This window comes from Mycobacterium sp. NGS34, assembly GCF_059812845.1.
Map to the genome: position 1 here is coordinate 1 of NZ_JCALDM010000023.1, position 44,897 is coordinate 44,897.

Here is a 44,897-nt window from a genome sequence, read left to right on the forward strand (position 1 = left end):
GTTCAGGACCCGCTGACGGCCTTGGTCGATTTAGCCCAGCCCTTTGGGATCTTCTCGCCCGTCAAGACGCTGACGGGGCGCCCGCTGTTCGGCAACGGCGCCAATGGGGCCCCCGGTACGGCAGCCCACCCCGACGGCGGTCCCGGCGCGCCCGGCGGATGGATTAGCGGCAACGGCGGCGCCGGCGGGGCCGGCTTCAGCCCCGGGTCCGCCGGACAGAACGGCGGTAACGGCGGGGCGGGCGGGATGGCAGGTCTGTGGGGTGCTGGCGGTGCCGGCGGTGCTGGCGGTGCCGGCTTCGAGGCTGCCGGCGGTAACGGTGGAATCGGTGGGGCAAACGGGCTGATCGGCGGCGGGTCCGGCGGTGCCGGCGGGGCCGGCGGGAACGGCTTCGGGCCGGGGGGGCCGTACGGCCACGGTGGGCGCGGCGGTGACGGTGGTGCTAACAGGCAGCTGTTCTCACTGAATGGTCATGGCGGGGCCGGCGGCCAGGGCGGGGCCGGCAGGGACGGTCTCGATGAAATGTTCGGCTATAACGGTGGACTCGGTAATGACGGCGGGGCGGGCGGTAACGGCGGGGCCAACCAGGCGCTAATCGGTGGGACAAGCGGCGCCGGCGGGATCGGCGGTCAGGGCGGCCAGGGCGGCCAGGGCGGCGCCGGCACCACCGGTGTCGGCTTTAACAGGGTCGGTGGTGACGGTGGGACCGGAGGGACCGGCGGGAACGCGGGGGACGGTGGGGTCGCTGGCGCCAACCAGGCGCTGTTGTGGGGGAACCAGGGCGCGGCGGGCCATGCGGGCATCGGCGGTACCGGCGGTGCCGGCGGCACCGGTGGAGAAGGGGCGGTCGGCGGCGTTGGCGGGATCGGCTTCCACGGTGGGGCCGGCGGGGCGGGCGGCCAGGGCGGCAGTGCTCCCGCCGGCGGCATCAACGGCAGCGGCGGCGCCGGCGGCATGGGTGGCCAGGGTGGTCAGGGTGGAACAGGCGCCGCTGACACCGGCTCCGGGGCCGGCATGGGCGGTACCGGCGGCACCGGCGGGTCCGCGGGTGCCGGCGGGGGGGCCGGCACCGGAGCGGGCGCTCCAGGCACCGCGGGCATTGCGGGCACCGGCGGCACCGGCGGTACCGGCGGCACCGGTGGTCAAGGGGCGGTCGGCGGCGTTGGCGGGATCGGCTCCGACGGTGGAGCCGGCGGGGCGGGCGGCCAGGGCGGCAGTGCTCCCGTCGGCGGCATCAACGGCAGCGGCGGTACTGGCGGCATGGGTGGCCAGGGTGGTCAGGGTGGAACAGGCGCCGCTGACACCGGCGCCGGGGCCGGTGCGGGCGGCACCGGCGGTACCGGCGGCGCGGCGGGGGCTGGCGGGGCGGCCGGCACCGGTGCGGGCGCTCCCGGGACCGCGGGCAGCGGCGGTGTCGGCGGCAGGGGCGGCCAGGGCGGCACCGGCGCGGACGGCGCGGCGAGCACCGGCGACGCCGGTGGTAGCGGCGGCATCGGCGGTGGGGGCGGAGCCGGGGGCGACTCCGGCGGCGCCGGCGGCACTGGTGGCACCGGCGGCACTGGCGGCACCGGCGGAACGGGCGGCCATGGCGACACCGGCAACAGCGTCAACAACAGCGTTGGCGGTCAGGGCGGCAACGGTGGCCGCGGTGGGCTCGGCGGCACCGGCGGCGGCACCCCGGCCGGTGGAACCAACGGCAGCGGCGGCGCGGGTGGCGTTGGCGGCACCGGCGGCGTCGGCGGCTTCAACAGCATCGACATAGCCTCCGGCAGCACGGTCTTTGGTGGTGGCGGCGGCGGGGGCGGTGCCGGCGGCACCGGGGGCACCGCCGGAACCGGCACCGGCATTGGCGGCATCGGCGGGACCGGCGGGACCGGCGGCACCGGCGGGATCGGCGGCACCGCCGTCACCGGCCAGGGCGAGGCCATCGGATTCGGCGGCCGCGGCGGCACCGGTGGCACGGGTGCCGCCGTGACTGGCGCTACCGGCGGCACCGGTGGCGCTGGCGGCGGGGGCGGGGCGGGCGGTGCGGCGGAGCTCAGTCGGGCCGCCGGCGGCGGCGGTGGTGGTGGCGGTGGGGCCGCCTCCACGAGTGGCACCGGCGGTAAGGGCGGCGCGGGCGGCAACGTCAATACCTCAGTTCCGCCTCTGCTGGCGAGCGGCGGTGCCGGCGGCACCGGCGCGGCCGCCGGTGGAGGCGGAGGCAGCGGTGCCTTCATCGACCCCGCCACAACCCCTGCGTTCGTGCTCATCGGTCACGCCGGCGCCGATGCCGTCGGCAATTTCGCGGGTGGAGGCGGCAATGGCGACGTCGGTTTGCCGAGCAACAGCGGAGGCAACGGCGGTTTCGTCAACACAGGCGGCGCCGGGGGCGTAGGCGCCAACGGCCAAGGCAACGGCAGCGCCGGCCAGCACGGCTAACACCGACTAACACCGGCGACGACCGTTCTGCCTACGCAATATCGCCGCCGATACGCTCGGCCGATTCGCCGGTCCGGGCGACTGGGGCTAGACCTTAAGTCCGGCGATACGGAGTTTAAGTACTCAGCCAGCCCGCCGGTTGCCGAAAGCACGTAGTCCCTTACTCATACCGATCCCCCAGGAAGAGCGCATCCTGGGTGGGCGGCCAAGGAGGTGGCGAGATGTCCTGTGTGATTGCGGACCCGGAGATGATGACGGCGTCAGCAGGGGACTTGGCAGCAATTGGCTTGAACGTCAACGCGGCCCACATGGTGGCGGCGGCTCCAACCGTCGCGGTGCTGCCCGCCGCCGCCGATGAGGTGTCGACGAGTATCGCGCATCTGTTCTCAGGTTATGGCCAGGAGTATCAGAAGCTGGCCGGGGAAGCGGCTGCGTCTTATGAGCAGTTTGCCCAGCACTTGACTGCCAGTGCGGGCGCGTATGCAGGCGCTGAGGACGCCATCGCCGCGTTTTTGCAGGACGCCAATTTGTTGTTTGCGAGCGCTACCCGGATGTTCACCGATCCTGCCACGTCGCCTTTACTTCCACTGCTATTCCTTTTGCTGATACTAATCTTATTCGCTATTATAATTCCACTTTTGCTCGCTATTTCCATTCCACTTCTTGGTATTGGGTTGCCACTCGTCTTGGCCGTTGGACTGCCACTCGGCATCGCCACCATAGCGTTATTAGTCGGGGCGCCCATTTTGGGCGTGCTTTTGGCGGAACTTGGTGCGGCTCTCTAGACGGGTGTCGCGGATCGCGACCCACCGGCCATTCAAAGCCCGCGCAGAGAATAAGGGCCGAATGACGGCCCAGGACGCAGGCCGACGGTTCCACAGGCTGATACTTACGCTTCGCCCGCCATCGCGGCATAACAGACTTCGGGTATCAACGACGATACCCGCCAGGCTTTCGTGCCGCTTATCGACGCCGCTCCTAACGGACCCGCAGAGATAACCGACAATCGTCTGGTATGTCGCTAATCTGCTACATCCCGTCGTACTACCCGGCGTACCGCTGGCAATTGGCCAACAAGGCGCAGTGGGAATCCGCCCGGCACGCCCGTCGAGTGCGGCCAAGCCAGCCTCGGAGCGCGGGTAGGTTGTTGATTCTCTTCCGCCGCGTCAACTTCGAGACGTGGGCGGCATCCCAGGACAGCGCTCTATATACATGTTCTCTCCAATAGGTTGCGCCACCCTATTGCATCGATATTGCCTGACCATTGGTGAGTAGTTCTAAATATCGCCTACGAAATGCGAAAGCTGGTGCGCGATACTGGGATTGAACCAGTGACCTCTTCCGTGTCAGGGAAGCGCTCTCCCGCTGAGCTAATCGCGCCTAGGGGGTCAAAACTTTGGAGGTGGAGACGGGAATCGAACCCGTGTGCACGGCTTTGCAGGCCGTTGCCTCACCACTCGGCCACTCCACCGCTGGGGATTGATGCCACTTGCACCTTCGAGCGGACGACGGGATTCGAACCCGCGACCCTCACCTTGGCAAGGTGATGCGCTACCAACTGCGCTACGTCCGCGCGCAACGGGCGAGATCGTCGCCCGTCGCGAAGGACGACGATAGTCCACCTGAGCGGGCGCACACAAATCTCTTGGTTACGTTGCGGCTCTAGGCTAGCGCGCCCGCAGACGCACGCGGCGAGTTAGGCGCTCCGCGATTCGTGCTACCCTTCGACGTCGTTCGCCCCTCGGCGCCGGTCCCGTGGCTCAGTGGAAGAGCGTCCGCTTCACACGCGGAAGGTCGCTGGTTCGATCCCAGCCGGGACCACCCTGCTGACCTGCACAAATACGCTTGTGCAAATCTATGACTGGTTGGATTCGTCTGGGTCTCGGTACACCCCCGATCCTTTGGCGGACAAGACAATCCGTTGCCGCCCCAGACGCCGATGCAACCACTATCGAGATTCGATCACCGACACCGTGTTGTCGCCGCCGTTGGTGACGTAGACGGTATGGCTGCCCGGATCCACCGCCACCCCGGCCGGGTGTTTGCCGACCGGCACGGTGGTGGTGACGGTGCGCGTCGAGGCGTCGATCACCGACACCGTGTTGTCGTCGCGGTCGGCGACGTAGACGGTGTGGGTGCCCGGATCCACCGCTAGGCCGGCCGGGTTCTTGCCGACGGGCACGGTGGCGCTGACCCTGTGAGTCGAGGCGTCGATCACCGAGACGGTGCCGTCGCCGCCGTTGGCGACGTAGACGGTGTGGCTGTCGGGATCCACCGCCACCCCGGCAGGGCGCTTGCCGATAGGCACGGTGGCGGTGATGGTGTGCGTCGAGGCGTCGATCACCGACACCGTGTTGTCCGTGACGTTGGTGACGTAGACGGTATGGGTGCCCGGATCCACCGCCACCTCGTGTGGTTGCTTGCCGACGGTCACGTCGGCGGTGACGGTGCGAGTCGGGGCGTCGATCACCGAAACGGTGCCGTCGTAGTCGCCGACGTGGGCAGCGGCCGTTCGAAGTCGACCGACGTAGACGGTGTGGGTGTCCGGGTCCACCGCCACCCCCGCCGGGTTCTCGTCCGGGCCCGTGCTGACGGGCACGGTGGCGGTCACGGTGCGCGTCGAGGCGTCGATCACCGACACCGTGACGCCGTAGTTGGTGACGTAGACGGTGTGGGTGCCCGGGTCCACCGCCACCCCCTCCGGGCCATAGAACGGCTTGCCGACGGGCACGGTGGCGCTGACGGTGCGCGTCGAGGCGTCGATCACCGACATCGTGTCGTCGTCGCGGTTGGTGACGTAGACAGTGTGGGTGCCCGGGTCCACTGCCACCCCCGACGCCGACTTGCCGACGGGCACCGTGGCGGTAACCCGGTAAGTTGGAGGCGTCTTACTGCAGCCGGTGACGCCGATGTCGGCAACGGCGAGCAGCACGAGCGCGGCGGTGGCGGTCGCGATGGAGAGCGCCGCGATTCTTGCGTTCTTCATGATGCTTTCCTTTCCGCCGAACATGTCCGCGACTGGGTCGCCGGGCGCGGCTGTTGTGGTCGGTCACACCAAGGCTGCGGCGGGCGCCTTGCGTGTTTCTTGCTTGGTTCTTGTGCCGGTCCGCTCTTGGGTCGGAATTGTCGCGCCCGCCGGGCTTTTACGAAGCCTAAAGACGGTCAAACACATTGCAGCGCGGGCAAATATCTCAGGACACCGCCAGCTTCACCACACGTTGCAGCTCGTCGGTGACGTAGAGGTTGCCGGCAGTGTCCACCGCTACACAGAATGGGAGGCGGAGGCCGGTGAACGGCAGCACTGTTTGGTTATTCGACCCGGGCGCCAACCCCACCACGCGGTCGTGGTTGCGGTCGACGACGTAGACGGTGCCCGCGGTGTCCACCGCCACACCGGTGGGGGTGTCGAGGCCGGTGAACGGCAGCACCGTCTGGGTGTTCGACCCGGCCGCCAACGCCATCACCCGAGCATCAGTTCCACGCTTGCCCATGTCGAGCACGTACACCTTGCCGGCGCTGTCCACCGCCAGACCGGAAGGGGTGTCGAAGCCGGCGAACGGCAGCACCGTCTGGGTGTTCGACCCGGCCGCCAACTCCACTACTCGATAGTGGTGGGGGTCGGCGTTGCTTCCGCCGTCGACGACGTAGACGTTGCCGGAAGCGTCCACCGCCACACCGGAGGGGCCCTCGAGGCCCGTGAACGGCAGCACCGTTTGGGTGTTCGACGCGTCCGCCAACCTCAGCACCCGATGGTTGCGGTAGTCGGTGACGTAGACGTTGCCGGAGGCGTCCACCGCCACATCGCCGGGGCGATCAAGGCCGCTAAACGGCAGCACGGTCTGCCCGCCCGACCCGGCCGCCAACTTCACCACATGACCGGGCGAATTGTGGTAGCCGCTGGCATAGTCGACGACGTACACGTCGCCGGCGCTGTCCACCGCCACACTTTGGGGGTTGGTGAGGCCGCTGAACGGCAGTACGGCTTGTCGGGATGGCGACGGCGTTGGCCCCGTCGACGGATCCGTTGGTCCGGTAGGCGCGCTCTTCGTTGCCGTTGCATGCGGGGACGGCGGCGTCTTAGTGCATCCGGTGACGCCGATTGCGGCAACGGCGAGCAGCACGAGCGCGGCGATGGCGGTCGCGATGGAGAGCGGCGCGATTCTTGCGTTCTTCATGGTTCGCTTTCCTTTCCGCCGAACATGTTCGGGCGGGGATGCCGCGACCGGCGGCTGTTGTGGTCGGTCACACCAAGGCTGCGGTGGGCGCCTTGCGTGTTTCTTGCTTGGTTCTTGTGCCGGTTCGCTGTCAAAGGCATTGCAGCGCAGGCAGATATGGCGAACCGGCACTTGGACCCGTCAGTCCGCCGCCAGCTTCACCACCTCGGCGTTATCGCGGTCGGTCACGTAGACGGCGCCCGTCGTGTCCACCGCCAGGCCCTGCGGGTCGCCGAGGCCGACGAACGGTAGGACCGTTTGGGTGTTCGACCCGGCCCCGAGCTTCAGGACCCTCTTGTTCATGGAGTCGGTGACGTAAACGGCGCCCGCCGTGTCGATCGCCACGTTCCACGGGTCTTGGAGGCCGTTGAATGGCAGGACCGTTGGCGTGTTCGACCCGGCCGCGAGCTTCAGGACCTTGTCGCCGTCGACGACGAAGACATCGCCTGCGGTGTCCACTGCCATGCCGTTCGAGCTGGTGAGGTGAGTGAACGGCAGGACCGTTGGCATGTTAGACCCGGGGGCCAACTTCAGCACCTGACTCTTGCGGTAGTCGGTGACGAATACATCGCCCGCGGTGTCGACCGCCACAGCCCGGGGGGCGACGCCGGAAAACGGCAGCACGGTCTGGGTATTGGAGTCTGGCGTCAACTTCAACACTCGATTGGTTTTGTTGTCGACGACGTACGTGTTGCCGGCGGCGTCGACCGCCACGCTCTCGGGGAAGCCGAGGCCGGTGAACCGCAGGTAGGTTTGGGTGTTCGACCCGGCCGCCAGCTTGATCACCCCGCTGCGGTTATTGCCCGAGATGTTGTTGACGACATAGACATTGCCGGCGGTGTCCACCGCCACCGCCCACGGATCGTCGAGGCCGGTGAACGGCAGCACCGTCTGTCGGCACACCGGCGGCGCCGTTGACTGCGTCGACGAGAGCTTCACCACCCTGTTGTTTTGGCCGTCGACCACGTACACACTTCCGGCGGTGTCGACCGCCGCACTCTCGGGGCCGGTGAGGCCGGTGAACGGCAGCGCCGTCTGGGTGCACGATCCGGCCGCCAACGTCACCGCGGCGTTCTTGAAATAGTCTGTGACAGAAACCCTTCCGGCGGTGTCGACCGCCACCCCGATGGGGCCTTGGAGCCCGTCGAATGGCAGTACGGCCTGGGTGGTCGCCCCGGCCGCCAGCTTCACCACCCGCTTGCTGCCGAAGTCGGCGACGTAGACGGTGCCGGCGCCGTCCACCGCGACACCGCGCGGGAGGCTGAGGTGGGTGAACGGCAACACCGTCTGGGTGGTCGACCCGGCGGCCAACTCGACCACCCGAGCATTGAGGTAGTCGGCGACGTAAACGGCGCCGGCCGCATCCACTGCCACGCCATCCGGGCCGTTGAGGCCCGTGAACGGCAACACCGTCTGGGTGTTGGACCCGGCCGGCAGCTTCACCACCCGGTTGTTGTGGTCGTCGGTGACGTAGACGGCGCCCGCGGCGTCCACCGCCACGCTGTCGGGGTAGTTGAGCCCGGTGAACGGCAGCACCGTCGGGCTGTTCGACCCGGCGGCCAACTTCACCACTCGTTTGTTGCCGCTGTCGGCGACATATAGCGCGCCGCTTTTATCCACCGCGACGCCGGCGGGGTGGTTGAGACCGCCCAGCGGCAGCACGGTTTGTTGGGCTGGCGTCGAGCGCGGTGACGAGTGGCACGCTGCGACGCCGATGACGGCGAGGGCGAGGGCGAGGGCGACGGCGACGGCGTTTCGGCGTTGCCGCCACCGCCGCTGGTGCGGTCGCACGCTACTTCTCGCCCGGGTAAGGCACCGCGCTGATGACCGCGCCGCCGTTGAGCGGCGGTCCCAGCAGAACGTTGGTGGTGCCGGCGGCGGGGTCGTACTCGAGCAGCGACTGGGCGGGTCCGCAACCGGCGACCGTGGCTTTGAGGTCGAGGTTGCCGCCGTGGACGCCGATCACGTAGATGCTGTGACTCGGATCGACGTTGGGCACCGCCACCTTGGACACCGTGCCATCGGGGTTGAGCTTGCCGAGGTGGATGGCGCCGCATCCGCCCGCGTACTGGACATAGGTGCCGGCCGGCAGTTGCCATGCGCTGATGTCGCCGGTGTCGTGCGACGCCGGGTCCGTTATCGGCGCGGTCAGCGCGGTCGGCGCTGAACCGTCGATGGGGACCAGCCAGAGCCGTCCGCGCTCGTTCGGTGCACTGCAGTTGGCGAGGACGGTTTTCGCGCCGGCGTCCCACCATCGCACCGGTGAGCAGCTCCCGCCGGCAGACGACAGCTCCTTACCGACCGTTCCGTCATTGCCCATCAGAGCAAGGCCGGAGGCGGTACCCAGCACCAGCTGCGTGCCGTCCGGGGTCGAGAGGTACTGACCGTTGAAGGCGCTCGGGAGCTTGTCGGTCGGATAGGTCAGCTGCGGATTGCCGGCCAGGTCGACCCGCATCAGTTTTTTGTCCACTGTCAGCAGCAGCGCCTTGCCGTCGGGGCGCGTGAAGCGAGGGGCGACGGACGAGCCGTTAACGGTGAACGTGCTGTGGGTCCCGTTGTGCAGGTCGAGCTCGGTGATCACCGTCGTCTTTTCGGGGCCCGCGGCGGCCCAAACGGCGTGGCTGGCGTCGCCGGACCATTCGATCCCGTTTGGTCCACCCTTCGGCGGGAAGGTGGTGATCGCGTAGCGACCGCCCGCCGGGTCGACGAGGTACAGGGTAACGGGGACCGTGTCGGGGGCGGGCGATCCCGGAGGCGGCGACACGCCGGGAGGCACGCTCACGGCCGGGCTCCAGGTTGCGAGCATCCAGCCCGGACCGACTTGCGACCAGGGCACCTCGCCGATCGACTTCTCGACGCCATGAGCCGCCATCTCCGCAGCCGCGGTCGGCGTGGAAGTCGTGGGGTTAGCCGGCGCCTGGTGTGACGCGGTCGCATCGTTCGACGAGCACCCAGCCGCCAGAAATGCGGCCAGTGCGACGAGGCCTGCGCGCCGTCGCCATTTGGTGTGGCGCGAACTCGTGATCATTGCGGTTCCTTTCCCGCGAGCGGTAAGCAATTGCGGCAACCATGTCGCCGATACCTTGCGTGATTCTTGCGCGGTTCTTGTGCGGGCGGCCGACAACTGCGCGTCAACGCCGACCTCGACGATGTCGCGGACACTTTGGCCCACGCCGCCGTGTCCGGTTTACGTCCGATCGCCGGACCAACTGAATGAGTCAGCCCAGTTCGAATATCGGGATTCAGCTCTTCCCGCCGGGCGGTGCCGGCGCTGGGCTGGGTGGGGGCTTCTCGGTGGGTGCGTACTCGGATTCGCTTGTCGTCTCATTCCCCGGATTCAGTTCCTCAAGTTTTCTTTCCGACTCGCGGTTCGGATTCGGTTTATCGAACCGTCCAGCGGTACCGAAACGATATGTGATTATGGGATATTCAGTGCCCACATCGCTTGGATTATTGAGCCAGGTGGTCACTTCCACGGCCGGATGGTTAGCTATTAATTTTTCGATGAAATTACCTGGGGCGATGTCGAATTCTCGACAGAAATAGTGGGCCTGCGAAGCTTGCAGCTGTTGTACCTGCCGTACCTCTGATGCAAATTGCGCGAAATCCGCATATGCCGAAGCGTGTTTTCCGGTGCACGCTCGAATATCTTCGATCCTTCGGTCGGTGAGGAGTATAGCGGCGGCAGATAAGCGAACCAGCGAAACCTTTCCGGAGTCTATATCCACGTCTCTTTGAAAGATATCCGTCTCGCCCGGAACCAAATAATCAGACTGAAGAGTGGTGACGTAAAGGAGTTGGCTACCTGAAGGTGGAGTGGGAGTGAAAAGGCCGGTTAGAGTCGGATTGACACGGAAATCCAGGTCCATTGAGCTCCCCGAGGGATCTATGCCTCGCGCCAGTCCGCACCAGCCTTCGTCCCGACCTGACGTTTCCACGCACTTATTCCAGTAGACTTCGGTGTCTAGGTCTTTCGGGTCTTTCGAGTATGCAGTCACCCTCATCAGCGAATTCGCGATGTTAACCCGCGTGGTACCGCGATTATGAATTGTGACCTTTGCGGATAAATGGACGATCGGCCCGGACCAGCCTTGTGGCGATAGCTCGGTCGTGATATCGACGAGGGGCAATGAGGTTGAAGGCATGTAGTAGTTTTGCAGCCAGAACTGCAAAAGTCCGGCGAGCGGAAAGAGTGCCGTTACAACTAGCGCGGGCTTTGTCCATTCGAATCTGGCCTTTGGCACCAGAAGAAGAAGCCATAGGAAAGCGGCGCCAGCAACCAATCCTGCAGTTGCCATCACATACCAGTTTCGTATCGCGCTTCGCTGGTCAGTTACGATTATGTATCCCGCGAGTAATAGCACGAACATTTGAGCGATGAAAGCGTCTCTTGCCGATGTTGGAGCCGCCCGTCGAACGGAATTGAAAGCCCAACCATTCGCGACACTTATTGCGAGCTGAATAGTGGCTGCCAGCGTCGCAAAGATGGTCAGGGGCATCGAGAATTCACCGACGGCAAGCGCGAGTGCCCCTAGGCAGTCCACTGCCAGTGTGAGCAGGAGGCAGATGCGAAGAATCTTCGAGAAGCGCCCAGCTTGTGTGGACGATTGGTCGTCACCGATTACAGGCCGCTTGAGCCCAAGCCTGCTCGAACCCTGTGCGTAACCCCTCATTACTTCCCCTCTCCAGGACCGAGCGTTAGGGATCGCGTGCTTGAAGTGGCTGGAGCCCGACCAAGCGGTATGAAGCGATTGGGTGGACGAACCGATTGTGTGCGGCCGATCAGCGGTTCAGCATGCGTAGTTTGGTACTCCATTTGGAGTCTGTGATCGGGGCTGCTAGCGCGGCCCGCGACTTAGGGCGGCGTGCGCGGCGATGCGGTAATGTCCTGACCGACCGAGCATGGAACTTGCGTTCCGCGTGGGTGCGGCTCGGTGTGTCGACCTCGGCGGTGGCGGTAGGGAGGAGATGGCGGGTGTATCGGCTCTTCAAGAAGGTGTGGATCCCGCTACTTCTCGTCGTCGTCGTCGCGCTCGGTTCGTATGTCGTGCTGCGGGTCCGCGCCAGTTTCGGTGCCACCGCACACGCCTCCAGCCACGACGCCAACGCCGACGACACGAAACCGTTCAATCCGAAACACATCACCTACGAGGTCACGTCGCCCTCGGGGGGCAGCGTCAGCGCCAACTACCTCGACGAGAACGGGCAGCCCCATCTCGTTGAACACGCCCCGCTGCCATGGTCGTACACGATCGTGACGACCCTGCCGTCGATGTCGGCCAACATCGTCGCCCAAGGTGACAAAGGCCTGCGGAACATCCGATGTCGGGTCGTCGTCGACGGCCAAGTCCGCGACGACCGCACCATCGACGAATACGAACCCTTCATCTACTGCTTGGTGAAATCCGTATGAGTAACGAGCCCGGCTCTCGCTCCCGCGTCGCCCGCGCGATCCGCGTCCTGGCGGTGCCGATCATCCTGCTTTGGCTGCTTGTCGCGCTCGGCACCACGCTGTTCACGCCCGCGCTCGGCGACGTCGCGGGCAGGCACTCGGTGCCCATGACCCCGCGGGACGCGACCGCATTCAAAGACATGATGAACATCGGCCACAAGTTCCAGGAGTTCGACACCGACTCCACGGCGATGGTCGTGTTGGAGGGCGACGACAAGCTCGGCGACAGCGCGCACGAGTTCTACAACAAGATCGTCGCCAAGCTCAAGGCCAGCAAGCACGTCCAGTTCCTCCAGGATTTCTGGAGTGACCCGCTGACCGCCGCCGGCTCCCAGAGCCCGGACGGTAAGGCCGCCTACGTGCAGGTCTTCCTCGACGGCGCGCAGGGCACCACCCCGGCCCACAAGTCGGTCGCCGAGGTCCGCAAGATCGTCAAAAGCGTCCCGCCGCCCCCGGGGGTCAAGGCCTACGTGGCTGGCAACACCGCGCTCAATACCGACACGCTGATCGCCGCGCACAACAGCATGGAACTGATGACGATGGTCACCATCGGCGTCATCTTCGTGATGCTGCTGATCATTTATCGCTCGCTGAAGAACGCGATCTTGGCGTTGATCCTGGTCCGCTTCGAGCTCTATGCCGCGGAAGGCATCGTGGCGACCGCCGGGAATCTGGACATCATCGGTCTGACCCCGTACGCCGTCAGCATGGTCACGATGCTGACCATCGCCACGGGGACCGACTATTTCATCTTCCTGCTGGGTCGCTATCACGAAGCCCGATCCCGTGGCGAGGATCGAGAGCAGGCGTACTACAGCGCCTACAACGGCGTGGTGCACGTCATCCTGGGGTCGGGTTTGACGATCGTGGGCGCCTGCCTGTGCCTGACCGCGACCAAACTTCCGTACTTCCAGACGATGGGCATCCCGTGCGCCATAGCCCTGGTGGTGACGATGCTGGCGGGCCTCACGCTGGCTCCCGCGTTGCTAGTGGTCGCGTCCAGGTTCGGTTTCTTCGATCCGAAACGTCAAGTGTCGGAACGAGGTTGGCGCAAGGTCGGCACGATGGTGACGAGGTGGCCGATACCCATCATCGTCGTGGCGTCCTTTGTCGCGGTGATCGGTTTCATCAGTCTGACGACCTATGTCCCGACTTACAACGACAGGAAGTTCACCCCGCCGGACATCGCGGCGAACGTCGCGCAGACGGCGGCCGAGCGGCACTTCAGCCCGGCGCGCATGAATCCGGAATTACTGATGGTCGAAGCCGACCACGACCTGCGCGATCCGGCGGACATGCTGATCATCGACAGAATCGCGAAGAGCGTCTTCCATGAACGCGGCATCGGGCGGGTGCAGACCATCACCCGTCCGCTGGGCGCGCCGATCGAGCACAGCTCGATTCCCTTCGTGATCGCCATGAACAGTTCCAGCACCTTGCAAACCGCGAAATTCATGAACGACAGCATGGCGTCGATGCTCGAGCAGGCCGACGAGATGGGCAGAACGATCAGCGTCATGCAGCACATGTATGGCGTCATGCAGCAGATGACCGCCACGACCCACAGCCTGGATGGCCGAACGCACGACCTGGTGAACACCACCAACGAGCTGCGGGACCGCATCGCGGACTTCGACGACTTCTTCAGGCCCATTCGCAGCTATTTCTATTGGGAGAGACACTGTTTCGACATTCCCATGTGCTGGTCCATGCGCTCCATCTTCGATGCGCTCGACGGCATCGATGAGCTTTCCGACAAATTCGCCGGCCTCACAGTCGATTTCGACGCCCTGGACCGGTTGATGCCACAGCTGCTCGCCGACTTTCCCAAGACCATCGAGTCGATGCAGAGAATGCGCGACTTCATGCTGTCCACGCACAGCTCGATGGCGGGCATCCAGGCGCATATGCAAGAGAACGCCGAAGGCTCGACGATGATGGGGAACTACTTCGACGAAGCCAAGAACGACGACAGCTTCTACCTTCCGCCCGAAGTCTTCAAAAACCCCGATTTCAAGCGTGGGTTGAAGATGTTCGTCTCGCCCGACGGTAAGGCGGTCCGGTTCATCATCACCCACCAGGGCGACCCCGCCTCGGTGGACGGGATCCGGCACGTGAAGGGCGTCAAGCAGGCGGTCGCCGACGCGGTCAAGGGAACCCCCTTGGAGTCGGCGAAGGTGTCGCTGGCCGGCACCGCCTCGATGTACAGCGACATGCAGGACGGCGTGAAAATCGACCTGACGATCGCGGGCATCGCGACGCTGATCCTGATCTTCTCGATCATGCTGCTGATCACCCGGAGCCTGGTGGCGTCCCTGGTGATCGTCGGTACGGTGCTCGCGTCACTGGGCACCGCGTGCGGTCTGTCCGTGCTGCTCTGGCAGGACATCCTCGGGGTGGGCCTGCAATGGATCGTGCTGCCGCTGACGGTGATCATCCTGCTGGCCGTCGGATCCGACTACAACCTGCTGCTGGTCTCCCGCCTGAAGGAAGAAATGCCGGCCGGCCTCAACACCGGCATCATCCGGGGCATGGGAGCCTCCGGCCGGGTGGTCACCGCGGCCGGCCTGATATTCGCGGCCACCATGGCGTCGATGATCGTCAGCGACCTGGTGGTGATCGGGCAGTTCGGCACCTCGATCGGGTTGGGTCTGCTCGTCGACACGTTTATCGTGCGGGCATTCATGACGCCGGCGATCGCCGCCGCGCTGGGCCGCTGGTTCTGGTGGCCGCTGGACACCTTCGCCATGCGCAAGCGGCAGGCCCCCGAGCCGGAGCCGGAGGGTGACACCGCGCCCGTCCCGCAACTGACGACGGTGTGACGCAATGGAATCGAAGCTTCGCCAGCGCACGGACGGCCGCCTGGACCGGTCTCGGGATCCGGCGATCCTCAATGCCGCCCTGGCCGCACTGACGGAGCACGGCTACGACGACACCAACATGGACGACATCGCCGCCCGCGCCGGCGTCGGCAAGGCCGCGATCTACCGGCGGTGGTCATCGAAGGCGGCGCTGATGACCGACGTTCTCGTCTACTGGCGGCCCGACCTGTGCACCGACGACGTCCCCGATGCCGGCAGCCTGGCCGGTGACCTGGACGCGGTCGTCGAGCGCGCGGCGCGCAATGACAGCGAATTGATCACCAACGACCTGGTGCTCCGCGTCGCCCTGGAAGCCACCCACGACCCCCAGCTCGCCGAGGCCCTCGGCGACCTGCTGCTGCTCAAGGGCAGGCGCATCATGTCGACCATCCTGGCCCGCGCCGCGGCCCGCGGTGAGATCGCCGCCGACCGCGACTGGTCCCTGGTCGCCGACGTGCTCACCGCGACGAGCTTGTTCCGGGTGCTCAACGGCCAAACCGTTGACGCGGGTTTCTTCCGACAGGTCATCGACACGCTCGTGCTGCCCGCGCTGTCCACCTAAAGCGCGAGAGCCGTAACAATTTCGTAATGAAGAAAAAAGACCGCCCCGGCTATCCGGCGGACCGGGCGGTGCGCCGGCGGAAATAATCCGTCCAAGACACGACGTCGGGATGCTGCTTCAGCAAGGCCCTGCGCTGGCGCTCGGTCATCCCGCCCCAGATCCCGAACTCGAGTTTGTTGTCGAGCGCCTCGGCCGCGCACTCCCGCAGCACGGGGCAGTGACGGCAGATGACCGCAGCCTTACGTTGTGCGGCGCCCCGCACGAACATTTCGTCGGGATCCGATTCTCTGCACAGCGCATTCATGACCCAGGCGCGATCGTCCGCCTCCACGGTGCGCGGAGCGCTGTCGACGGGCACAAGACTGGTTGGCCGCACGGCCGTTACTGATCCTGGCAACGAGGTATCCCTTCGTGCGAGCATGCTGGGATGCGCGCCACATCGTGCCCGTTGATGTGACCTGAATCCCCCCAGCAACCAAGTTAAGCGATTCGGCATCGATTGCGCAACGTTTTATGGCACATCCGTACCTTTTTATTGATCGGTCCGCTGGGCGAGCCCGTGCCGCCACCCACCGACCACTTAGTGTGCAATCGGGAGTAGACGACCAATAGATAAGGACGGTGGACGATGGCAGCCAACCAAGAGGGCATCGGCGTGCTGAAACTCGAATGCCCGCAACGCCACCCCGTGGGCCGGATCCTCAAGGAGGCCCCGCATCAGTCGGTCATGTACGACCCTGGCGCAATGGCCGGAGAACGCCGATTCTGGCCGAACGAGGAGGACCAGCCGCAGTTCAAGACGCACTGCCGCTTCTGCGACAAGCCGGTGGCGGAGGCCACGACCACCCTGCAGGGCCAACTGGCCAGCCTGGTCGGCGACGCCTCGCAGACCATCGGAACCGTCACCATGCAGTTCGTCTAGGGGCGTTACAGTCTGGGGGCGAGATGTAAGCGCGGACGCGTGAGAGGAGCCCCGTGGCGACACCGGACAGCGGCCCCCGCCCTCCCGAAGGCGACTGGCTGGGCACCCCATACCTGACCTTCGAGCGCCAGGGACCGATCGCGGTATGCACTATCGACCGCCCCGAAGCGCGCAACGCCCTGACCCCCGCGATGTACTTCGGAATCCGTTACGCCGTTGGGCGTGTCAACGAGGACCCGGACCTGGCCGGGCTGCTGCTCACCGGAACCGGTGACGTCTTCGCGCCCGGCGGCGACATGGGCGGCGGGGGAGCCACCGACAACTGGATCACGTTCGGCTCGGCGCTGGGCATGGACGTCACGCCGTTCGACGCGGTGCGCACGTCGGCCAAGCCGGTCGTCGCCGCGGTCAACGGCCTGTGCCAGGGCGGCGGCATGCAGATCGCGTTGTGCAGCGACCTGTCCGTGGTCAGCGAGCGGGCGACCTTCCGGGTGCCCGAGCTGTTCCGCGGCTTCGCCGACACCTACTACAGCCAGATGCTGGTCCGCCTGATCGGGCCGGTCCGCACCCGCGACCTGATGTTCACCGGCCGGGTGCTGACCGCCGCCGAGGCCCTCGACTGGGGGCTGGTCACCCGGGTGGTGCCCCACGACGAGCTGCTCGCCACCGCCAAAGACCTGCTGGCGCAGGTGTGCCGGACCGCGCCGCGCGCCCGCGGCGTCATCAAGGCCAGCATCGACAACTACCTCGGCCTGTACGACCGCATCGGCATGACCGCCAGCCTCAGCGACACCGAGGCCCGCGACGGCTTCCGCGCCTTCAAGGAGCGCCGCTCGCCGGACTGGGTGCATCCCGAGCTGCGCGCCGAGGGACGGTTATAGGTCGATCCACTCGCCGTGGGCCGCGACGCGCAGCACGCCGGCTATCCCGGCCTGGTCGAACGCCGCCGCGAATTCGTCGGCGCCCTCGCTGAAGTGGGCCCAGCCGTCGACGTGGGCCGGGATCACCACCTTGGCGCCGAGCACCTCGGCGGCCGCGGCCGCCCGCGCCGACGTCAGCGTCAACGGCCGGCCGTTCTCCTTCGTGGGCACGCGCGCCGCCCCGGCGAAGAGCACCGCGACGTCGATCGCGCCGACGCGGTCGGCGACCTGCTTGACCGCGCTCATCGAGGCGTTGTCGCCGCTGAGGTAGACGGTGGGCACGCCGGGCCCGGACAGCACGAAGCCGGCCACCTCGCAATTGACGTGGCCGCCGGCGTCGCGCTGCCCGTCGGCAGGGCCGTGGACCGCCGGAACAGCTTGCACCGCAAGGGAATCCGATAATTCATAGGACTCCCACGCCGGCACCCCGACGGCCGGCGGCCCCAACCGAGAGGCGGCGCCGGGATTGGTGAGCACCAGCGGGGCGGCCAGCGCCATCCGGCGGCCCTCGTCGTCGAGGTTGTCGGGATGCTGGTCGTGGCTGATCAACACCGCGTCCACCGGCCCCAGCGCGTCGGCGCCCACCGCGGGCCCGGTGAGCTTGGTCAGGTAGGCGTGCTCACCCGGCGGATCGAACGTCGGATCCATCACGATCCGTCGGCCCGCGATGTCGATCACCGTCGTCGGACCGCCGAGCACCGTGACCGCGCAGTCGCGGCGCCGCGCGTCAAACATTGCGCGCCCGGCCTTGCCAATACGGTTCGCGCAGCTCGGTTTTGAGGATCTTGCCGCTCGCGTTGCGGGGCAGCGACGGCGCGAAGTCCACAGTGCGCGGGCACTTGTAGCCGGCCAGGTGCCGGCGGCAGAACTCGATGACGTCGTTAGCGTCGACCTCCCCGGTGGCCACCACGATCGCCTTGACCGATTCGCCCCAGAAGTCGTCGGGCACGCCGATGACCGCCGCGTCGGCGATGGCGGGGTGCTCGGTCAGCACGCTTTCCACCTCGGGCCCGTACACGTTCTCGCCGCCGGTGATGATCATGTCCTTGAGCCGGTCCTCGATGTAGACGTAGCCGTCGGCGTCCAGGCGGCCCACGTCGCCGGTGCGCACCCAGTCGTCGTCGGTGATGGTCTCGGCGGTCGCCTCGGGGCGGTTGAGGTAGCCGGTCATGTTCTGGTTGCTGCGCACCCAGATCTCGCCCGGCTGCCCGACGGGCAGCTCGTCGCCGGTCTCGGTGTCGACGACCCGAATCTCGGTGCCCAGCACCGCTTTTCCGGCCGACAGCTGAAGGTGGGGCCGCTCGGGGTCGCGGTGGTCGTCGTCGCCGAGCGCCGTGACGGCCCCGCACAGTTCCGTCTGCCCGTACACCTGGACGAAGCCGGTCCGGGGCCAGGTCTGCAGCGCCCGGTTCAGTAGCGGCAGCGGCATGGGCGCGGCCCCGTACACGATGTAGCGCAGGCCCGCGAGCGCGGCGGTGGCCGCCTCGCCGGCCTCCAGGAACCGGGCGATCACGGGCGGCACGAAGAACGCGTGGGTCGCGCCGGCGCGCACCGCCCCGATCAACGCCGCGGCGTCGGGCTCGCGGGTCATGATCGTCGGCACCCCGGCGGCGATGCCGAACAGCGCATAGCCGATCCCACCGACGTGGAACAGGGGCATGGCCACGAGGTTCGCGTCGCCGGCGGCGAACGGGAACGCGGGCGCCAGGTTCGCCGCGTGATTGGCCAGCGCGCGCTGGCTCAGCAGCACACCCTTGGGTCGCCCGGTGGTGCCGGAGCTGTAGATCACCAGCGCGGTGTCGCCCTCGTCGATCTCGGCGGCCCGCGCGGATGGCGCTGCAGCGAGCAGGGATTCGTACTCGTCGTCGATCACCACGATGCGGTCCACGCCCGCGGCCTCGACCGCGGGGCGCAGTTCGGCGCCGACGAACAGCACCCTCGGGCGGCTGTCCTCGAGCACGTGGGCGAGTTCGTCGCCGGTGAGCCGCCAGTTGACGACGGTGGTCACCGCGCCGATCGACGCCGCGGCGAAGAGGATCTCCAGGCACGCGGGGTGGTTCTTGTCCAGGAACGCGACGCAGTCGCCGCGCCGCATGCCGGCGGCCTGCAGCGCCCCGGCCGCGCGCCGAATCCGCGACCCCCACTGGGCCCACGTCCACTGCCGCTCGCCGTAGCGAATCGCCACGTCGTCGGGCCGCTGCTGGGCGTGTCGCTCGACGAACCCGGCGAGCGTCTGCGTCATATCCCCTCCACGTGGTTCGAGTGTGTTCCCCCCGAGTGTGCCCCGACTCGTCTGTGCCACTATCACTGCCATGGTCAACGCCGATCGCGCCCGCTCCCGCACCTTCGTCGTGACGGGGGCGGCGTCCGGCATCGGCCTGGCCACCGCGCGGCGCCTGCTCGCCGAGGGCGGCACCGTCGTCGGCGCCGACGTCGCCGCCCCGCCCGACCTGGGGGCCGACTTCCACTTCGTGACCGCCGACATCACCGACGAGACCGCCATCGACGCGGTGCTGGCCGCCGTCCCCGACCGCCTCGACGGCGTGTTCCACGCGGCGGGCGTCGCCGGCGGCGGCCCGGTGCACCTGCTGGACCGCAAGGAATGGGAGCGGGTGATCGGGATCAACCTCACCGGCACGTTCCTGGTGGCCAAGGCGGCGCTGGCCAGGATGATCGAGCAGCCCCGCGTCGACGGCGAACGGGGCTCGATCGTCACCGTCGCCAGCATCGAGGGCCTGGAGGGCACCGCCGGCGGCAGCTCGTACAACGCGGCCAAGGGCGGGGTCGTCCTGCTCACCAAGAACATCGCGCTCGACTACGGGCCCAGCGGCATCCGCGCCAACGCCATCTGCCCCGGTTTCATCGAAACCCCCATGGCCCAGGGCGTTTTCGGGCTGCCGGGGATGGAGGGCCCGCTGGCCTCGATCACCGAGGAGCACGCTCTGCAACGGTTCGGCCGGCCCGAGGAGGTCGCTGCGATGGCGGCGTTCCTGTTGTCGCCCGACGCCTCGTTCGTCAGCGGCCAGGCCATCGCGGTCGACGGCGGCTACACCGCCGGTCGCGATCACGGTGTCGTCAAACTCTTCGGCTTGCCCGACTAGCGCCTTAAGATTCGCGAATGGTCACTCCCGACGAGGCGATTGCGGCGATTCGAGGCACCGGCGGCGCGCAGCCCGGTTGTCGCGCGCTGCACGCCAAAGGCACGCTGTACCGCGGGACGTTCACCGCGGCCCCCGAGGCGGCGGGGCTTTCGCGCGCCAAGCACTTCGACGGCTCGAGTGTTCCCGCGCTGATCCGCTTCTCCAACGGTTCGGGCAACCCGTCGCAGCGCGACGGCGCGCCCGGCGTGCGGGGGATGGCGGTGAAGTTCACGCTGCCCGACGGGTCCACCACCGACGTCTCGACGCAGACCGCCCGACTGTTCGTGTCCAGCACGCCGGACGGATTCGTCGACCTCCTCAAGGCCATGCGGCCCAGCCCGACGACGCCGCTGCGCATGGCCAAGTACTTCCTGACCCATCCCAAGCTGTTCGGCGCGCTGCCCGTGCTGCGCGACGCCAACAAGGTCCCGGCGAGCTACGCCACCATCGAGTACCACGGCCTGCATGCCTTCCGCTGGGTCGCCGCCGACGGCAGCGCCAGATTCGTTCGCTACCACTGGGTTCCGGTCGTGGGGGAAAAGCGGCCGGCCGCCGAGGGCGACGGCCCCGACTTTCTGACGGACGAGCTGAATGCCCGCCTCGCGCGCGGGCCGGTGCGGTTCGACTTCCGTGTCCAGATCGCCGGGCCCAACGACTCGACGGTCGACCCGTCCGCCGCCTGGGCAAGCACGCAGATCGCCACCGTCGGCATCCTGGAGATCGACGGCCTCGACACGCAGCGCGAGCACGGCGGCGACATCGTCGTGTTCGACCCGATGCGTGTCACCGACGGCATCGAGCCGTCCGACGATCCCGTGCTGCGTTTCCGCAGCCTCGCGTATTCGGCGTCGGTCAAGCTGCGCACCGGCGTCGACCGCGGCCCCGAAGCGCCGCACGTCTAAGGGCGACTAAGCTTTTCGGGAGTGCTGCTCTCCCATATGGTTTTGATCGCCGTGGCCGGGTTCGGCGCCGGCGCCATCAACGCCCTCGTCGGATCGGGCACCCTGATCACCTTCCCGACGCTCGTCGCCCTCGGCTACCCACCCGTCACCGCCACCATGTCGAACGCGGTCGGCCTGGTCGCGGGCAGCGTCTCGGGCACCTGGGGCTATCGCGCCGAGCTGGCCGGACAGTGGGACCGGCTGCGCTGGCAGCTGCCGGCGTCGCTGACCGGCGCCGTGCTGGGCGCCTTCCTGCTGCTGCATCTTCCGGCGAAGGTGTTCACCGAGATCGTCCCGGTGCTGTTGGTGCTGGCCCTGGTGCTGGTGGTGATCGGCCCGAAGCTGCAGACGTGGGCGGCCCAGCGCGCAGAACAACAGGGGCGCTCGGCCGAACACATCACACCGGCCCGCAAGGCCGTGCTGGTGTTCGGGACGTTCGCCGTCGCGGTCTACGGCGGCTACTTCACCGCCGCGCAGGGCATCCTGCTGGTCGGCGTCATGGGCGCGCTGCTGCCCGAGTCGGTGCAGCGCATGAACGCGGCCAAGAACCTGCTGACTCTCGTGGTGAACGTCGTTGCGGCGGTGAGCTATTCGCTGGTGGCCTTCGGCCGGATCAGCTGGCCGGTCGCGGGGCTGATCGCGGCGGGCTCGCTGGTCGGGGGACTGGTCGGTGCGCGCTATGGGCGCCGGCTCTCGCCGACCGCGTTGCGCTCGACGATCGTGGTGGTCGGGCTGATCGGCCTGTACCGCCTGCTCACCGTGGGCTGACGACGGCTTCGGCGATGACGTCCAGCACGTCGTGGCGCTCCTGCCACGCCCGCAACTGACGCATCGCCCCGTTGCCCTGTGCGACGACGCGATCGAGTTCCGTTGTGACGCGGTCGTATTCACCGAGCGCCTCCAGCGCCGGGCGCACCCGTTGCACCAGCGCGCCCAGGACGTCGCGCGCCGGCACCGCCCCGCGCCCGTGGATCAGGTCGAGCGTGTCTCCCGCGAGCCCGTCGTGCGCGGCCTTCCAGTACGCGGCCCGCAGCGCCGCGGGCGGCAGGCGCTCGGCGTCCGCGCCCCGCTCGTCGAGCGCCGTCATCACGGCCGCCCGCACCAACGTGGCCAGCAGCACCGTCTCGGCGACCGTCGCCGGCACGTCGGCCACCCGGACCTCCACGGTCGGGAAGTGCTCCGACGGGCGCACGTCCCAATAGACCATCTTGTGGTCGAGGATTACCTCGCTGTCGATCAGCATGCGCACCGTGCGGTCGTACTCCTCGGGCGCCGGGAAGAACGGCGGCGGCCCGGCCACCGGCCAGCGCCGCCACAGCACGCTGCGCCAGCTCGCGTAGCCGCTGTCGGCGTTGCGGTACACCCGCGAATTGGCCGACAGCGCAAGCAGCGACGGCAGCCACGGTCGCAGCCAGTTGCTGACCCGGATGGCGCCGGCCCGGTCGGGCACCTGCACGTGGACGTGACACCCGCAGATGCCCTGCTCGTGCGCGACCATCCCGTACGCCTCGCCGATCCGCCGGTACCGCGGCGTGTCGGTGACGGGAAACTCGTGCGGCGTGGCCGGCGGAAGGCCCGCGGCCAGCAGCTGCACCCCGGTGGCCTCGGCGGCCTCGGCGGCGGCGCGGCGCAGCCGGGTGAGTTGGTCGCCAAGTTCCGCGCTGGTCGCCGTCACGCTGGAGTTGGTTTCGACCTGGCAACTGCTCAGTTCCAGCTGCAGGGTCGCGCCCCGCCGCTCGGCCTCCTCGGCCACCGCCGTGTTGCGTGGGGCCGGTTCACCGGTTCGGGGGTCGACAAGGAGGAATTCTTCCTCCGCACCGAAGGTGGGAAGCCCACTCATTTCAGCCGATTATCGGCCGATTGGCTCGTGACGGGGCGGGATTACCAGCGAGCGGTCGACGCGAGCGCGGCTTCCGCGGTCGGGTAAACCGGCAGCAGGCGGTTCAACCCGCAGGCGTCGACGATTCGGGCGACGAACGGCTCGCAGCTGACCAGGCGCAATTCGATGCCGCGCTCGCGGGACCGTCGCGCCTCCTCGGCCAGCACCGCGAAGGCGCAGCAGCCCATGAAGTCGAGGCCGCTGACGTCGATGACGAAGGGGCCGGGCGGGATGACGATGCCGGCCGCCTCGCTGACCAGCCGGCGCCAGGTGTGCTCGTTGCAGGCGTCGATCTCACCGCCGGCGTTGATGATCACCGCCGCGCCGTTGCGGTCGGTGGTCGCCCGCAGCGTGCTGTGCGGGTCACCCAGCTCGTGGACCAGCCGCGTGCTGAGCGTCGGCGGGGGGCTGGACATCTGTTCGGCGGTAATCGGGCTCATGATGGACTCTCCTAAGCTGCCGGCGAGGGGACGCCGGGAGGGATGCCCGTCCTTCCGTCTGAAGACAGACTGTGCGCGATGTGCGCGAATCTCATTTGTATAACGAGACAGGGCGGTCTGTCTACATCGGGCCGTTAAGAGTACGGTAAGGCCTGGTATGACAAGCGACGATGTCACTCCTGTCATGAGTTCGGCCCGCGAGCGCCTCCTGACCGCGGCTTATGAGCTGTTCAGCCGGCGTGGAATCCGCGCCGTCGGCACCGACGAGGTGATCGTGCGGGCCGGCGTCGCCCGGGCCACCCTGTACCGCCACTTCCCGACCAAGGACGCGCTGGTCCTGGCCGTCCTGCAGCGCCGCGAGGAAGTCTGGACGCACGGCCTGATCGAGGAGCAGTCCCGGCAGCGCGGCAGCACACCCGAGGAACAGTTGCTCGCGATCTTCGACGTCATGCACGACTGGTTCCAGTCGCGCGACGGCTACGAGGGCTGCTCGTTCATCAACGTTTTGCTGGAGCTGGGGGCGGGTCACCCGGCCGGTCAGGCGTGCATCGCCCACATCGACCACGTCCGCGACATCGTGCGCCGCCGCGCCTTCGCAGCCGGGCTGACCGACGTCGAGGGCTTCGCGTCGTCCTGGCACATCCTGATGAAGGGCGCGATGATCCTCGCGGCCGTGGGTGACCTGGACGCCGCGCGGCGCGCACGCCGGATGGGTGTCTCCCTCATCGAGGAGCACCGGCCGGTCGAGCCGGTCGACATCGGCGAGGCGGTGGGCTAAGCCGACCGGTTGAGGGCCTTGAGTGTGAATCCTGGGCTTTCAGTGTGAGCTGATGGCGGGATCCGGACGACTTTTCCGCCCTGGACGCACGCGGAAAGCCATGGATTCACGCCAAGCCCCGGTTCAGGCGGCGTCGGTGGCTTCGGCTTTGCGGTAGTGCTCTTCCTCGAGCTCGGCGATCATCCGCGACGTGCGTTCGCGCAGCAGGATCGCGGCGGCGATTCCGCACACGACGGCGATCACCAGCCCGATCCAGGAGAACCGCTCCAGCCACCGTTCGGCGGCCATCCCGGCGAAGTACACCAGCGCAGTGGTGCCGCCCGCCCAGCAGATGCCGCCGGAGACGTTGGCCGCCAGGAAGCGCGGGTAGGGCATCTTGAGCGCGCCGGCCAGGGGCCCGGCGAAGATCCGCAGCAGGGCGATGAAGCGGCCGAAGAACACCGCGCGAACTCCCCAGCGGTTGAACAGCTTTTCGGCGAGGGCAACGTGCCCCGGGCCGAAGTGTTTGGGGAACCGCCGGCCGAGCCGGTCGAAGAGCGGCAACCCGTACCGGCGCCCCACCGAGTAGCCGATCGAGTCGCCGATCACCGCGCCGATCACCGCGGCGCCGCCGACGCCGATCGGATTGACGGCCAGGTCGTGGTGCGACGACATCAGCGCCGCGCTGACGAGGACGATCTCACCGGGAAGGGGGATGCCCAGGCTCTCGACCCCGACCACACCGCCGACCACCAGGTAGACGAGCAGCGGGGGGATCGACTGCAGCAGAGCCTCCACGTTCATGGGTCAAGGATGCCTGACCGGCGGACAAAGTGTGCCGCACTTGGCGTGGTCAGGGGTTCCATCCGCGGCCGCTTGGGCACCCTTCCGTCGGCCGACGACATGCCGCGCAGGCGCCGCCAGACCCACGGCATGAACTTCTCCTGCGCCCAGCGCAGCTGCCCGTAGGTGCGCGACCCGAACGGCAGCCGCGTGGCGCAGCCGCTCGCCTCGGCCCAATCATGGTTGCTGCCAGGCAGATCGAGGGCCTCCGCGGCCGCGGCGGCGAACAGCATGTGCCCCTTGGTGGACGCGTGCACGCGGTCGACGTCCCAGGTGTCCAGGTCGCGCATCGAGGCCGCGTCGTAGAGGTCGACGAGCCGGAAGCCGTATTGGTCGGCGGCCGCCGCGATGGCGTCGTTGATGCGGGCGAGCCGCCCGGACACCAGACGGCCCAGCGGCAGGAACTGCGCGACGTTCGGAAAGGTGGTGGTCACCACCGTCGCCCCCGAGTCGGCGAGCGCCGCATACATGCGCTCGAGGTCGGTCAGCGCGCGGCCGAACGAGTTGCCCGGCTGGATGACGTCGTTCATCCCGACGCACACGGTGATCAGGTCCGGCCGCATCGCCAGCGCCGGCGGGACCTGCTCGTGCAGCACGTCGGCCACCAGCTTGCCGCGAATGGCCAGGTTGGCGTAGTGCAGGCCCGGATAGAGCGAATCGATCATCGCCGCGAGCCGGTCGGCGAATCCGAGGAAGCCGACGGCGTCGTTGCCGTCCCACAGGCCCTCGGTCTGGCTGTCCCCGATGGCGACGTATCGGCTGTATCCGGTCTCGGTAGCCCCGTACACGATGCCGAGACTAACCGGAAACTTCGTTTCCGGGTGCTCTACCGGTGGTGTGGCGCGCGCGATCCCGCTCGCCCCGCCCGTGGGCGGCTTGTCAGCTAGCGTCATTGACCGTGGCGGCGTCGTTGAGGGTCAACGCAATTCGCGGTCGGGACCGCACGGGCGTCGCCATCGGCGTCGCGTTGACGCTCGGGGTGTTCGTGGCCGGGCTGCTGTGGGCCAAGTGGATGCCCTACACGGCCAAGGCCCTGCGGGCCCACCGGACCCATCACTGGTCGGGGTCGAACATCCTCGCCGTCGGCGGGGTCCGCGCCGGCGACGGGCCGACCTGGCACGCCGCCACGACCTTCTTCCACGCGTACTTCCTCTCGATTTGGCAGGCGCTGCTGGCGGCGTTGCTGATCAGCGCGTCGATTCAGGCCCTGATGCCGCCGTCGTGGCTGCCGCGGCTGCTGAACCGGCGCGGCGTGCTTTCGAGCGCGCTGGCCGGTGGGGCGGCCGGCATGCCGTCGATGATGTGCACGTGTTGCGCCGCCCCGGTGGCCGTCACGCTGCGGCGCAACGGTGTCGGGCGCGTCGCCGCCATCGCGTACTGGCTCGGGAATCCGTTGCTGAACCCCGCGGTGCTGGTTTTCTTGCTCTTCGTCGCTCCCTGGCAGTGGTCGCTGACCAGGGCGGTGGTCGGGATCGCCGCGGTGCTCGGCGCCGGGGCGGCCGTGGCGCTGGTGACCCGCACCGGGCAACCGGCGCCCGACCCGGTCGCCGGGGACGGGCGCCCGCCCGAGGCGCCGGCCCGCAGGTTCGTGCGGGCCCTGCTCAGGCTGTCGCTGATCCTGCTGCCGGAGTACGCGGTCATCGTGCTGGTGCTGGGCGCGTTCCGGGGCTGGGTGGTCGGCCTGGGCGGGCTCCCGCACGCGGGCCTGCTGGTCGTCGTGCTCGCCGCGGTCGTCGGCACCCTCCTCGTCATTCCGACGGCCGGGGAGATCCCGATCCTGCAGGGCTTGGCGCTGATCGGCGTCTCGTCGGGGACGCTCGGCGCGGTGCTGATCACGCTGCCGGCGGTCAGCATCCCGGGCGCGGTGATGGTCGCCCGCAGCTTCGGATACAAGGCCGTCGCCGCCGCAACCGTCGTGGTGATCGGGGCGGGACTGGCCGGGGCGATCGTCCTCAGCGCGCTGTGAGCGGCGGGTACCGTCACTGTCTATGCGGGAAAAGGGGCAGCCGGCCGCCGACCCGCTCGCGCCGCAGTATCCGATCGAGTCGGTCGACAACGCGCTGAAGCTGCTGCTGCTCCTAGGGGAGCGCCCCGAGATCCGGCTGAGCGACGCGGCCCGCGACCTGGGTGTCGCCCCGTCGACCGCGCACCGGCTGCTGGCGATGCTGGCCTACCGCGGCTTCGTGCGCCAGGACCCGGTGTCCAAGGCGTACTTGCCGGGCCCCTCGCTCACCGGCGTGGCGTTCGCGGTTTTCGGCCGCCTCGACATTCAGCGATCGGCGGCGCCGTTCATGCGCGCGCTCAGCGAGCAACTGCGGGAAACGATCCACGTCGGGATGCTCGACGGCGCCAGCGTCCACTTCGTGGCCGCGGTCGAGGGCCCGGCGGCGGTCCGGGTGGCCTCCCGGCTGGGGCGCACCCTGCCGGCGCACTGCACCTCGACGGGCAAGGCCATGCTCGCCCAGCTGTCGGAAACCGAACTGCGCCAACTGTTTCCGAACGAGGCGCTGGAACGGGTCACCGCGCATTCGATCGGCAGCCGCACCGAGCTGGAAGCCGAGCTGTCGCGCATCCGCGAGCGGGGCTACGCCATCAACCGCGAGGAGAGCGAGGACGGCGTCGCCTCGGTCGCGGTGCCGATCCCGACGCGGGCGCCGGGCGTGCGGCTCGCGCTCAACGCCGCCGCCCCGCAGGACCGGCTCGACAGCGCCCGCTACCCGTCGGTGGTGGCCGCGCTTATCAACGCGGCCAAGGAGATCGGCGATCAGCTCGGCTGAAGCCGATGCGGGATTTCCGGCTTCAGGAAGACGTCGTTGAGCGTCACGGTGCGCAACCTGCGGGCCCGGATGATGTCCACCAGTTGCCCGTAAACCCGGGTGATCGGTGCGTGGTTGAGATGCCCGATCACGATGTTCTGCGGGGTGAAGGACAGGCTGGCCATCTTGACGACCTGGTCCTCGGTCAGCACCGCGGAATCCCGCAGGTCGCCGGACCACAGCGTGGGCACCTGGTAGCCCATGTCGGCGGCCACCGCGTCGACGACGGCGTTGTGACGGCCGTAGGGCGGGCGGAAGTACGGGGTGGCGTCCACACCGTAGGTGTTGCGCAGGAACTGGTCGGTGTGGCCGAGTTCGTCGGCGACCTGGTTCGCCGGAAGCTTTGTCAGGTCCGGATGCGACCAGGTGTGGTTGGCGAGCTGAATCTGCCCGGATTCGACGAGCGGGCGGAGCAACTCGGCGTTATCGGTCCACGAGCGGAAGGACCCGGTGACGAAATAGGTGAGCCGCACGCCGGTGTCCCGGGCGAATTCCGTGTAGAGCCGAACCACGTCGGTGTCGACGCCGTCGTCGACCGTCCATGCCAGCAGGTCACCGTTGCCGGGGAGCTTGCTCAGCGCCGCGCCGCCCGGCAGCGCGACCCGCGCCGCGCGGTCCGGGGGCGACAGCAACGGCGGCAGCGCCGGGGCCGCGGGGCTCGGCGCGGGTCCGGGGACCTCGGCGCGGGCGACCGTTCCCCGGGGCCCGCCTTCCGAGCACAACGAGATGCCGGTGACCGCCACCGTCGCCGCGACCGCGACCAGGAAGCGCCGCCGGTCCAGTTCGCTCACGTCGGCCAGGTTAAGTCCCGTTGTTGTGACTAACCGGGCACGACGCGCGCCCGATATGAACCTGTGACGTTAGCCCAGCCGGGCGATTTCGTGCCGCCACGCCGCGTCGGTGTTGAAACCGGGCCCCAGGTCCGGCAGCTCGTCCCAGTCGGCGTCGTCGATGTCGCGCAGGGTGCCGCCGGCCGCGCGCACCCGCAGCGACATCCGCGCCAGGGCGTCGACGCCGATCGCCTGCAGCACCGCCCGCTCGATGGTGTCGGCGGCGCTGGTGATCCCGTGCCCGCGCAGGATCACCACCGGCCGGCCGCGCATCGCGTCGACCATTTCCTTGCCCAGCGCGGCGTTTCGGATCAGCGCGGCGCGTCCGTAGACGGGCACGCCGCCGCGCGCGAGCCAGGCGCCGGGAATGTCGAAGGCCCCGTAGATCGGCCTCAGCGTGATGCCGGCGAGGTCGGCGGCGACGACGGCGGGCGGGTGCAGGTGCGCGACGGCCTGGAGCGCCGCGTTGGCCAGCAGGGTTTCGGTGTGGATGGGTAGCTCGTTGGGCACCCGGTAGCCGTCGAGTTCGCCTGCGGCGCCGGCGGTTCCGTCGAATTTGACGAGCCGGATGTCGCCGGGGCGGGTGAACGCCACCCCGGTATCGGCGTCGCTTCGGCAGCGGACGAGCAGCCGCTCGTCGTCGACGCGCAGGCTCAGGTGACCGAGGATGCCGTCGACCAAACCGCGCGCCGCCGCGACCCGGCAGCCCTGCGCCACCAGCTCGCGCTGCTCGTCGAGGCGCGTCATCGCGGTGCGCCCAGCCCGAATCCGCCGTCGGGGTGGACGGTTTCGCCGGTGATGCCGCGGGATCGGTCGGACGCCAGGAACACGAAGCTCCACGCGTGGTCCGCGCCGGTGGGCGCGACGCCGAGCGGGCTGCGCGCCGCCATGTCGCGCGCCCGGTCGGGGGTGTCGTCGAGGCGGACGCCGTCGAGCCCCAGGCTGGCGAGGCCGCGCAGGTCGGTGTTGAGCGTGCCGCCGGGGGCCACCCCGTTGACCCGAATCCGCGGTGCCAGTTCGTGAGCCAGCGTGGCCACCAGCCCGCGAACGGCGAACTTCGACGACACGTACAGCGCGCCGCCGCGCCCCGGATGGTACGACGACGTCGACTCGGTCAACACGATCGACGACCCGCCGGCGGACCGCAACTCGGCCAGGGCGGCTTTGACGGACTGCAGGTGGCTCAGCACGTTGGTGCGAAACATCTCGTCGAACGCGGGGGACAGGTCGCCGGCGTCGATGTCGCCGATGCCCTTGTAGAAGTCGAAGATTCCGACGCAGTTGACCAGCGTGTCCAGCCCGCCGAACGCGTCCACCGCCGCGGCGACGGCGCGCTCGTTGTCCTCGCGGGTCACGGCGTCGCCGTCGACCACCGGCGCGTCGGGCACCTCGCGTCGCAACCGCTCGCACTTGCCGGAGTCCCGTTCCAGCACGGCGACTTTGGCGCCCTCGGCGCGAAACGCGTCCACCACGGCGCGGCCGATCCCCGAACCGGCGCCCACCACCAGCGCCCGCTTGCCCTCGAGCCACGCCGTCATTGCTCTTCCTCGTCGGGCAGCAGCGGACCATCGGGATTGCCGACCATGGCCGCCAGCGTACGGGTGTTCTGCCGGGTCAGCGCCTCGATCTCGAGCGCGTCCAGGGAGATCGATCGCCCGGTCTTGGGCGCGCTGATCAGCAGCCGCGACCCGTTGCGGGTGTCCACCCGCGCGATCAGCACTTCGGTGAATTCGTTGGCTATCGAGATCGGTTCGCTCACAAGAACACCGCCAGGTTCTGCATCCGCAGCACCGACTCGTCGACAAAGATGTTGCGCCGGGCCAGCTTCCATCGATCGTCACACCAGCGCAGCAGGTCCTCGCGGCCGCACGACACTAGCGCGCTCTCGTTGACGTCCCCGCGGCTGCGGAAGAGCAGCTCGGCCGACTCGACCTTCAGTTCCGTCTCGTCGTCGCCCTCGAAGGCGCGCACGTTGGTGATGAAGTGGCGCAGCCGCGACGGCGGGTCCTCGGTCCAGGCGTGCTCGGTGGCGAAGCGAGCGGCCCGCTGGCGCAGCGAATACTTGTCCTCGTCGAAGTGCGCCATGCCCGGCGACGTGTCGAACCCGGCGCCGCGCGCCGTCGTCACCCGGACCGGCATGACGTAGCGGACGTCGTCGGTCAGGGTGTCCAGCCACGCGTCGTAGCGCTGGGCGTCGAGCAGGTAGGCCTCGTCGACCAGGAACTGGTGGGCCTGCAGGTGCCGAATGTCGTTGAAGGGCAGGGGTTTTCTCATTGCAGGTAATCCGCCCACAGTTTGAGCCATTCGCGCTGGTTGTGCTCGTTGTAGCCGACCTGGGCGCGCCCGGGCCCGTGGAAGGCGTCGGCGGGCAGCGCCTGAACCACGGGGCTGCCGTCGCCAAGCAGCCCCATCCGGCTGTTCAGCAGCAGCCGCCGCGCCATCGAACCGCCCGCGGTGCTGGTCAGCGAGACCCAGTTTTCCACGTCGTCCTGTTCGAACATGCCCGTCGAGCCGAAGCACATCAAATAGGCCTTGTACGAGTCCTTCTTGAAGTCTTCGGGCGCGGCGGCGTCCACCGCGAACCAGGAACACACCTCGGTTTCGTTCTCGCTGATCGGCTGCCACAGCCGGATCGAGATGAAGGGCAACACTTCATCCTCCGCACCGTCGCGCACTTTCGGCCAGTTGTGCACGAAGCTGAGGTTGGGAAAGCACGTGGCCGCCGAGATCATGAAGCCGTCGTCGCCGACCACCCGCTGCTGGCGCGGCGTCCAGGCCTGCTTGATGCGGCCGATCATCGCGTCGGGGTAGCCGACGTAGCGCATCCGCTGATCGAAGTCGCCCGGCGGAAGTTTGTAGGTGGTGCCGCCGCCGCGGTGCGCCCAATAGGTCGCTCCGTCCTTGCGCTTCTGGGCTTTTGGCTCGCGGAACAGCCCGATGTCGACGATCGACGCGTGCGTGTGCGGCGTGTGGTACATGTCGCCGGCGAAGTTCTCGGCGCCGATCTTCCAGTTCGCCTTGATGCGCCAGCGCTGCGGCCCCCGCACCTCCAGACCGGCCGCGCTCTGCTTGGTGTAGAAGTCCAGATAGAACCGGAAGTCGCCGAGGTAATCCTCCAGCGGTTCGGCCGCCGGGTCCATGCTGATGAACAGCATCCCGTTGTAGCTCGCGAAACTCGGCGCGGGAAGCAGGCTTTGGGCGTTCCGGACCAGCCCGTCGTCGCCGCCGTAGGCCTCGCGGTGAAACGGCAGCCCGATCAGCCGGCCGTCGTTGCGATACGACCAGCCGTGGTACGGGCAGCGGAAGTTGGAGGCGTTGCCCAGCTCCGCGCGGCACACCTGCATCCCGCGGTGCAGGCACATATTGAACAGGGCCCGCACGTCGCCGTTAGAGCCGCGGGCGACGATGAACGAGTCGTCGAGAACCCGGCGCACCACGTAATCGCCGTCGTGCGGGATCTCCGATTCGTGGCCCACGAACGTCCACGCCCGGCCAAAGAGGCGCTCCCTTTCCAGCGCGAACAGCTGCCCGTCGTTGTAGATGTGGGCGGGGATCATCCCGCGCCGGACGTTGTCGAAAACGCTGCGAAGATCGCTCACTCGGTCCTCTGCTATACAGAAATACTTTCTGCTATATAGAATCCCGCACCCCGCCCACCTGGTCAAGCCCCGTAACTCGCTATCGAGGGCGCGCAAAATGCCGGCCCCAACGGCGTGTCGGTGTACGGACACGCGCGCTCGCGGCGGCGGGAGCTCGCAATGGGCGCCTGACACGGCATTCTGTCGCGGATCGGACTGCCCGACCTGCGGGGCCGTCGGCGAAATCCGGAGTAGCCTCACCGCTCATGAGCGCCAAGGATGTCGCGTCCCAGGACGACATCACGGCGGAGATGGCCGCGATCGTGGTTGACGCCCGGCTCGGGGATCCGGCCCGTCCGCGCCTCGACTATCCGCCGTATCGCAGCAGCGCCCTGCGCCATCCGAAACGCCCCGCGCTGGTCGTCGACCCGGAGGAGCTCGAACGCCACGCGCCGTGCTTCGGCGCCCAGGATGTCGACCCGCGCGACGCCGACCTGACGGCGGGCCATCCCGGTGAGCCGATCGGGGAGCGGATCGTCGTGGCCGGGCGGGTGCTCGACGAGTCGGGCAAGCCGGTGGCAGGGCAGCTGATCGAGATCTGGCAGGCCAACGCCGCCGGCCGCTACCGTCACCGGCTCGACCAGCACCCGGCCCCGCTGGATCCGAACTTCGTCGGCGCCGGCCGTTGTCTCACCGGACCCGACGGGTCGTACCGGTTCCTGACCATCAAGCCCGGCCCGTACCCGTGGCGCAACCACCGCAACGCCTGGCGCCCCGCGCACATCCACTTCTCGGTCTTCGGAACGGCTTTCACCCAACGCCTTGTCACCCAGATGTACTTCCCGGGCGACCCGCTGTTCGACCGGGACCCGATCTTCCAATCGATCCTCGATCCCGCCGCCCGGGGGCGGCTGATCGCCCGTTACGACCACGGCCTCACCGAGCCGGAGTACGCGACCGGCTACCGCTGGGACATCGTGGTCTGCGGCGCCCTCCGGACCTGGACCGCGGACGATGGCTGAATTGGCTTGCACCCCAGGACAAACGGTCGGCCCCTTTCTCGGGCTGGGGCTGCCGTATCCCGGTGATGGCCAACTGGTCGCCGACGGGCATCCGCAGGCGGTCCGGCTGCACGGCACGGTCTACGACGGCGCAGGCAAGCCGGTGCCGGACGCGCTGGTCGAACTGTGGCAACCGGACGGCGCCGGGCGCATCCCGCGACTGGCCGGCTCGCTGCGGCGCGACGAAACGTCGTTCACCGGATGGGGCCGGTGCGCGACCGACGCCGCCGGGCACTACTCCTTCACCACCGTGGCGCCCGGCCCGCACGAACCCGGGCGGGCGCCGTTCTTCGCGCTCGCTGTCTTCGCGCGCGGCCTGCTGGACCGGCTGTTCACCCGCGCCTACCTGCCTCACGACGCCGCCGATCCCGCGCTGGCCGGCCTGGTGTGTATCCCCGAAAGCGGCTGCGCGGGATACCGTTTCGACATCCACCTGCAGGGCCCGAACGAGACCGTCTTTTTGGAGTATCGGCGATGACCAACCTGCTGTGGCCCGGCGACCAGCGGGCGGGCGTCCACATGACGGACGCCGCGCTGCTGGAGGCGATGGTCGCGGTCGAATCCGCCTGGCTGGCGGCCCTGGCCGCCGCCGGCCTGGCGCCCACCGACTGCGCCGGAGCCGACCTGGCGGCCCTGCTGCGTGACGGGGACAGCGAGTCGCTCGCGGCCGGCGCCGAGCGCGGCGGCAACCCGGTCATCGGCCTGGTCGACCTGCTGCGCGGGCGAGCCGCTGCGGCCGTCGCGCCGTGGATCCACCGCGGCCTCACCAGCCAGGACGTGTTGGACACCGCGCTGATGCTGGGCTTGCGCGCCGCCGCCGACAGCGTAGCGTCCGAACTCGCACAGCAGATTTCGGCGCTGTCCGACCTCGCCGCCGCGCACCGTGGCACGCCCATGGTGGCGCGCACCCTCACGCAGCACGCGGCGCCCACCACGTTCGGCGCCAAGGCGGCGGGGTGGCTGGACGGAGTCGTCGACGCCTACGAGCGGCTCGCCGGGCTGGTCACCCCGATCCAGATCGGCGGCGCCGCCGGGACGCGGGCCGCGACCACCGAACTGGCGGTGCTGCTCGGCGCGGCGGCCGACCCCGATCGCCTGGCACAAAGCGTCGCAACCTCTTTGGGCCTGAGCAACCGGCCGCCGTGGCACACGACGCGGACGCCGGTCACCGCGGCCGGGGACGCCTTCGTCGGGTGCACCGACGCCTGGGGCCGCATCGCCTCGGACGTCGTCACCCTGGTCCGCCCGGAGATCGGCGAACTGGGCGAGCCGGCGGCCGAAAACCGCGGCGGGTCGTCGTCGATGCCGCACAAGCGCAATCCGGTGCTGTCCATCCTGATCCGTCGGGCCGCCGTCGCGGCGCCGCAATTGGCGGCGACGCTGCACACCGCCGCGGCGCTGGCGAACGACGAACGGCCCGACGGCCCATGGCACGCCGAATGGGACACCCTGCGCACGCTGGCCCGACGGACCGTCGTCGCGGGCTCGCAGTGCGGCGAACTGCTGGCCGGGCTGGCGGTGCGCTCGGAGCGGATGGCCGAAAACCTGCGCCTGGCGGACGTTTACGGCGAACAGCGCGCGATCTCCGAACTGGCGGGCAAGGCCCCGTCGCCGACCTACTTCGGTGACGTCGACCGGCTGATCGACCAGAGCCTGCACCGCGCCGGGCGGGTACTCAAAAGCCGCTAGTCGCCAACGCCTCGGCGTCGGCCTTGTAAATGCTGGCCAGCCAGATGTGCACCAGCATGTCGATCACCCGGTCCTCGGGGATCGCCGGCTCCTCGGCGGTGAACGTCGCGGCCATCACCCGCTCGCTCAACATGTTCAGCGCGACCGACAGATCCTCGGCCGGGTAAGTGTCGGGGGCGGCGCCGCGCCGGCGCTCGGCCTTGATCGCCGCCGTGGTGTGGGAGATCCACTTCTGCATCAGCGTCGACCACAGCTGCCGCACCTCGGGGTTGGTGGCCTTCGCCGCGGCACCCGCCACGGCGACCGCCCGGTGCGAGCCCGACACCTCAAAGAACGCCTCGATGCGCGCCCGCCACAGCGCGGCGGGGTCACCGAACAGCTTGCCGCCCAGCGCCGCAAGCGCCGCGTGCGCCTTTCCGTTCATCTGGTCCAGCAGCGACAACAACACGGCATTCTTCGACTGGAAATAAAAGTAGAAAGTGGGGCGGGAGATGCCCGCGCCCTTGGCCAGGTCGTCGACGGAGAAATCGGCCAGTGGTCGCTCCTGCAGCAGGCGCTCGGCGGTGGCCAGAATGGCTCGTTCCCGGTCATCGCCCAAATGATGGGCCGAACGGCGGCCCCGGGAGGCGTGCATCTACTCGGCCTGCGCGAGGTCGTCCACGACCGTTACTTTATGGACGCGCCGATATAAGTCAACGAATTGTTGATTACGACCAACAATATTGTCGATTAATATCGACGGTTTGTTTATCGACCAATTTGTTGAATGGTCGGCAGCACGTCGGAAACTGTTCCACGCCGGTGTCCTGCGCGCACTGGTGACTTTCGCCCCTACTTTGCCGGGTGCGCCGGTGGTCGCATCTAGGTGGGCTAAAACCCGGCAAGACAAGGAGACTGGCGATGACCGGCAAGGCTGACGGCACCAAGACCTGCCAAATCGACCTGGTGGTCGAGGAGCACGAAGAGCGCACCCGGGCGAAGGCGCGCCTGGCCTGGGCGGGCCGGAAGTTGGTCGGTATCGGTCTGGCGCGGCTGGACCCCGCCGACGAGCCGGTGGCCCGGATCGGCGACGAACTGGCCATCGCCCGCGCGCTGTCCGATCTGTCGAATCAGCTGTTCGCCTTGACCTCAACCGATATCCAGGCCAGCACCCACGAGCCGGTCACGGGTCTACACCACTGACCGCGACCAGGAAAGCGAATCATGGCACAAAAACAGGATTTACCGACCGTCCTCGATGTCGAGGTGACGACGCACGGGCGGCTACCCGGTGCCGCGGACTACGCGCGCAAAAAGATCGGCGAGCTCGGCCACCTCACCCACGCGCCGGTGTTGCACGCTCGGGTGAGGCTGACCCAGCACGGCGACCCCGCGGTGGCCCGCCCGGTGGTCGCGCAAGCCAACCTCGACGTCAACGGCCGGCCGGTGCGCGCGCAGGTCGACGGCGTCACCGCGGCCGAGGCCGTCGATCGCCTCGAGGTGCGGCTGCGTCGACAGCTGGAACGCGGCGCCGAACACTGGGAGGCCCGGCGCGGGCGCATTCCCGGGACCGACCCGCACGAATGGCGGCATCAGTCCGAGCCCAGCCACCGGCCGGACTACTTCCCGAGGCCCGAGGGCGAACGCCGCGTCATGCGGCACAAGTCCTACAGCCTGCCCACCTGCACCGTCGACGAGGCCGCGCTCGAGATGGAGCTGCTCGACTACGACTTCCATTTATTCACGGAGGCCGGCACCAATCAGGACAGCGTGCTGTATCGCCAATCTTCCGCGGAATACCGCCTGGCGCAAGTCAATCCGGATCTCGCGGACGAACTGGCCCCGGTCGAGATGTCGCTGAGCATCAGCCCCCAACCCGCGCCGCGGCTCACCGTGGACGAGGCGATCGAGCGGATCGGGCTGCTCGGCCTGCCGTTCCTGTTCTTCGTCGACGCCGCCGTCGGCGGCGGCAGCGTCCTGTATCACCGCTACGACGGGCACTACGGGCTCATCACGCCTGCGAGCTGAGCGGCCCCTTACTCCTCGGTCGTTAGATGGCCGGTGAACCAGTCGCGCGCCAGAGCGGCCACCTGCTCGAGGGCGCCGGGTTCCTCGAACACGTGAGTGGCACCGGGGACGACCGCGATCTGACACTCGGCCGGGATTAACGTTTGTGCGAGCCGGTTGAGCTTGAGGCTGTGCCGGCTGCTTCCGCTGCCGTGCGCGAACACGACGACGCCCGTGCGGTGTTGGGGGATCACGGCGGCGACGCCCTGGGCCGCCAGGCCCGAGCCGCGCCCGATTTCGGCGGCGAACCGACCCGCGACCTCGCCCATCTCGACGTCACGGCGCCGGGCGAACTCGGCGGCCGTCAGCCGCCGCACCCCTTCCTCATCGATACCGCTCTTGCGGGACCCGGCGGCTAACTCCGACACACGCCGGGCTACCCGCCGCGGCAATTCGGCAACCACGTCCGCGCGCGTACGTACCTCGCCGCACAGGAACACCCACAGATGCGGCTCTTAGGTCACCGTGCGGCGCAACGACAGTTTCGCGCCGCGCCCATAGCGGTTGCTTACACCGACGATCGGTCATAGAGAGCGTCGAGGCGGTCCGCGAACTTCTCGATGACTAGCTTGCGGCGAAGTTTGAGGCTTGGCGTGAGATCGCCGGATTCGATCGTGAGTTCGCGGTCGAGGATTGCGAATTTCTTGATCTGCTCCCAGCGATTCAGTTCCACGTTCAGGGCATCGATGTAGCCAGCGATCAGTTCCTCAGTCCTCCGGTCGCAGGCGAGCTCGGCGAGCGACTTGTCCGCCAGACCGTTCTTACCGGCCCACTCGGCGATGGCTTCGCCGTCGAGGCTGACCAGCGCGACGCAATATGGCTTTCCCTCGCCGTAGACCAGGAGCTCGCTGGCGTATGGGCACAGCCCTTTGAATTTCGCGTCGATGGCCGATGGCGCCACGTATTTGCCCTGTGACGTCTTGAACATGTCCTTCTTGCGGTCGGTGATCCGCAGGAAGCCGTCGTCGTCGAGCTCACCGATGTCGCCGGTGTGAAACCAACCGTCCTCGTCGAGCGCCTCGGCGGTAGCGTCGGGGAGATCGTGATACGAGGTCATCAAACCCGGTCCCCTGAGCAGGATTTCGCCGTCGTCGGCGATCCTGGCTTCGGTGGCAGGGAAGGGCCACCCGACCGTCCCGAACCGGTAGGCGTTGGGGCGGTTGATGAATGACGCCGCCGCGGTTTCGGTCAACCCGTAGCCCTCCAGCACGACGATGCCGACGGCGTCGAACCATTGCGCGACGTCACGGTCCAGAGCGGCGGCCGCGGAGACAAAGAACCGCAGTCGCCCGCCGAACCGCTCGCGAATCGTGGAGAACACCACCCGGTCGGCCACCTTGTAGGCCAGCGAAGACACCAGCGAGGGCTTCTTGCCGGCTTGCCGGGTTTCCGACACCTTCAATCCCAGTCCGATCGCCCAGTCGAACATCTTCTTGCTGAGCCTGCCCCGCTCGGCGACCATGCCCTCGATGTGGGCATGCGCTTTCTCGAAGATGCGCGGGGCCGCACCCATGATGGTGGGGTGCAGCGTCGCCAGGTTGTCGACGATCCTCTCGACGCGGCCGTCGATCGCGGTCGGGAACCCGATCTGCAGGGGAAGCGCCAGCATCACCTTGCCGAAGGCGTGCGCCAGCGGCAACCACAGGAAGTTCAGGTCATCGGGACCGAGAATGTCGAGCGCGTCGATGGCCGCCGCGGTGTACGTCCACGCGCCGTGGGTCAGCCGCACGCCCTTCGGCCGCCCGGTGGTCCCGGAGGTATAGATGAGGCTCGCGAGCTGGTCCGGGCCGATGCCTGCGACTCGGTCCTTGATGGCATTCGGCGAGTCGGCCAGCAGTTGCTTACCCAGTTGCTCCAGCTCGGCGAGGGTCATCACCCAGTCGCCGTCGCCGTTGCCGTCGATGATCACCACCTTGCTCACGTCGGGCAGTTCGGCGCGGCGCTCGACCAATTTGTCGACCTGGGTCTGGTTTTCGGCCACTACCACCCGGCTTCCGGAATTGGCGACGATGTACGCGACGTCGCTGGCGTTCGTCGTCGGATACACCGTTGTGGTCGCCGCACCGGCGCACATCACGGCGAAATCGACGAGCACCCACTCGTAGCGCGTCGACGACGCCAGCGCGACCCGGTCCTCCGGGGCGATCCCGAGCGAGATGAGCCCGCCGGCGATGTCATAGACACGATCACCGACCTGCTGCCAGGTGACGCTCTCCCAGCTGTGGTCCTGTGGATATCGAAAAGCCTCCGCGTGCGGGGTGGCGGCGACGCGTTCGAGAAACATATGCGCTACCGACGGCGCGCGTTTCTCGATCTTTGTCATGTCGGGCCTCTCCATCGAGGCGAGTGGTGTCTTCATGGCCTTAATCCCGTGGTGCCGAGGCGAATGCCGTGCGCATGGTTATCTGAGCCCTTTGATCCTGCTGTCGCCGGATACGTCGGGGATAGTGTCGAAAGTCCCGCGGTGGCGGTTCACGGTCGGCCCCTCCCGGTTAGCCGGTACCCCTTCATCCGACCACCGCCACGTTCCGCGTCGTAGAGGACAAGAGCATGACGACGACGGTGCTTTGGTCTCGCACCCGACCAGCCGAAGTCCCGGCGCGACAGGGTCCTTTGTCACTGCGCTTACGCGCGAATTGCCCCGGCGATGGCGGCGCCGGTCGCGTACCGTACATCGGGGTGATGACGGATTGCGGGCAGACCGGTTGCCGGTGCACCGCGACCGGCGGTAGCGCCATCAAAGTCGAGGAACTGTCGGCGCTGGATGTGTTCGCCGATATCCCGGCGCGGGACCTCGCGGCGTTGGCCGCCCACCTGCACCCACTGCGCGCCCGGGCCGGTGAGGTCCTGATGCGCCAGGGGGAAAAGGCGTTGTCGTTCTCGATCATCACCTCGGGCCGGGTGGAGATCCGGCACGTCGGCAAGGACGGCCAGGTAACGGTCACCGAGCTGTGGCCTGGGACGATCATCGGCGAAATCGCTTTGCTGCGAGGCAAAACCAGAACGGCGACGGTGGTCGCGAAGGACGACGTGCGGGGCTATGTCGGATACGACTGCGCCTTCGAGTGCATGCTGGCCACGCCCGTCGTCACCGAACGGATGGTGCGCACCGCGAGGCAGCGGTTGATCGCCTATATCGAGCCGATCCCGCTGTTGGCCAAAGACGGCGCCGAGTTCCTGCTGCGCCCGGTGCTGCCCGGTGATGCCGAGCGGTTCAAGAGCGGCGGCTCGTTCTCGCGGGAGACCCTGTACCGGCGCTACCAAGGCGGCGCTCCCTCCGCGGCGGGGTTGGCCTACCTGTTCGAGGTCGACTACATCGACCATTTCGTCTGGGTCGTCACGGCCTGCGCGGGCGGGCCGGCCGTCGCCGACGCCCGCTTCATCCGCGATGTAGACGACCCGAGCTCGGCGGAGGTTGCGCTCACCGTCGCGGATGCGTATCAGAATCGCGGGATCGGGACCCTGCTCCTCGGCGCGCTGGCGGTGGCCGCGCGCGTCGACGGCATCGAGCGCTTTCATGCCCAAGTGCTCGCCGACAACCCGGCCGCGCGCGTGCTGGGGGACAGGGTCAACGCGCGCTGGGAGTCCGAGGAGCCCGGGGTGATCACCACGACCGGGGAAATCCCGGACCGCGATGAACCGCCCCTCGACCACGACACCCGCTCGAAGATCGAGCATGTGGCCCGCCAAGTGATCCATGCGTTCGACTGACGCGACTACTGACGCCGAAGTGACTTATGCCTCGCGCCTTCGTGCCTTTGCGCCCTTATCGGACGTCGCGGCGCGTGCCCAGCATTGACCCCATGAAGTCGCTCATCGTCTGCGTTTCCAAATCGCACGGGAATACCCGCCGCGTGGCCGAGCGGATGGCCGAGATGCTGAACGCCGAGGTCGTCGAACCCGAGTCGGTCGACCCCGAAGCGCTCGCCCAGTACGACCTCGTCGGCTTTGGATCGGGCATCTACTACATGGCGGTGGACGACAGGCTACGGAGCTTGATACGTCGCCTGCCGACCGTCGCCAACATTCGGGCGTTCACCTTCTTCACCAGCGGCGCCCGGGAAGTTCCGCTGCTGGACTACAACAAACCGGTTCGAAAGCACTTGGAAGCAAAGGGCTTCGAGGTGATCGGTTCGTTTTCTTGCCGGGGGTTCGACACCGTCGGGCCGTTCGGGCTCATCGGCGGAATCAACCGGGGACGGCCCGACGACCGCGACCTCGACCGGGCCGCGGCCTTCGCGGCGCGTATTCGCAAACGGGCCGGGGACTCCCAGGCCGCTTCATGACCGATGGCCGGGCGGAACCCTTTGGGCAGCCGTCCGGCCATCGGCGTCGGATCGTCGAGCCGTTACGACTTTGTTCCTACCGCCTGGCCCGCGCTTCGCACCACGCTGCGGACGAACTCGATCCGCCCGGTGACCAACTCCTCGGTCAGGTCCAGGGCGGCCTCGATGACGTTCTTGCGCCGCGACTCATCGGGGACCTCTCCACCAACCTGCTCGACGAACTTGCGGACGGCGTCGATGGCCTGCTTACGGCTCGCCTCTACCGATTCGAGCACGTCGTCGGACAGTTCGACCCAGCGTGATTCGGTCTTGTCGGGTGACTGTGTCATTGTCGATCTCCTCAGAATTTCGCTACCTGAAACGGCAATTCCTGCCGCAGTGAAACGGCCACTTGCGCCTGACCAAACGCTATGACCCCCGCGCCATCGACACGAGTGCCTAAAGTCCTTCCAACCTCATCGTTCATCCCGAATTGGGGCAGCTGTGACGTGTGCTTGCCAGCCAAGGACTTTCGGGACTGTGACCGGGTCGTAAGTCCCTAACGCGCCGATCGGGGCGGGTGTTAGCGTGCCGCCATGCCAGAACCCGCCGGTGACTACGGACGACCCGGCGAGCTGCGCTGGAATGCCCCAATTATCGGCGGCCTGGGCAACGCCGTCCGGCCGTTCATGCACACCGGCCTCTATCTCACCGAATCGTGGCGCGACTACCTCGACCAAGAGCCCGATGGGCTGCCGATCGCGCGACCCACGCTCGCGCTGACGCTGCAGGCTTTCCGGGACGAGGTCGTCCTGCTGGGCCTGAAGGCCCGACGGCCGGTGAGCGAACCCCAGGCGTTCGACCGGATCAGCCGGGAAGTAGTCGCGGCGCTGAACTTCTACGGCGAGCGCGGATGGCTCGATCACCCGAAGAGGTTCTTCGGCGCGCCGCCGCCGCTTTCGGACGTCACGGTCCAACAGGTCAAGGGGCGCAAACGCTCCCTTTATCGCCTCTCCTTCGACAGCGGATACTCACCGCGGCCCGGCGAGCCGGGTGGGGAGCGGTGGATGGGTTACACCGCGAACAGGCGCGAGTACGCGCTGCTGCTGCGTCATCCCGAACCGCGGCCCTGGCTGGTGTGCGTGCACGGAACCGAGATGGGCCGGGCCCCAATGGATCTCGCGTTGTTCCGCGCCTGGAAACTGCATGACGAACTCGGTCTCAACGTCGTCATGCCGGTGCTGCCGATGCACGGCCCGCGCGCCCGCGGGCTGCCGAAGGGTGTGGTGTTTCCCGGGGAGGACATCCTCGACGACGTGCATGCGACGGGTCACGCGGTCTGGGACATCCGGAGGCTACTGTCCTGGATCCGGTTGCAGGAGCCCGACTCGCTGATCGGGTTGAACAGCCTTTCGCTCGGCGGCTACATCGCGGCGCTGGTCGCCAGCCTGGAAAAGGGCCTCACCTGCGCCATCCTCGGCGTTCCGGTGGCCGACCTGGTGCAGTTGCTGGGCCGCCATTCCGGCCTGAGCCAGGACGACCCGCGCCGGCGCACGATGGAGTTGGCCGAGCCCATCGGCCGGATGACGTCGCCGCTGTCGCTCGACCCGCTGGTGCCGATGCCGGGCCGGTTCATCTATGCCGGCGTCGCCGATCGGGTCGTGCACCCGCGCGAGCAGGTGGTCCGCCTCTGGGAACACTGGGGCAAACCCGAAATCGTCTGGTACCCAGGCGGTCACACCGGGTTCTTCCGGTCGCGGCCGGTACAGAAATTCGTGTGGGACGCGCTGCGGCAATCGGGGCTCCTGGACGAGCCGTCGACACAACGCGACCGCCCCGCCTAGGCGCGACGACATGGCTCCCATGGACCCCCTGGACGTGGCGATGATGGCCGCCGAGCTGGTGGCCAGCCCGATGCACGTCGGCGCCGTGCTCATCCTGTCGCCGCCGGAGGACGCCGGCCCGGACTTCGTCGACGAGCTGTATCGCGACACGCTCGCCGGCGACCATCCGATCGATCCGAGGCTGCGCAGACATCCGCACAGCGGCGTGGACACCGGCGGCGTATGGGTGTGGCGCGAGATGGCCAGCGTCGACCTGAGCCGGCATTGCCAGCGCCGCACCGTGTCCGGGGGCCGTGACGAATTCTGGCGGCTCATCGGCGAACTGGACGCGGAGCGCCTCGATCGCTCCCGGCCGATGTGGATGTCGTATCTGATCGACGGCCTCGACGGTGGCCGATTCGCGTTCTACATCAAGGTGCACCACACCGTCGTCGACGGCGTCGCCGGCTTCCGGATGATCGCCGACGCGCTGAGCGACGACCCGCAACGCCGGTCGATGCCGCCGTTCTACGCCGACCACCGTCCCGACGCGCCGCAGGCGTCGACGGACGGGCTGGCGTCGCGCCTCGTCGCGCCGCTGCGCTCGCTGCTCGGCGCGGCGACGTCGAGCGTCGGGCTGATCGGGCGGGCCGTCACGGGCGAGCTGTCGACGGTGGTCGACAGCCTGGTCGGTCACACGACCGTGCTGCCGTTCGGGGCGCCCTACACGCGGTTCAACGGTCACCTCGGGCGCGCCCGCGCCGTCGCGGCCGGGAGCTGGCCGAAGGAGCGCATCCACGCGGTGGAACGGGCCGCCGGTGTCACCGCCAACGACGTGGTGACCGCCGTCGTAGCCGGCGCGGTCCGCCGCTGGATGCTGGAGCGTGACGAACTGCCCGGACGGTCCCTGGTGGCCGCCTGCCCGATCACGGTGCGCGCTCGCGAGCGCGAGGACGGAAATGACCAGCACGGCAACATGTTCGGGCTCTGGCTGTGCCCGCTGGGCACCGACGTGGACGATCCGGCCGCGCGGCTGGACCTGATCCACCGCTCGATGTCGGAAGGAAAGCAGTGGGTCGCCAAGCGGGGATCGGCGGCATCGCTGCTGACCGCCGCGGGAAGCATCGCCGCGACGGTGATTTTCCCGCTGCTGCCGTTCACGCCGAAGGTGCGCACCGGGTACAACCTGCCCATCTCGCACGTGCCGGGCCCGCGTACCGAAATGTATTGGAACCGCGCCCATGTCGAGGAGATATATCCGGTGTCGACGGTCTATGACGGTCAGGCGCTCAACGCGACGACGTGTTCATACGCCGACCGGATCGGATTCGGCTACGCCGCCGGCGCCGACGTGGTGCCCGACATCGAGAAGCTGATTCCGCTGACCGAGGAGTGCCTGGCCGAGCTCGAAGCCTCGGTGGGTTCGCGCAGCGCCTA

General features: G+C 68.1%; 42 protein-coding genes, 4 tRNA genes and 2 pseudogenes. 23 read left to right on the forward strand and 25 right to left on the reverse strand.

Going from position 1 to position 44,897, the window contains the following annotated elements; translation table 11 throughout:
* The first annotated feature begins 48 nt into the window (after window positions 1-48).
* Both AC5Y7V_RS29575 and AC5Y7V_RS29580 read left to right on the forward strand, forming a co-directional pair.
* Entirely contained in the window at window positions 49-2,421 is a 2,373-nt protein-coding gene (locus AC5Y7V_RS29575) for a PE family protein (RefSeq protein WP_499883600.1), read from the forward strand.
* 221 nt (window positions 2,422-2,642) lie between these two features.
* The gene (locus tag AC5Y7V_RS29580; RefSeq protein ID WP_499883563.1) at window positions 2,643-3,206 is read left to right on the forward strand and encodes a PE family protein; all 564 of its coding nucleotides are present in this window, start codon (window positions 2,643-2,645) and stop codon (window positions 3,204-3,206) included.
* 520 nt (window positions 3,207-3,726) lie between these two features.
* On the opposite strand, the gene AC5Y7V_RS29585 is transcribed toward AC5Y7V_RS29580, so the two are convergent.
* The 3 genes from AC5Y7V_RS29585 to AC5Y7V_RS29595 all read right to left on the reverse strand — a co-directional run bounded on the left by AC5Y7V_RS29585 (window position 3,727) and on the right by AC5Y7V_RS29595 (window position 3,994).
* A tRNA-Val gene (locus AC5Y7V_RS29585) sits at window positions 3,727-3,801 on the reverse strand.
* Window positions 3,802-3,818: 17 nt separating this feature from the next.
* Window positions 3,819-3,892: transfer RNA gene (locus AC5Y7V_RS29590), tRNA-Cys, on the reverse strand.
* Between the two features lie 29 nt (window positions 3,893-3,921).
* Window positions 3,922-3,994 (reverse strand) — tRNA-Gly (locus AC5Y7V_RS29595).
* Between the two features lie 176 nt (window positions 3,995-4,170).
* Between AC5Y7V_RS29595 and AC5Y7V_RS29600 the strand changes: the two genes are divergently transcribed.
* A tRNA-Val gene (locus AC5Y7V_RS29600) sits at window positions 4,171-4,242 on the forward strand.
* Between the two features lie 127 nt (window positions 4,243-4,369).
* Here the strand turns inward: AC5Y7V_RS29600 and AC5Y7V_RS29605 are convergent.
* From AC5Y7V_RS29605 to AC5Y7V_RS29625, 5 genes and pseudogenes are all read right to left on the reverse strand, one after another.
* Window positions 4,370-5,407 (reverse strand): YVTN family beta-propeller repeat protein, encoded by a 1,038-nt coding sequence (locus tag AC5Y7V_RS29605; protein ID WP_499883564.1) that lies wholly within the window; start codon window positions 5,405-5,407, stop codon window positions 4,370-4,372.
* Window positions 5,408-5,624: 217 nt separating this feature from the next.
* A pseudogene (locus AC5Y7V_RS29610) lies at window positions 5,625-6,272 on the reverse strand (NHL repeat-containing protein); the annotation flags it as partial.
* Between the two features lie 507 nt (window positions 6,273-6,779).
* Window positions 6,780-8,324, reverse strand: a pseudogene (locus AC5Y7V_RS29615) (NHL repeat-containing protein); the annotation flags it as partial.
* A 103-nt stretch (window positions 8,325-8,427) separates the two neighbouring features.
* Entirely contained in the window at window positions 8,428-9,663 is a 1,236-nt protein-coding gene (locus tag AC5Y7V_RS29620) for a TolB-like translocation protein (RefSeq protein WP_499883565.1), read from the reverse strand.
* 214 nt (window positions 9,664-9,877) lie between these two features.
* Window positions 9,878-11,308, reverse strand: coding sequence for a hypothetical protein (locus AC5Y7V_RS29625; protein ID WP_499883566.1), 1,431 nt, complete (start codon window positions 11,306-11,308; stop codon window positions 9,878-9,880).
* 302 nt (window positions 11,309-11,610) lie between these two features.
* Between AC5Y7V_RS29625 and AC5Y7V_RS29630 the strand changes: the two genes are divergently transcribed.
* From AC5Y7V_RS29630 to AC5Y7V_RS29640, 3 genes are read left to right on the forward strand one after another with little or no spacing between them, the layout of a single operon-like run.
* Window positions 11,611-12,048 (forward strand): MmpS family transport accessory protein, encoded by a 438-nt coding sequence (locus AC5Y7V_RS29630; RefSeq protein ID WP_499883567.1) that lies wholly within the window; start codon window positions 11,611-11,613, stop codon window positions 12,046-12,048.
* The gene (locus AC5Y7V_RS29635) at window positions 12,045-14,909 is read left to right on the forward strand and encodes an MMPL/RND family transporter (RefSeq protein ID WP_499883568.1); all 2,865 of its coding nucleotides are present in this window, start codon (window positions 12,045-12,047) and stop codon (window positions 14,907-14,909) included. The genes AC5Y7V_RS29630 and AC5Y7V_RS29635 overlap by 4 nt, the downstream gene beginning before the upstream one ends.
* Window positions 14,910-14,913: 4 nt before the next feature.
* Complete coding sequence (locus tag AC5Y7V_RS29640; RefSeq protein WP_499883569.1) at window positions 14,914-15,510, forward strand: TetR/AcrR family transcriptional regulator; 597 nt, start codon at window positions 14,914-14,916, stop codon at window positions 15,508-15,510.
* 49 nt (window positions 15,511-15,559) lie between these two features.
* Here AC5Y7V_RS29640 and AC5Y7V_RS29645 read toward each other — a convergent pair whose 3' ends face one another.
* Complete coding sequence (locus AC5Y7V_RS29645; protein WP_499883570.1) at window positions 15,560-15,931, reverse strand: WhiB family transcriptional regulator; 372 nt, start codon at window positions 15,929-15,931, stop codon at window positions 15,560-15,562.
* Window positions 15,932-16,138: 207 nt separating this feature from the next.
* Here AC5Y7V_RS29645 and AC5Y7V_RS29650 point away from each other — a divergent pair, with 207 nt between their 5' ends.
* A complete protein-coding gene (locus tag AC5Y7V_RS29650; RefSeq protein ID WP_499883571.1) occupies window positions 16,139-16,432 on the forward strand; it encodes a hypothetical protein in 294 nt (97 codons plus the stop codon).
* A 53-nt stretch (window positions 16,433-16,485) separates the two neighbouring features.
* Complete coding sequence (locus tag AC5Y7V_RS29655) at window positions 16,486-17,313, forward strand: enoyl-CoA hydratase/isomerase family protein (RefSeq protein WP_499883572.1); 828 nt, start codon at window positions 16,486-16,488, stop codon at window positions 17,311-17,313.
* Here the strand turns inward: AC5Y7V_RS29655 and AC5Y7V_RS29660 are convergent.
* On the reverse strand, window positions 17,308-18,087 hold the full coding sequence (locus AC5Y7V_RS29660) for an MBL fold metallo-hydrolase (protein ID WP_499883573.1): 780 nt from the start codon (window positions 18,085-18,087) through the stop codon (window positions 17,308-17,310). The genes AC5Y7V_RS29655 and AC5Y7V_RS29660 overlap by 6 nt on opposite strands.
* Window positions 18,080-19,594 (reverse strand): long-chain-fatty-acid--CoA ligase, encoded by a 1,515-nt coding sequence (locus tag AC5Y7V_RS29665; protein WP_499883574.1) that lies wholly within the window; start codon window positions 19,592-19,594, stop codon window positions 18,080-18,082. Before AC5Y7V_RS29665 ends, AC5Y7V_RS29660 begins: the two co-directional genes overlap by 8 nt.
* 70 nt (window positions 19,595-19,664) lie before the next feature.
* Here AC5Y7V_RS29665 and AC5Y7V_RS29670 point away from each other — a divergent pair, with 70 nt between their 5' ends.
* From AC5Y7V_RS29670 to AC5Y7V_RS29680, 3 genes are read left to right on the forward strand one after another with little or no spacing between them, the layout of a single operon-like run.
* Window positions 19,665-20,453 carry an SDR family NAD(P)-dependent oxidoreductase gene (locus AC5Y7V_RS29670; protein ID WP_499883575.1) on the forward strand — a complete coding sequence of 263 codons (789 nt, stop codon included), beginning with the start codon at window positions 19,665-19,667 and terminating at the stop codon, window positions 20,451-20,453.
* A 17-nt stretch (window positions 20,454-20,470) separates the two neighbouring features.
* On the forward strand, window positions 20,471-21,394 hold the full coding sequence (locus tag AC5Y7V_RS29675) for a catalase family peroxidase (protein WP_499883576.1): 924 nt from the start codon (window positions 20,471-20,473) through the stop codon (window positions 21,392-21,394).
* A gap of 36 nt (window positions 21,395-21,430) precedes the next feature.
* Complete coding sequence (locus AC5Y7V_RS29680; protein ID WP_499883601.1) at window positions 21,431-22,201, forward strand: sulfite exporter TauE/SafE family protein; 771 nt, start codon at window positions 21,431-21,433, stop codon at window positions 22,199-22,201.
* Here AC5Y7V_RS29680 and AC5Y7V_RS29685 read toward each other — a convergent pair.
* Window positions 22,188-23,273, reverse strand: a complete 1,086-nt coding sequence (locus AC5Y7V_RS29685) for a glutamate--cysteine ligase (RefSeq protein ID WP_499883577.1) — start codon at window positions 23,271-23,273, stop codon at window positions 22,188-22,190. The two genes, AC5Y7V_RS29680 and AC5Y7V_RS29685, sit on opposite strands and share 14 nt — an antisense overlap.
* A 41-nt stretch (window positions 23,274-23,314) precedes the next feature.
* Window positions 23,315-23,752, reverse strand: a complete 438-nt coding sequence (locus tag AC5Y7V_RS29690) for an anti-sigma factor antagonist (protein WP_499883578.1) — start codon at window positions 23,750-23,752, stop codon at window positions 23,315-23,317.
* Between the two features lie 157 nt (window positions 23,753-23,909).
* On the opposite strand from AC5Y7V_RS29690, the gene AC5Y7V_RS29695 reads away from it, so the two are divergent.
* On the forward strand, window positions 23,910-24,530 hold the full coding sequence (locus AC5Y7V_RS29695) for a TetR/AcrR family transcriptional regulator (protein ID WP_499883579.1): 621 nt from the start codon (window positions 23,910-23,912) through the stop codon (window positions 24,528-24,530).
* A 123-nt stretch (window positions 24,531-24,653) separates the two neighbouring features.
* On the opposite strand, the gene AC5Y7V_RS29700 is transcribed toward AC5Y7V_RS29695, so the two are convergent.
* Complete coding sequence (locus AC5Y7V_RS29700) at window positions 24,654-25,313, reverse strand: DedA family protein (RefSeq protein ID WP_499883580.1); 660 nt, start codon at window positions 25,311-25,313, stop codon at window positions 24,654-24,656.
* Complete coding sequence (locus AC5Y7V_RS29705) at window positions 25,310-26,140, reverse strand: SGNH/GDSL hydrolase family protein (RefSeq protein ID WP_499883581.1); 831 nt, start codon at window positions 26,138-26,140, stop codon at window positions 25,310-25,312. The genes AC5Y7V_RS29700 and AC5Y7V_RS29705 overlap by 4 nt, the downstream gene beginning before the upstream one ends.
* Before the next feature lie 110 nt (window positions 26,141-26,250).
* Here AC5Y7V_RS29705 and AC5Y7V_RS29710 point away from each other — a divergent pair, with 110 nt between their 5' ends.
* Complete coding sequence (locus AC5Y7V_RS29710; protein ID WP_499883582.1) at window positions 26,251-27,318, forward strand: permease; 1,068 nt, start codon at window positions 26,251-26,253, stop codon at window positions 27,316-27,318.
* 22 nt (window positions 27,319-27,340) lie between these two features.
* Window positions 27,341-28,129: an IclR family transcriptional regulator gene (locus tag AC5Y7V_RS29715; protein WP_499883583.1), complete on the forward strand. Its 789-nt coding sequence runs from the start codon at window positions 27,341-27,343 to the stop codon at window positions 28,127-28,129.
* Here the strand turns inward: AC5Y7V_RS29715 and AC5Y7V_RS29720 are convergent.
* The 6 genes from AC5Y7V_RS29720 to AC5Y7V_RS29745 form a co-directional block, all read right to left on the reverse strand.
* The gene (locus AC5Y7V_RS29720) at window positions 28,117-28,950 is read right to left on the reverse strand and encodes a polysaccharide deacetylase family protein (protein ID WP_499883602.1); all 834 of its coding nucleotides are present in this window, start codon (window positions 28,948-28,950) and stop codon (window positions 28,117-28,119) included. The two genes, AC5Y7V_RS29715 and AC5Y7V_RS29720, sit on opposite strands and share 13 nt — an antisense overlap.
* 78 nt (window positions 28,951-29,028) lie before the next feature.
* On the reverse strand, window positions 29,029-29,745 hold the full coding sequence (gene phtC / locus AC5Y7V_RS29725) for a 3,4-dihydroxyphthalate decarboxylase (RefSeq protein ID WP_499883584.1): 717 nt from the start codon (window positions 29,743-29,745) through the stop codon (window positions 29,029-29,031).
* The gene (hcaB, locus tag AC5Y7V_RS29730; RefSeq protein WP_499883585.1) at window positions 29,742-30,536 is read right to left on the reverse strand and encodes a 3-(cis-5,6-dihydroxycyclohexa-1,3-dien-1-yl)propanoate dehydrogenase; all 795 of its coding nucleotides are present in this window, start codon (window positions 30,534-30,536) and stop codon (window positions 29,742-29,744) included. The genes phtC and hcaB overlap by 4 nt, the downstream gene beginning before the upstream one ends.
* Window positions 30,533-30,757: a dihydrodiol dehydrogenase gene (locus tag AC5Y7V_RS29735; RefSeq protein ID WP_499883586.1), complete on the reverse strand. Its 225-nt coding sequence runs from the start codon at window positions 30,755-30,757 to the stop codon at window positions 30,533-30,535. Before AC5Y7V_RS29735 ends, hcaB begins: the two co-directional genes overlap by 4 nt.
* Window positions 30,754-31,272, reverse strand: a complete 519-nt coding sequence (locus AC5Y7V_RS29740) for a 3-phenylpropionate/cinnamic acid dioxygenase subunit beta (protein ID WP_499883587.1) — start codon at window positions 31,270-31,272, stop codon at window positions 30,754-30,756. The genes AC5Y7V_RS29735 and AC5Y7V_RS29740 overlap by 4 nt, the downstream gene beginning before the upstream one ends.
* Entirely contained in the window at window positions 31,269-32,555 is a 1,287-nt protein-coding gene (locus AC5Y7V_RS29745; protein WP_499883603.1) for an aromatic ring-hydroxylating dioxygenase subunit alpha, read from the reverse strand. The genes AC5Y7V_RS29740 and AC5Y7V_RS29745 overlap by 4 nt, the downstream gene beginning before the upstream one ends.
* Window positions 32,556-32,842: 287 nt before the next feature.
* On the opposite strand from AC5Y7V_RS29745, the gene pcaH reads away from it, so the two are divergent.
* Genes pcaH through AC5Y7V_RS29760 form a run of 3 tightly spaced genes read left to right on the forward strand, consistent with a single transcriptional unit; the run spans window position 32,843 to window position 35,326 of the window.
* The gene (gene pcaH / locus AC5Y7V_RS29750) at window positions 32,843-33,598 is read left to right on the forward strand and encodes a protocatechuate 3,4-dioxygenase subunit beta (RefSeq protein WP_499883588.1); all 756 of its coding nucleotides are present in this window, start codon (window positions 32,843-32,845) and stop codon (window positions 33,596-33,598) included.
* Window positions 33,591-34,115: a protocatechuate 3,4-dioxygenase subunit alpha gene (gene pcaG, locus AC5Y7V_RS29755; protein ID WP_499883589.1), complete on the forward strand. Its 525-nt coding sequence runs from the start codon at window positions 33,591-33,593 to the stop codon at window positions 34,113-34,115. Before pcaH ends, pcaG begins: the two co-directional genes overlap by 8 nt.
* Complete coding sequence (locus AC5Y7V_RS29760) at window positions 34,112-35,326, forward strand: lyase family protein (RefSeq protein WP_499883590.1); 1,215 nt, start codon at window positions 34,112-34,114, stop codon at window positions 35,324-35,326. Before pcaG ends, AC5Y7V_RS29760 begins: the two co-directional genes overlap by 4 nt.
* Here the strand turns inward: AC5Y7V_RS29760 and AC5Y7V_RS29765 are convergent.
* Window positions 35,313-35,960 (reverse strand): TetR/AcrR family transcriptional regulator, encoded by a 648-nt coding sequence (locus tag AC5Y7V_RS29765; protein WP_499883591.1) that lies wholly within the window; start codon window positions 35,958-35,960, stop codon window positions 35,313-35,315. The genes AC5Y7V_RS29760 and AC5Y7V_RS29765 overlap by 14 nt on opposite strands.
* Window positions 35,961-36,226: 266 nt before the next feature.
* Between AC5Y7V_RS29765 and AC5Y7V_RS29770 the strand changes: the two genes are divergently transcribed.
* Complete coding sequence (locus AC5Y7V_RS29770) at window positions 36,227-36,508, forward strand: DUF1876 domain-containing protein (RefSeq protein WP_499883592.1); 282 nt, start codon at window positions 36,227-36,229, stop codon at window positions 36,506-36,508.
* 21 nt (window positions 36,509-36,529) lie between these two features.
* Window positions 36,530-37,333 carry a ribosome hibernation promotion factor gene (locus tag AC5Y7V_RS29775; RefSeq protein ID WP_499883593.1) on the forward strand — a complete coding sequence of 268 codons (804 nt, stop codon included), beginning with the start codon at window positions 36,530-36,532 and terminating at the stop codon, window positions 37,331-37,333.
* Window positions 37,334-37,341: 8 nt separating this feature from the next.
* On the opposite strand, the gene AC5Y7V_RS29780 is transcribed toward AC5Y7V_RS29775, so the two are convergent.
* Together AC5Y7V_RS29780 and AC5Y7V_RS29785 are read right to left on the reverse strand one after the other, a co-directional pair.
* Window positions 37,342-37,812: a baeRF2 domain-containing protein gene (locus AC5Y7V_RS29780; RefSeq protein ID WP_499883594.1), complete on the reverse strand. Its 471-nt coding sequence runs from the start codon at window positions 37,810-37,812 to the stop codon at window positions 37,342-37,344.
* A 68-nt stretch (window positions 37,813-37,880) separates the two neighbouring features.
* On the reverse strand, window positions 37,881-39,731 hold the full coding sequence (locus tag AC5Y7V_RS29785; RefSeq protein WP_499883595.1) for an AMP-dependent synthetase/ligase: 1,851 nt from the start codon (window positions 39,729-39,731) through the stop codon (window positions 37,881-37,883).
* A 323-nt stretch (window positions 39,732-40,054) separates the two neighbouring features.
* Between AC5Y7V_RS29785 and pat the strand changes: the two genes are divergently transcribed.
* Window positions 40,055-41,083 (forward strand): acetyltransferase Pat, encoded by a 1,029-nt coding sequence (gene pat, locus AC5Y7V_RS29790; RefSeq protein WP_499883596.1) that lies wholly within the window; start codon window positions 40,055-40,057, stop codon window positions 41,081-41,083.
* Between the two features lie 92 nt (window positions 41,084-41,175).
* Window positions 41,176-41,658: a flavodoxin family protein gene (locus tag AC5Y7V_RS29795; RefSeq protein ID WP_499883597.1), complete on the forward strand. Its 483-nt coding sequence runs from the start codon at window positions 41,176-41,178 to the stop codon at window positions 41,656-41,658.
* 62 nt (window positions 41,659-41,720) lie between these two features.
* Here the strand turns inward: AC5Y7V_RS29795 and AC5Y7V_RS29800 are convergent, their stop codons facing one another.
* A complete protein-coding gene (locus tag AC5Y7V_RS29800; RefSeq protein ID WP_499883598.1) occupies window positions 41,721-41,987 on the reverse strand; it encodes a hypothetical protein in 267 nt (88 codons plus the stop codon).
* A 339-nt stretch (window positions 41,988-42,326) separates the two neighbouring features.
* On the opposite strand from AC5Y7V_RS29800, the gene AC5Y7V_RS29805 reads away from it, so the two are divergent.
* Window positions 42,327-43,481, forward strand: coding sequence for an alpha/beta hydrolase family protein (locus tag AC5Y7V_RS29805; protein WP_499883604.1), 1,155 nt, complete (start codon window positions 42,327-42,329; stop codon window positions 43,479-43,481).
* 10 nt (window positions 43,482-43,491) lie between these two features.
* On the forward strand, window positions 43,492-44,897 hold a 1,406-nt coding region (locus AC5Y7V_RS29810), incomplete at its 3' end, for a wax ester/triacylglycerol synthase family O-acyltransferase (RefSeq protein WP_499883599.1).

What these genes read in the sequence shown, in the direction of transcription:
- AC5Y7V_RS29580 (WP_499883563.1), top strand. Translation starts at nt 2,643, where the DNA reads ATGTCCTGTGTGATTGCGGACCCGGAGATGATGACGGCGTCAGCAGGG.
- AC5Y7V_RS29605 (WP_499883564.1), bottom strand. Translation starts at nt 5,407, where the DNA reads ATGAAGAACGCAAGAATCGCGGCGCTCTCCATCGCGACCGCCACCGCC.
- AC5Y7V_RS29620 (WP_499883565.1), bottom strand. Translation starts at nt 9,663, where the DNA reads ATGATCACGAGTTCGCGCCACACCAAATGGCGACGGCGCGCAGGCCTC.
- AC5Y7V_RS29625 (WP_499883566.1), bottom strand. Translation starts at nt 11,308, where the DNA reads ATGAGGGGTTACGCACAGGGTTCGAGCAGGCTTGGGCTCAAGCGGCCT.
- AC5Y7V_RS29635 (WP_499883568.1), top strand. Translation starts at nt 12,045, where the DNA reads ATGAGTAACGAGCCCGGCTCTCGCTCCCGCGTCGCCCGCGCGATCCGC.
- AC5Y7V_RS29640 (WP_499883569.1), top strand. Translation starts at nt 14,914, where the DNA reads ATGGAATCGAAGCTTCGCCAGCGCACGGACGGCCGCCTGGACCGGTCT.
- AC5Y7V_RS29645 (WP_499883570.1), bottom strand. Translation starts at nt 15,931, where the DNA reads ATGCTCGCACGAAGGGATACCTCGTTGCCAGGATCAGTAACGGCCGTG.
- AC5Y7V_RS29650 (WP_499883571.1), top strand. Translation starts at nt 16,139, where the DNA reads ATGGCAGCCAACCAAGAGGGCATCGGCGTGCTGAAACTCGAATGCCCG.
- AC5Y7V_RS29660 (WP_499883573.1), bottom strand. Translation starts at nt 18,087, where the DNA reads ATGTTTGACGCGCGGCGCCGCGACTGCGCGGTCACGGTGCTCGGCGGT.
- AC5Y7V_RS29665 (WP_499883574.1), bottom strand. Translation starts at nt 19,594, where the DNA reads ATGACGCAGACGCTCGCCGGGTTCGTCGAGCGACACGCCCAGCAGCGG.
- AC5Y7V_RS29670 (WP_499883575.1), top strand. Translation starts at nt 19,665, where the DNA reads ATGGTCAACGCCGATCGCGCCCGCTCCCGCACCTTCGTCGTGACGGGG.
- AC5Y7V_RS29675 (WP_499883576.1), top strand. Translation starts at nt 20,471, where the DNA reads ATGGTCACTCCCGACGAGGCGATTGCGGCGATTCGAGGCACCGGCGGC.
- AC5Y7V_RS29680 (WP_499883601.1), top strand. Translation starts at nt 21,431, where the DNA reads ATGGTTTTGATCGCCGTGGCCGGGTTCGGCGCCGGCGCCATCAACGCC.
- AC5Y7V_RS29685 (WP_499883577.1), bottom strand. Translation starts at nt 23,273, where the DNA reads ATGAGTGGGCTTCCCACCTTCGGTGCGGAGGAAGAATTCCTCCTTGTC.
- AC5Y7V_RS29690 (WP_499883578.1), bottom strand. Translation starts at nt 23,752, where the DNA reads ATGAGCCCGATTACCGCCGAACAGATGTCCAGCCCCCCGCCGACGCTC.
- AC5Y7V_RS29695 (WP_499883579.1), top strand. Translation starts at nt 23,910, where the DNA reads ATGACAAGCGACGATGTCACTCCTGTCATGAGTTCGGCCCGCGAGCGC.
- AC5Y7V_RS29700 (WP_499883580.1), bottom strand. Translation starts at nt 25,313, where the DNA reads ATGAACGTGGAGGCTCTGCTGCAGTCGATCCCCCCGCTGCTCGTCTAC.
- AC5Y7V_RS29715 (WP_499883583.1), top strand. Translation starts at nt 27,341, where the DNA reads ATGCGGGAAAAGGGGCAGCCGGCCGCCGACCCGCTCGCGCCGCAGTAT.
- phtC (WP_499883584.1), bottom strand. Translation starts at nt 29,745, where the DNA reads ATGACGCGCCTCGACGAGCAGCGCGAGCTGGTGGCGCAGGGCTGCCGG.
- hcaB (WP_499883585.1), bottom strand. Translation starts at nt 30,536, where the DNA reads ATGACGGCGTGGCTCGAGGGCAAGCGGGCGCTGGTGGTGGGCGCCGGT.
- AC5Y7V_RS29740 (WP_499883587.1), bottom strand. Translation starts at nt 31,272, where the DNA reads ATGAGAAAACCCCTGCCCTTCAACGACATTCGGCACCTGCAGGCCCAC.
- AC5Y7V_RS29745 (WP_499883603.1), bottom strand. Translation starts at nt 32,555, where the DNA reads ATGATCCCCGCCCACATCTACAACGACGGGCAGCTGTTCGCGCTGGAA.
- pcaH (WP_499883588.1), top strand. Translation starts at nt 32,843, where the DNA reads ATGAGCGCCAAGGATGTCGCGTCCCAGGACGACATCACGGCGGAGATG.
- pcaG (WP_499883589.1), top strand. Translation starts at nt 33,591, where the DNA reads ATGGCTGAATTGGCTTGCACCCCAGGACAAACGGTCGGCCCCTTTCTC.
- AC5Y7V_RS29760 (WP_499883590.1), top strand. Translation starts at nt 34,112, where the DNA reads ATGACCAACCTGCTGTGGCCCGGCGACCAGCGGGCGGGCGTCCACATG.
- AC5Y7V_RS29765 (WP_499883591.1), bottom strand. Translation starts at nt 35,960, where the DNA reads ATGCACGCCTCCCGGGGCCGCCGTTCGGCCCATCATTTGGGCGATGAC.
- AC5Y7V_RS29770 (WP_499883592.1), top strand. Translation starts at nt 36,227, where the DNA reads ATGACCGGCAAGGCTGACGGCACCAAGACCTGCCAAATCGACCTGGTG.
- AC5Y7V_RS29775 (WP_499883593.1), top strand. Translation starts at nt 36,530, where the DNA reads ATGGCACAAAAACAGGATTTACCGACCGTCCTCGATGTCGAGGTGACG.
- AC5Y7V_RS29785 (WP_499883595.1), bottom strand. Translation starts at nt 39,731, where the DNA reads ATGAAGACACCACTCGCCTCGATGGAGAGGCCCGACATGACAAAGATC.
- pat (WP_499883596.1), top strand. Translation starts at nt 40,055, where the DNA reads ATGACGGATTGCGGGCAGACCGGTTGCCGGTGCACCGCGACCGGCGGT.
- AC5Y7V_RS29795 (WP_499883597.1), top strand. Translation starts at nt 41,176, where the DNA reads ATGAAGTCGCTCATCGTCTGCGTTTCCAAATCGCACGGGAATACCCGC.
- AC5Y7V_RS29800 (WP_499883598.1), bottom strand. Translation starts at nt 41,987, where the DNA reads ATGACACAGTCACCCGACAAGACCGAATCACGCTGGGTCGAACTGTCC.
- AC5Y7V_RS29805 (WP_499883604.1), top strand. Translation starts at nt 42,327, where the DNA reads ATGCACACCGGCCTCTATCTCACCGAATCGTGGCGCGACTACCTCGAC.